Raw genomic sequence first — 56,912 nt, forward strand, 5'->3', positions numbered from 1 at the left:
GCTGCAAGCCATTCAATATGGCGGACTCAGGAGGATTCGAACCTCCGACCGCTCGGTTCGTAGCCGAGTACTCTATCCAGCTGAGCTATGAGTCCGTTTGGTGTTTTTAGACCAGATCACCGCTGGTTTTTCGCTAGCCTGGCTTGAAGCCAAACCTGCCAAATAATGGCGGAGAAGGGGGGATTCGAACCCCCGACACCCTTTTGAGGTGTACTCCCTTAGCAGGGGAGCGCCTTCGGCCACTCGGCCACCTCTCCGCAACACGGGGCGCATGATAAACATGTTTTCCCCGTTTGCAAACCAAAATTTTGAGAAAAATTAATGGTTTGGTTCTTCGCCCTTCTCTTTTTGGATGCGCTGGTAAATCTCTTCGCGGTGAACGGCGACTTCCTTCGGCGCGTTGACGCCAATCCGCACCTGATTACCTTTAACACCCAATACGGTGACAGTGACTTCGTCACCCACCATCAGGGTCTCTCCGACCCGGCGAGTCAGAATCAGCATTCCTTTCTCCTTACGGATTCAATTTCGGACAACAAGTCTGCAAACGTGAAAAGCGCCGGCCGGACGCGACAGCAACAGGCCAGCACCCAAGTATTGACCAGCACGGACGGAAGGAAAGTTCCACCAACACCAACCAAAACAACAAAAGGCGCGGGTCACCGCGCCTTTTGCAGGATGCCTCAATCGCCCTGACGGGCCGGGGCATCAAGTTCGAACGCAGTGTGCAGCGCGCGCACTGCCAATTCCAGATATTTCTCTTCGATGACAACCGAGACCTTGATCTCGGAAGTGGAGATCATCTGAATATTGATGTTCTCCTTGGCCAACGCTTCGAACATGCGACTAGCAACACCCGCATGAGAGCGCATACCAACACCGACGATAGACACTTTCGCAATGTTCACGTCTCCGACCACTTCCCGGGCGCCGAGTTCGCGCGCGGTGGCTTCGAGCACCTGCTGAGCGCTCTGGTAGTCGTTGCGGTGCACGGTGAAGGTGAAGTCGGTGGTGTTATCGTGCGCAACGTTCTGCACGATCATGTCCACTTCGATATTGGCGGAGCTGATCGGGCCGAGGATCTTGAACGCAACGCCCGGCAGATCAGGTACGCCACGGATGGTCAGCTTGGCTTCGTCGCGATTGAAGGCGATGCCGGAGATGATCGGCTGTTCCATGGATTCCTCTTCATCAAGGGTAATGAGGGTGCCCGGACCCTCCTGGAAGCTGTGCAGAACGCGCAGCGGGACGTTGTACTTGCCGGCGAACTCCACCGAGCGGATTTGCAGCACCTTGGAGCCCAGGCTGGCCATTTCCAGCATTTCTTCGAAGGTGATCTTCTCCAGACGCTGGGCCTTGGGCACCACACGCGGATCAGTGGTGTAAACGCCATCTACATCGGTGTAGATCTGGCACTCGTCAGCCTTCAGCGCAGCGGCCAGCGCCACGCCGGTGGTGTCCGAGCCGCCACGCCCAAGGGTGGTGATATTGCCGTGCTCGTCGACGCCCTGGAAGCCGGCAACGACCACCACACGGCCGGCCTTGAGGTCGGCGCGAATGTTGCTGTCATCGATGCTCAGAATGCGCGCCTTGGTGTGCGAGCTGTCGGTCAGGATGCGCACCTGGCTGCCGGTGTAGGACACCGCCGGCACGCCACGCTTGATCAGCGCCATGGCCAGCAGCGCGATGGTCACCTGCTCACCGGTGGACACCATCACGTCGAGCTCGCGGGCTATCGGCTGGTCATCGCTGATCTGCTTGGCCAGGTCGATAAGGCGATTGGTTTCGCCGCTCATGGCGGATACCACGACGACGATGTCGTCACCCTTTTCGCGGAATTTCTTCACCTTCTCGGCGACCTGTGCGATTCGCTCGACGGTGCCGACGGAAGTACCGCCGAATTTCTGTACGATCAAAGCCATTTCAAAGCTGCCTCAGCCCGTGAAGGGCGCCCATTAAACAGACAACACCGCACACCACCGCGCCGCTCGCCGGGCATGGCGAGCAGCGTGGTCACGCTTGAGTTACGGGCCTCAGAGGCCCTGCTCGACGAACGGGACGATCAGCGCCAGAGCACCATCCAGTGCGGCCGCATCGACCCCACCGCCCTGGGCCATGTCCGGACGGCCGCCGCCCTTGCCGCCGACGGCTGCAGCGGCCTGCTTCATCAGGTCGCCAGCCTTCAGCTTGGCGGTCAGATCCTGGGTCACGCCGGCGACCAGCACGACCTTGTCGTCCTGCACGCCGCCGAGCAGGATCACCGCACTGCCGAGCTTGTTCTTCAGTTGATCGACCAGTGCCAGCAGGCCTTTGCCATCCAGGCCATCGATGCGCGCACCGAGCGTCTTCACGCCCTTGACCTCCACCGCCGAGCCGGCCAGGTCGCTGCCCGCCGCGCTGGCGGCCTTGGCCTTGAGCTGCTCCAGTTCCTTTTCCAGCTGGCGATTGCGATCGAGCACCGCCGAGAGTTTGTCGAGCAGGTTGTCGCGGCTGCCCTTGACCAGCGAGGCCGCTTCCTTGAGCTGCTCTTCCGCACCGTTCAGGTAAGCGAAGGCCGCTGCACCGGTAACCGCTTCGATGCGCCGCACGCCGGCTGCCACACCACCTTCGCTGACGATCTTGAACACCCCGATGTCGCCGGTGCGGTTGGCGTGAATGCCACCGCACAGCTCGACCGAGAAGCCGTCGCCCATGGTCAGCACGCGCACGCTGTCGCCGTACTTCTCGCCGAACAGCGCCATGGCGCCCTTGGCCTTGGCGCTTTCGATGTCCATCTCCTCGGTCTGCACCGGCGTATTGCGGCGCACTTCGCGGTTGACGATCTCTTCCAGTTCTTTGATTTGCTCGGGCTTGATCGCCTCGAAGTGGCTGAAGTCGAAACGCAGGCGCTGGCTGTCGACCAGCGAGCCCTTCTGCTGCACGTGCTCGCCGAGTACCTGGCGCAGCGCGGCGTGCAGCAGGTGGGTGGCCGAGTGGTTGAGGCCAGTGGCGGTACGGACCGAGGCATCCACTTCGGCGTTGATGGTGGCGCCGACGCTCAGGCTGCCCTTGCTGACCACACCGTGGTGCAACCAGGCGCCGCCGACCTTGGTGGTATCGCGCACGTCGAAACGCACGCCCGGGCCTTCGAGGAAGCCACAGTCACCGATCTGGCCGCCGGATTCGGCGTAGAACGGCGTCTGGTCGAGAACCACCACGCCCTCCTCGCCCTCGTTCAGGATATCGACGGACTGGCCGTCGCGCAGCAGCACCAGCAGCTCGCCACTGGCCACGGTAGCGCCGTAGCCGAGGAACCGGGTATCGGCATCGACCTTGACCAGGTTGTTGTAGTCCACACCGAAGGAACTGGCGGAACGGGCACGGACGCGCTGGGCTTCCATCTCGCGTTCGAAGCCGGCTTCGTCGAGGGTCAGCTCGCGCTCACGGGCGATGTCGCCGGTCAGGTCCATCGGGAAGCCGTAGGTGTCGTACAGCTTGAAGATCACTTCACCCGGAATCACCGTGCCGCTGAGCTCGGCCAGATCCTGCTCGAGGATCTTCAGGCCCTGCTCCAGAGTCTTGGCGAACTGCTCTTCCTCGGTCTTCAGCACGCGCTCGATGTGCGCCTGCTGCTGCTTGAGTTCCGGGAAGGCTTCGCCCATCTCGCTGGCCAGGGCCGCGACGATCTTGTGGAAGAAGCTGCCCCTGGCGCCCAGCTTGTTGCCGTGGCGGCAGGCGCGGCGAATGATGCGGCGCAGCACGTAGCCACGGCCTTCGTTGGACGGGGTGACGCCGTCGGCGATCAGGAAGCTGCAGGAGCGGATGTGGTCGGCCACCACCTTCAGCGAGGCGTCGCCGTTGTTGGCGCAGCCGATGGCCTGGGCGCTGGCGTTGAGCAGGCTCTGGAACAGGTCGATCTCGTAGTTCGAGTTGACGTGCTGCAGCACCGCGCTGATGCGCTCCAGGCCCATGCCGGTGTCCACACTCGGCGCCGGCAGCGGGTGCAGCACGCCGTCCGCGGTGCGGTTGAACTGCATGAACACGTTGTTCCAGATCTCGATGTAACGGTCGCCGTCTTCTTCAGGCGAGCCCGGTGGGCCGCCCCAGATGTGCTCGCCGTGGTCGAAGAAGATCTCGGTGCACGGGCCGCACGGGCCGGTATCGCCCATGGTCCAGAAGTTGTCGGAGGCGTAAGGCGCGCCCTTGTTGTCGCCGATGCGGATCATCCGCTCGGCCGGCACCCCGACTTCCTTGTTCCAGATGTCGTAGGCCTCGTCATCGGTGGCGTAGACGGTGACCCAGAGCTTGTCCTTGGGCAGTTTCAGCCACTTGTCGCCGGTGAGGAATTCCCAGGCGAAGTGGATGGCATCGCGCTTGAAATAGTCGCCAAAGCTGAAGTTGCCGAGCATTTCGAAAAAGGTGTGGTGACGCGCGGTATAACCGACGTTTTCCAGGTCGTTGTGCTTGCCACCGGCGCGCACGCACTTCTGGCTGGTCGCGGCACGGGTGTAGGCGCGCTTTTCCAGGCCCAGGAAGCAGTCCTTGAACTGGTTCATGCCGGCGTTGGTGAACAGCAACGTCGGGTCGTTGTTCGGAATCAGGGAGCTGGAAGCGACACGGGTGTGTCCCTTCTCTTCGAAGAAGCTCAGGAAAGCTTCACGGATTTCTGCGCTTTTCATTGGCATTTTCCAGGAAAACAGGCGGCCACGGCACAGCCGGCAAAAGCCCGCATTATATCGGGCTTGTCCGCGGCGGCTAGGGCATGGGCTGATTTATTTGTGGGCAGCGCGATGGCCGGAAAACCCCGGGCCGCGGCGGCCAGGGCAGTACCTGGCGCTGCCCGGCGGTTACGTCAGGCGCGGAAGGCGGCGAAGGCCTCGATCACCTGGGCCATGGCGCTGGCGTCGACGCCCAGGTGAGTCACCATGCGCAGGCGCGGGGCAGCGCTCAGGCGGATGCCGCGCTCGGCACAAAAAGCCTGCAGCGCTGCCGCACGCTCGCCGACCTGCACGTAGACCATGTTGGTCTGCACCGGCTCCACCGCATAGCCCAGCTCGCGCAGGCCGGCCGCCAGGGAGTCGGCATTGGCGTGATCCTCGACCAGGCGTTCGACCTGATGGTCCAGCGCATACAACCCGGCCGCTGCCAGCACGCCGGCCTGGCGCATGCCGCCACCGACCATCTTGCGCAGGCGCCGGGCCTTGCCGATCAGCGCCTCGCTGCCGCACAGCACCGAACCGACTGGCGCGCCGAGGCCCTTGGACAGGCACACGGACACCGAATCGAAATGCCGGGTGATCTCCCGCGCCTCGACGCCCAGCCTGACCGACGCGTTGAACAGCCGTGCGCCGTCCAGGTGCAGCGCCAGGCCCTTGTCGCGCGTGAAGGCGCGGGCCTCGGCCAGATACGCCAATGGCAGCACCTTGCCCTGCATGGTGTTTTCCAGCGCCAGCAAGCGGGTGCGGGCGAAATGGAAGTCGTCCTGCTTGATCGCCGCCTCGACCCGGGCCAGATCCAGCGAGCCGTCCTGCTCCATGTCCAGCGGTTGCGGCTGGATGGAACCGAGCACCGCCGCGCCGCCGCCTTCGTACTTGTAGGTGTGTGCCTGCTGGCCAACGATGTACTCGTCGCCGCGCTCGCAGTGGGCCATCAGGCCGAGCAGGTTGCTCATGGTACCGGTGGGTACGAACAGCGCGGCCGCGAACCCCAGATCCTGTGCCAGGCGCTGTTCGAGGCGGTTGACGGTCGGGTCTTCGCCGTACACGTCATCGCCCAGCTCGGCGGCCAGCATCGCCTCGCGCATGCCGGCAGTCGGTTGGGTCACGGTGTCGCTACGCAGATCGATGATGGGCATGGGCACTCCTGTGCATGCGAAGGAAGGGGTTTCGGCGCTCAGGCCAGTAGCGAAGCCTCGGCCGGCACGATGAGAATGCCGGCCCGCTGGCCGTTGTGCACCTTGGGATTGGGAAAGATGATGCGCGCGCCCTGCTCTTCCACCACCCAGCGGCTGTTGGCCAGGTCTTCGGCAAGCAGATAGCCGGGCGCCAACTCGGTGAAGTTCTCCACGTCGGCCGGCAGGTGCAGGGTGAAGGCATCGCTGTGCTTGATCAGCTCGCGGGCGAAGGCGAACAGCTTGAGGTGATCGAGGGCCTGCTCGTCGATCGGCGGCTCGTTGCCTTCGATGAGTGCCTGCAGGCGCAACTCGAGAAGGTCCAGATTGACCAGTTCGTTATGGCCGAACGGCCTGGCCTTGCCCAGCTCCAGGGTGAACGCTTCGGCGCCCAGCTCGGCATAGGTATAGGCACTGAAGGTGGTCGAGGGCTTGCTTTGCAGCAGCACCGCATCGATGCCGGCGGCCTGCAGGCGGGCGCACTCGCGGCGCGACTGGCGACGCCCCTCGGCCCAGGGGTAAAGGGCGAACTGCTCGATGCGTGAGGCGCGGATCGCGGTGTGCAGGTCGTAATGCAGGCGCTCGCGGCCAGGGTCGACGAAGAACGACGAAACCAGATGCTCGAGCTCGCAGGCTCGCATCGCCTCGACACCGCTGCTCAGCTCATGACGGCCGCTGAACAGGCGGTTGATGTCCTGCTCGACGAAACGCTCACCGCGGCGCATGGCCGCCGGATTGCCGAACAGCAGCAGCGCCCGCGCATGGGGCTGCAGCTCGTTGCGGGCGATGCGCTGCAGCAGGCGGTCGAGCAACTCGATCGGCGCGGTCTCGTTGCCATGGATACCGGCCGACAGCAGCAGGTCCATGCCGTTGTCGCGCCCGCAGGCCGGGGTGATCTCAAGCACGCCCTCGGCCAGCCAGCGCAAGCGCGTGCCCTGCGGCGTCAACTGGATCTTCGAAGCCGGCTCATGGCCAGCCAGGGTCAGTTCGAGCAGTTTGCCGAGGGCGAGCATGGGCGTACCTCAGTGATTGCAGTCCGGGCCATGGACGTGATCGTCGTCGGCGCCGTCGTCAGCCGGCTCCATTTCCAGCTCCAGGCTGACCAGGTTGGTGGCCAGTGGGCGCAGCAGCAGATTGGCGTATTCGCTGTCGCCCTCGGCGACATCCACGCCGATCATCAGCTGGCCGTTGCCGACCTGCTGAATCCACACTTCCTTGCCCTGCCAGATTACGGCAAAACGGGTGCAGGAGGTTTCCAGCTGGGTGCCGTCGGCATCTTCGAGAATCAGTTGCAGGGCGTCGCTCATGGTTACTCCAGTAGGTTGGTGGCTCGCAGGTGAGCCGCTTCAAGTGAGTTGAAAGGGGTACACCGCGCCGAGCTGGAGAATTGTCGTCAACTCATCCAGCGCCGTGCGGCATTCGTCGAGCAGTTGTGGGTCGGCCAGGTCCTGCTCGCTGAGGCGGTCGCGGTAGTGGCGGTCGACCCACTGCAGCAGTCGCTCATACAGCGCGGGCGTCATCATCACCCCCGGATTCATCGCCGCCAGTTCCTCTGCCTGCAAGGCTACACGCAAGCGCAGGCAGGCGGGGCCACCGCCGTTCTGCATGCTCTGCTTGAGGTCGAAGGCGCGCACCTCGGCGATCGGCCCGTTGCTGCCCAACAGGGTCTGCAGGTAGGCCCAGACCCGCGGGTTGCCGCGGCACTCCTCCGGCACCACCAGCAGCATACGCCCGTCAGCGCGGCTCAACAGCTGACTGTTGAACAGGTAGGAACGCACCGCGTCCTCGACGCCCAGCACCTGGCGCGGTACGCACACCGGCTGCAGTTGCCCGCCCAGGCGGGCCAGCTTGTCGCCCAGTTCAGCGATCACCCGTGCGCTGTCGAGAAAGGCGTCCTCGTGGTGAAACAGCACCTGGCCGTTGCCCACCGCGATCACGTCGTTATGGAACACGCCCTGATCGACCACCGCCGGGTTCTGCTGGGCGAATACCACGGCATCATCGGCGAGGCCATGTAGCCGCGCCACGGCCTGGGACGCCTCCAGGGTCTGGCGCGCCGGGTAACGCTGCGGCGCCGGCAGCCGCAGGTCGAAGGCACTGCGGCCGAACACGAAGAACTCCACGCCCCGCTCGCCATAGTCGCGGCAGAAACGGGTGTGGTTGGCAGCGCCCTCGTCGCCGAACTGGCTGACCGCCGGCAAGGCGCCGTGGTGGGCGAAATAGCGCTCGTCAGCGAACATCGCCGCCAGCACCCGGCTGGTGGTGGGGTGCTCGATGGAGCGGTGAAACTTGCAGTTGAGGTTGGCGGCGGTGAAATGCACGCGCCCGTCGGCGGTATCGGCGCTGGGGCTGACGGTCGCCGCATTGGCTGTCCACATGCTCGAGGCCGAGCAACTGGCCACCAGCAGCGGCATGGCCTCGCGCGCCGCCGTCTCGATTACCCGGGCATCGCTGCCGGAGAAGCCGCAGGCCCGTAGCGCCTGCACATCCGGCCGTTCCTGAGGAGCGAGCACTGCCTGGGCGAAGCCCATGTCCATCAGCGCCTTCATCTTGGCCAGGCCCTGGCGCGCCGCCTCGCGCGGATTGGAGGCAACCTGGCAGTTGTTCTGCGAGGCAACGTTGCCGTACGACAAACCGCCGTAGTTATGCGTGGGGCCGACCAACCCATCGATATTCAGCTCACAGGCTGGAGCGCCAGGAAGCCTCATAGGCTCACTCCCGGAGCCAGGCTGTCGGGCAACAGCAGCTGCTCGCTTTCCAGCGAGGCAACCGGATAGGCGCAGTAATCCGCCGCGTAGTAGGCGCTGGGGCGATGATTGCCCGAGGCGCCGACACCGCCGAACGGCGCGGCACTGGCAGCACCAGTGAGCGGCTTGTTCCAGTTGACGATGCCGGCACGACTGCGCAGCCAGAACTGCTCGTAGCGCTCGCGCGAATCGGACAGCAAGCCGGCCGCCAGCCCGAAACGGGTGGCATTGGCCTCAACGATGGCCGCGTCGAAATCGGCGTAGCGAATCACCTGCAGCAAGGGTCCGAACACTTCTTCATCGGCACGCGGCTGCACGGCACTGACGTCGATGATCCCCGGCGTCAGCAGCGCTGCACCGGCGAGCGGCTGGCTCATGTCCAGCAGCGGCCGCGCGCCCTTGTCGATCAGCCGCTCCTGCACCTTGAGCAGGTGCTGGGCAGCGTCCAGGGAGATCACCGCGCCCATGAACGGTGCCGGCTCGGCATCGAAGGTGCCAACCTTGAGGCTGGCGGCCACGCTGACCAGCCGCGCCAGCAGGCCGTCGCCCCACTCGCCCTCCGGTACCAGCAGGCGCCGTGCGCAGGTGCAGCGCTGGCCGGCAGAGAGGAACGCGGACTGGATGATGCAATACACCGCCGCATCGATATCAACCAGCCGATCGACGATCAGCGCGTTGTTGCCGCCCATTTCCAGGGCCAGGATGGTTTCCGGGTGGCCGCCGAACTGGGCATGCAGCAGGTTGCCGGTGCGGCTGGAACCGGTGAAGAACAGGCCGTCGATACCCGGGTGGGCCGCCAGCGCGGCACCGGTTTCCCGCCCGCCTTGCAGCAGGTTCAGCACGCCGGCCGGCAGCCCGGCCTCGATCCAGCACGCGAGCGTCAGCTCGGCGACCTTCGGGGTTTGCTCGCTGGGCTTGAACACCACCGTGTTGCCGGCCAGCAGCGCTGGCACGATATGCCCGTTGGGCAGATGGCCCGGGAAGTTGTACGGGCCGAACACGGCGACCACGCCATGGGGTTTGTGGCGCAACACGCTGCCCTGGGCGCCGCTGCGCTGGCCGCTACGTTCGGCATGGCTGCGGATCGAGATGGCCACCTTGCCGATCATGCTGGCGACCTCGGTCGCGGCTTCCCACAGCGGTTTGCCGGTCTCCTCGCCGATGGTGCGGGCGAGCTCGTCCTGCCGCGCCGTCAGCACCGCGGCGAAGCGTTCGAGCACGGCGATGCGCTCGCCCAGGGGCGCTGCGGCCCACTCGGCAAAGGCCTCACGGGCGGCCTGCACGGCCGCCTCGACCTGGCTCGCGTCGGCTTCGCGGCCCGTCCAGAGTACCTGCTGGCTGACCGGGTTGAGGGACTCCAGGGCATCGCCCTGTCCTAGCTGCCAGAGACCTGCAATGTAATGCGTGCTCATGGTCTATCACTCCAGGCTTCACGGTTGCACAGGCCAGCGCTGGGCGATGACCCGTTACCTGTAACGGCTGCCGCTCTCTGCCGACATTACCGCTCGGGACGGCGCACCGCCCCTGCTCACATCAATGAGTTGCTCAGGCCTTTACCGCCAGGGGCACGGCCCGCACCTGATCACCGACATTCAGGCGCAGACGCCTGGCGGTCAGCGGGTCGACCACCAGGGTACCGGCGGCCATGCGCGCCCGGGCCGCGGTGATCCGGCAATCCGCCTGCTTGCGGTTGTGCACCAGGTACACCGGCGCATCGTCGCCCGGCGTGCCGATGGCCAACACCAGCAGCTGGCTGTCGCGAATCGCGCGGATCTTCGCGGTTTCCGCTTCGATGGCCGGGCCCGCGTCGAAGATGTCGACATAGCCCTGGTAGCTGAAACCCTCGGATTTGAGCATCGCCAGCGCCGGCTCGGTATCCGGGTGGACCCGGCCGATCACTTCGCGAGCCGCTTCGGAGAGAAAGCAGGTGTAGAGCGGAAAGCGCGGCATCAGCTCGGCGATGAACGCCTTGTTGCCGACACCAGTGAGGTAGTCCGCCTGGGAAAACTCCATGCGGAAGAAGTGCCGGCCCAGGCACTCCCAGAACGGCGAGCGCCCCTGCTCATCGGACACGCCACGCATCTCGGCGATGATCTTGTCGCCAAACTGCTCACGAAATTCGGCGATGAACAACAAGCGTGCCTTGGACAACAAGCGCCCGTTCAGGCCAGTGCGATGGTCGGCATGCAGGAACAACGAGCACAGCTCGGAATGGCCGGTCAGGTCATTGGCCAGGAACAGCGTCGGCACCTGGCGATGGATGCCCAGCTCCTGGGACGCGCACACGGTCAGGCCGACCCGATAGTTGTACCAGGACTCGCGCAAGCCAACCCCACCGGCGATGGCGGAGATGCCCAGCACGCGACCGTCGTCATCCTCGAGCACGAACATGTAGTCGCAGTCGCCGCGCTCGGCTTCGCCGGCGAAGGTCTTCTCGGCGCGGCCGACCCGGTAGGCCAGGCGTGCCTCGTTGGCCGGCAGGGTGGTCAGACCGGTGCCGGTACTGCGCGCCAGGTCGATCAATGCCGGCAGGTCACCGGCACGTACGGAGCGAACGATCATGCTGCCTCCGGGAAATGGCGAGCCAGGCGGCTGGCGTTCATCACTGACAGGCTCATACCGCCACCAGCCTTACCTGGCCGCCTTCGGCAACACCGAGGATCTGTGCGGTCTGCGGGTCGAGCAGCGCGGGCTGGCCGGGTGCCCAGTTCAGCTCGGCGACCACGGCGCGAAAGCCCTGCAGTTGCTCGTTGCTGACCAGGTACGCCTGGCCGCCCTCGCCCGCTTCGCCGAGCATCACCGGCACCACCGCGCTCTGGGCGATGCTGCGAATGCCCGAGGTGCGCGCGTGCAGGGTCGGGCCGCCGTCGAAGATGTCGATGTAGTGGTCGGTTTCGAAGCCGTCGCGCATCAGGATGTCGAACGAGACCTGGGCACGCGGATGCACCAGGCCCATGGATTCCTGGGCGGTATCTGGCAGCAGCGGCACGTAGATCGGGTAGTGGGGCATCAGCTCGGCCAGGTAGGCGCGGCTGCGCAGCCCGCACAGGCGCTCGGCCTCGGCGTAGCTCATGCCGAAGAAATGCCGACCGACCGCATCCCAGAACGGCGACTCGCCGGCGTCGTCGCTCTCGCCGACGATCTCCACCACCATGGCATCGGCGAAGCGCGCCGGGTGGCAGGCGGCGAACAGCAGGCGCGCGCGGGAATTGAGCTCCGCCCAGACGCTGTCGACCAGCGCGCGTTCGACATAGAAGCTGGTCAGCAGGCTGTTGCCGGTCAGGTCGTGACACAGCGACAGCACGTGAATCTTGTTGTGGATCTTCAACTCGCGGGAGTTGTGAACGAAGGTCTCGTTGCGAAAGCTGTAGAACGGCTCGGAGTAGCCGGCCGAGGCGACGATGCCCGAGCAGCCGCAAAGGCGGCCGGTCTCGCTGTCTTCGAGCACGAAGAAGTAGCGTTCCTCACCGTTGAAACTGACCTCGGCGGCGAACGACGCTTCCGAGGCGGCGATCTTGTCGCGCAGCCGCTCGGCATTGTCGGGCAACGAGGTCACGCCCACCGGGCTGTCCGCGGCCAGGCGCTGCACTTCGGCGAGGTCGGTCATTCGCGCAGGGCGCATAACCAGCATGGGGTCACTCCTTCAGCAAGGCTGGGGCATGGCCGCCCTGGCAACGAGAATCATCATCCATGGCGCTGGCCGGCACCTGCCGACGCAGCGAATTGAGCGGGCGGCGCCCAGCCGCCCGAGCCCGGGATCAGGCGCCCGCCAGCTTGGCCACGGCACGCTCGAAACGATCCAGGCCTTCGTCGATGTCGGCATCCTCGACCACCAGGCTGGGGGCGAAGCGCACCACGTCAGGGCCGGCCTGCAGGATCATCAGGTTCTCCTCGGCCGCCGCATCGAAGAACGCCCGCGCCTTGCCTTTCCAGGCATCGGAGAGCACCGCACCGATCAGCAGGCCCATGCCGCGCACGCCGGAAAACACGGCGTATTTCTCGCCGATCTGCAGCAAACGCGACTTGAAGCGCTGGTGCTTGGCCTTGACGCCTTCGAGCACCTCAGGCGTGTTGACCACATCGAGCAGCGCCTCGGCGACCGCGCAGCCCAGCGGGTTGCCGCCATAGGTGGTGCCGTGGGTGCCGACCGCCAGGTGGCTGGCCAGCGCCTCGGTGGTCAGCATCGCGGCGATCGGGAAACCGCCGCCCAGGCTCTTGGCGCTGGACAGCACGTCCGGCGTGACGCCGTAGTGCTGGTAGGCATACAGATGACCGGAGCGGCCGACGCCGCTCTGCACTTCGTCGAACACCAGCAGCGCGTTGTGCTGGTTGCACAGCTCACGCGCGCCCTGCAGGTATGCCAGGTCAGCCGGCAGCACGCCACCTTCGCCCTGGATCGGCTCGATGACCACCGCGCAGGTCTTGTCGCTGATCGCCGCCTTCAGGGCCTCGAGGTCGTTGTAGGGCACGTGGGTGATGCCCTGGATCTTCGGCCCGAAACCATCGGAATACTTCGGCTGGCCACCAACGCTGACGGTGAACAGGGTGCGGCCGTGAAAGCTGTTGGTGGCCGCGATGATCTCGTACTTGTCGGCACCGAAACGGTCGTGGGCCACGCGACGCGCCAGCTTGAAGGCGGCCTCGTTGGCTTCGGCGCCCGAGTTGCAGAGGAACACGCGCTCGGCAAAGGTGGCATCCACCAGCTTCTTGGCCAGGCGCAGCGCCGGCTCGTTGGTGAACACGTTGGAAACGTGCCACAGCTTGCCGGCCTGCTCGGTCAGCGCCTTGACCAGCGCCGGGTGGGCATGGCCCAGGGCGTTGACGGCGATGCCGCCGGAGAAGTCGATCAGCTCACGACCACTCTGGTCCCAGACGCGCGAACCGGCGCCGCGAACCGGCACGAACGCAGCCGGCGCGTAGCTGGGCACCATCACCTGGTCGAAATCGGCGCGTTGCACCGGGTCGTGCGGAACGGACATCGGGACTCTCCTGACGAGACACGCAGACCGGGCAGGCCTGCGATGCGAAAGATTGTAGGGGGTGCTCATGGGCCGGCCTTGCCGGCATGCGACAACTTCTTACAGTGCCGTCGCCAGCCGGGGGCCTGACGAGACCCGTCCGTCGGCCGGCGAGGCGCAGTTTAAACGTTGCGGCTGCTCCGGCGCACGGGTCGACTAACATTTATCGGCAGTACCCATCGCGATGAATGGCTCGGCAAGGGATCCCGCTGACCAGCGACGGGCGCGGCAGGCATGAAAAATATTTTCATTCAGCCGGCTGCGGCATATTGCCAGCCCCCGGCGTGACGGTGATATCATTTTGACCACAGCGCGACGCCCTATCGTGAACGGCGTCGTACTGGCGGCCCATCAAGGATCTGATGGCCTGACGCAGGTTCCCTTCAATGCTGTGCATAGCTCGTCCAGACAAGGAAGCATGAGATGAACGCCAAAGAACAACAGCTGACCGAACTGCTCACCCTCACCTCGCGCAGCATCACCCATATGACTGCCGCCATGACGGCCCTGTCATTCGATCTGCTGCGCAGCGACGACAGCGGCGTTCGCTCTGCCGCCTCGAAGATGATCACCCGCCTCGGCGCGGTGAGCCGCGAGCTGGATCAGCAATGGGTGCTGATCAGTGAACTGACCGGCGTCGAAGCCCCCAGCCGCGTCGACAGCATCGAGGAAGTGCAGCTGCACTCGGCCTGAACCACGCGGCTTCTCACCCGGGCCGACGGCTGCGTCGGCCCCCGCGCTCTTCAGTCGTGACTGAAAAACATCTCAGGCGCGAGCCGCCAGGTACTCGCGGTGCAGCACGCCCACCAGCTCCGCCGCCGGCATCGCGCGCGCCAGTGCCGCACCCTGCCCGGCCCAATGGGCCGCGAATTCGGCGTTGCCGGCCTTGCCGGCGGCGGCGATCAGCTGCTTGCCGGCATCGTAGGCGATACCAAACCCCGGCACCTCAGGGTGGCCGGGGGCGCCCACCTCAACCATGAACCGATTGACGATGCCACGCGCCGGGCGCCCGGAAATCACCGAGGTGACCTGGGTCACCTGCGCCCGCTGGCTGCCCAGCATGCGCCGATAGGCCTGGTTGGCGGCCGACTCCGGGCAGAGAATGAACGCAGTACCCAGTTGCGCGGCGCAGGCGCCCAGGTTCATGACCGCGGCGATACCGGCGCCGTCCATGATGCCGCCAGCGGCAATCACCGGGCACGACAGGTGCTTGACCAGCACCCGCACCAGGGCCAGGGTGCCGATGCCCTGATCGCCACGCTGCGGCTCGAACACGCCGCGGTGGCCGCCGGCCTCGATGCCCTGGGCGACGACGATGTCGATGCCCGCCTCCTGGGCCAACACCCCTTCCTCCAGAGTCGTGGCCGAGGCCAGCAGGGTGATGCCGGCCTGCTTCAGGGCATCGATACGCTCCTGCGGGGGCAGGCCCAGATGAAAGCTGACGATGGGCGGGCGCTCTTCCAGGAGCACCTGCAACTGCCCTTCATCCTCCTGGAAACTGCAGTAGATATCACGGATAGCCTCTGGCGCAGCGGCGCCAAACTCGGCGAAATAAGGCTGCAGGTGCGCCAGCCAGGCCTGCTGCTTGTCGCTATCGGCAACGCTCAGGCGGTGGCAGAACACGTTGATGTTGAAGGGTTTGCGGGTGACCGCGCGGGTTTCCCGGATCATCTGCCGGCCGGCCTCGGCCTGCACCGCAGCGATGGAAATCGAGCCCAGCCCGCCCGCATTGCTGACCGCCGCGGCAAGAGCCGGTGTGGCGGTGCCCGCCATGGGTGCCTGGATGATCGGAAGGTCGATACCCAAAACGGCGCAGCTCATAAGGCGATCCTCAACGAAGCGTAATCAGGGACCCCGGAAGATAGCGCAACTGGCCTCACCAGGGCCACGACGCGGACGGCCCTGGCACCAGGCGATGCAGCCAGTCAGCCGAGCGCCGGCATGTTCGGCATCGCCTGCACAGGGATCAGTGCGCCCGGGTGCTGGATCACCCTGCCCGCCAGGCGGTGCCCCCAGCGTGCCGCCGCCTCGGGCTGGCCGCCACCCAGGCGAGCGGCCAGGTAGGCTGCGCTGAAGGAATCGCCGGCGGCCGTGGTGTCGACCACCTGCTCGACCGGTTCGGGGGCCACCTCGGCGCGGCCATCGGCGCTTTGCAGCAGGCAGCTGCGCGCACCCCGCTTGACCACCACCTCGCCCACGCCGAGCCCAGCGTAGTGATCGAAGAGCTGCTCCGGCGTGGCGAACCCGAACACGGCGACGTCGTCCTCCCAGGTGACCAGCGCAATGTCCACCAGGCCCAGCAGCGCTTCGTAGTGCTTTCGCGCCTCGGCCGCACCGGGCCACAGGCGCGGCCGGTAGTTGTTGTCGAAGATTATCCGCGTACCTCGGCTGCGCGCCTGGCCCAGGGCCTGCAGCAGACGCTCACGCCCCTCGACGGTGAGGATGGCCAGGCTGATGCCACTGAGATACAGCGTGTGATAGTCGCCAAGAGCCGCCAGCAGCGCATCGGCGCCCGGGCCATCGAAGCAATGAAGGGCGGCGGATTCGCCCCGCCAATAGAGAAAATTCCGCTCGCCCTGGGCGTCGGTCTCGATCATGTACAGACCCGGCAACCGGTCCGCCAGCACGCGCACGCGGCCATCCCCGACGCCCTCGTCACGCCAGCGTGCGCGCATCGCCTGGCTCATGGGGTCGTCACCCAGGGCGGTGAGGTAGTCGACCGTCACGCCCTCGCCGCGGCACAGGCGGCTGAGGTAGACCGCCGTGTTCAGCGTATCGCCGCCGAAGCCTTGGCGCATGCCGCCGTCAGCGTGCCGTTGCAGCTCGACCATGCACTCGCCGATCAGGCCGACCGTTATCGGCGATGTCTGGTTGGTTGGGGTCGACATGGAAGCTCCCGTATCGGCGTGCAGCAGGGTTGAATGGGCCATCTGCCGGACAATCAGAAATACGTCGGCATCGCTTCCACCACGTTCAACGCCTCGTCGACCAGCAGCACCTGCCGCCATTTGTCGAAGGTGAGACAGGGGTGCGAGGTGCCGAAGGAAATAATGTCGCCGACCTCCAGGGTGGCGCCGGCCGGCACCGACAGGAACAGGTGCTGGTCCATGATCATGCGCACGCCCCAGCCGCGCACGTCCTGCGCGGCCCGGCCGTCTCGGTACAGGCGCTGGGGCATCGGCAAGTCGGGGTCGCAGCCGATGTCGCGCTTGCCGAGCGCGACGATGGCCAGGCCCGGCTCGGGCAGCGACTGCACATGGGCGAACACTTCCAGGGCGGGCAACAACTCGCCCTCGAGATCCGCATGCCGCGCCTTGACCTCCTCCATCGCCCCGGCATACAGCTTGTGGTCATGCACCACGTAGCAGCCGGGGCGCAGCAACGGGATGTACTGGCCACGCAGATCGGCGCGGTCGAAGGCTTCGGCGATCAGGTCGAACCACTTCGAGCCGGACGCGGTGACCACCGGCTTGTCGCCCGTAAAGGCATGGCTGCGTTTCAGGCGCATCAGGGTGTCAACCAGGCGCGCGCCATAGGCCCGCACATCGGCAATCGGCGTCTGCCCGCCGATGATGCCCTCGTAGCCCTCGATACCGGACAACACCAGGGCGCTCGACTGCTCCAGCGCCAGCAGCAGCGCCTCCAGCTCGTCATCGTTGCGCACGCCACAACGGCCACCCTCGACGCCCAGCTCGATCATCACCTGCAGGCGCACGCCGCGGGCGGCGAAGAACTCATCCAGCGCGCGGACATTGGCCACGCTGTCGACCACGCAGTGGAATTCCGCACCCCTGGCGATCAACTCGGCCACCACTGCCATGTTCGCCGCGCCGACCAGTTGGTTGGCCATCAGCAGGCGCGTCACGCCGTGCTCGAACGCTGCCGCGCACTGGGTGGCGGTGGCCAGGGTAATGCCCCAGGCCCCGGCTGCGAGCTGGCGATGGAACAGCGCCGGCGTCATGGTGGTTTTGCCGTGGGGCGCCAGCCGCGCAGCGTGGCGCTCGGCGAAGGCTTGCATCCAGGCGATGTTGTGCGCCAGTGGCGCCTGGTACACCACCGCGGCCGGCAGGCTGACATCGCGCAGCAAGGCGCGCCCGGTTCCGATGATCGCGGCCTTCTCCATGCTGTTCAGCTCAGCAGGTTTCATGTCTGGATCCCTCTCGATTTTCGGGGTGCGAAAGGCTGCAACGGCGCCTTGCGGGGTCACCTGGATTGAATCACGGAAAATAACTATCACAAATAATTTTTTTAAGTTAGAAATTAACAAAGGCCATGCGCGGCTGTTCCGGCCGTGCCCTGGGTCTGCCTCGGAGCCCTGAAGTGAATCTGGAAATCGACATCCTGTCGCGCATCACCGAACGCTACCCGACCCTGCGCGAAGCCGAGCGCAAGGTCGCGGCCATGATCATCGACGATATCGATTTCGTGACCAGCGCCAACATCTCCAGCATCGCCGCCCGTGCCGGTGTCAGCGATGCCAGCGTCACCCGCTTCGCCAAGTCCATCGGCTGCCAGGACGTGCGCGAACTCAAGCTGCGCCTCGCGCAATCGCTCGCCGTGGGCCGCCGCTTCATTCAAGAGGCCAGCGAAGAAGACGGCATCGGCGCGGTGTACGAGATCGCCAAGCAGACCCTCGACCTCAACCGCGAGCTGATCGCCAACGCCGATATCGAGGGCGCCCTCGACCTGCTCGACGGCGCCCGGCAGATCGTCATCTTCGGCGCCGGTGGCGGCTCGGTGGTGCTCGCCCAGGAGATGCAATTCCGCCTGGTGCGCCTGGGTTATGCCGTCAGTTCGTACTCCCAGGCGCTGATGCCGCGCATGGTCGCCGCCACGCTCGACCCCGGCGATGTGGTGGTGGCGCTGTCGGTGACCGGCTTCACCCCGGAGATCGTCGACGCGGCGCGCATCGCCCGCAGTTACGACGCCCAGGTGCTGGCGCTGACCGCCTCGGATTCACCCCTGGCCCAGCAGGCCAACGTGATCCTGCCGATTGCCGCCCGGGAGACCGACTTCATCTATCACCCCTCGTCATCGCGCTACGCCATGCTGGCGGCCATCGACGTGCTTGCCATGAGCCTGGCGCTGCGCCATCGGCAGCGCTCGCGCGACAAACTGCGGCGCCTGAAACTGACCCTCGACAGCCACCGTGGCGGCGACAACCGCCAGCCGCTGGGAGACTGAGGCATGTCACCGCACGCCAACCTGCTGATTCGCGACGTACAGCTCATCGATGGCACCGGCGCCGCGCCCTACCAGGGTGACCTGGCCGTACGCGGCGAGCGCATCGTCGCGCTCGGCGACCTGCGCGACTGGTCAGCCGACACCTGTATCGAGGGCCACGGCCGCTGCCTGTCTCCCGGCTTCATCGACGTGCACACCCACGACGACAGCAACGTCATCCGCATGCCGCAGATGCTGCCCAAGCTCACCCAGGGCATCACCACGGTCATCGTCGGCAACTGCGGGATCAGCGCCTCGCCGGTGCGCCTGCCCGGGCCCGGCGTGCCAGACCCCATGAATCTCCTGGGCCGCCTCGAGGATTTCCGCTACCCGACGTTCGCCGCCTACGCCGAAGCGGTCAGCGCGGCGCAGCCGAGCGTCAACGTCGCGGCACTGGTCGGTCATACCGCGTTGCGCGCCACTGTGATGGACAGTTTCGACCGCCCGGCCAGCACCGAGGAAATCCGCCAGATGCGCAGCGCCCTGCGCCAGGCCCTGGCCGAGGGTGCCATCGGCCTGAGCTCGGGGCTGGCCTACATGAATGCGCGACACGCGCCCGCGGCGGAGATGCACGCCCTGGTCGAAGAGGTCGGCGCAGCCGGCGGACTCTATACCACCCACCTTCGCGACGAGTTCGCCGGGCTGCTCGACGCCATGGACGAGGCCGTGGCGACCGCCCGCCATGGCCAGGCGCCACTGGTGATCTCCCACCTCAAGTGCGCCGGCGTCGGCAACTGGGGCACGGCGCCCCTGGCCCTGGAAAAACTCGAGCGGGCGGCGCGGCAGCACAGCTGCCACTGCGACTGCTACCCCTACACCGCCGGTTCATCGACCCTGGACCTGGGCCAGGTCACCGACGACTTCGAGATATTCATCACCTGGTCCGACCCACACCCGCAGATGGCCCGCCAGACCCTGCAAGCCATCGCGGCCAGCTGGGGCGTCTCGCTGCTCGATGCCGCGCGGCGCCTGCAGCCGGCCGGCGCGGTGTATCACAACATGGCCGAAGACGACATGCAGCGCATCCTGCAGCACCCGCTGAGCATGGTCGGCTCCGACGGCCTGCCCAACGACCCCCACCCGCACCCCCGGCTGTGGGGCGCGTTTCCGCGGGTGATCGGGTATTTCTGCCGAGACCTGGGCCTGTTCAGCCTGCCCGCAGCCATTCACAAGATGACCGGGCTGTCGGCCCGCAACTTCGGCCTGTTCGACCGCGGCGAGCTGCGCGTCGGCGCCTTTGCCGACCTGACGCTGTTCGACTTCGCCGAGGTGCGCGACCGCGCCACCTTCGCCAACCCCATCGCCGCGGCGCAGGGCATCGAACTGGTGGTGGTCAACGGCGCAGTGGCCTACCGCCACGGGCAGCTCGAAGCGCGCGCCGGCCGCCTGCTCACACGCCCCTCTCAATCCCCCCAATCCTGATCATGATCCAAGGAGAAAACCCATGAGCATCAAACGTTATGGCGCCGAAGGCGGAACCGGAACCGGCGGGCAGAAGCTGCCCTTCTCACGCGCGGTGGAGGCCGGCGGCTGGCTCTACGTGTCCGGCCAGACGCCCATGAAGGACGGCGAGGTGGTCGAAGGCGGCATCATCGAACAATCGCGCCTGGCCTTCCAGAACTGCCTCGACATCATGGCCGAGGCCGGCTACGGAGTCGAAGACGTGGTGCACGTGACCACCGTGCTCACCGATGCGCGCTACTTCAGCTCGTTCAACAAGGTATTCAAGGAGATCTTCGGCGACCACCCACCGGCGCGCATCTGCAGCGTCCAGGACCTGGTGGTGGACTGCAAGGTCGAGGTCGACGTGAAGTGCTTCAAGGCCTCGCGCGCCTGACCCCCTAGCCAGAAGAGCAGCACCCTTCATCACCGCAGTACCGAGCCGGCGCCAGGTTGCCCGGCTCGCTGACAGCCACCTCGATCAACAATCATTCCAATCTGAGGTCAGGTATGAACAGCAACATCTTTCTCGGCAGTTTCTTCGTCTACCTCCTGGCCATGATCGCGCTGGGCTGGTGGGTGTCGCGCAATCACCGCTCCAGCGGCGATGACTTTCTCCTCGGCGGGCGCAGCATTCCGCTGTTTCTCACCATCGGCACCACCGTCGCGACCATGGTCGGCACCGGCTCGAGCATGGGCGCGGTGGGCTTCGGCTACAACAACGGCTGGGCCGGCGCGCTGTACGGCATCGGCGGGGCCATCGGCATTCTGCTGCTGGCGGTGCTGTTCGCCTCGGTGCGCAAGTTGCGCTTCATGACCATGAGCGAGGAGCTGGCCTACTACGTGGGCGGCAGCCGGGTGGTGCGCAACGTGGTGGCGCTGCTGATCTACATCGCCAGCATCGGCTGGCTGGGCGCGCATATCCTCGGCGGCGGCATGTACCTGGCGTGGATCACCGACATCGACCTGAACACCGCGAAATTCGTGGTCGCCATCGGCTTCGGCCTGTACTGCGTCATCGGCGGCTACCTGGCCGTGGTGTGGACCGACACCATCCAGGCCATCCTGCTGTTCATCGGCTTCATCGCCATGGCGGTATTCGCGCTGATCGAGATCGGTGGCTTCGAGCACCTGGCCGACAACATGGACATCAGCACCACCGGTTTTCTGGGCATCAGCAGCCTGGGATTGATCCCGGCGATTTCCCTTGCCGCCGTGGTCGCCATCGGCGTGCTGGCCACGCCGTCCTTTCGCCAGCGCATCTATTCGGCGGACTCGGTCGGCAGCGTGCGCCGCTCCTTCGTGTTCACCGGCATCCTGTACCTGGGCTTTTCCATCATTCCGGCGATCATCGGCATGGCCGCGCACACCCTGGCGCCGAATCTGGAAAACAGCAATTACGCCTTCCCATTCCTGGCCACCCAGGTGTTGCCGCTCTGGCTGGGCTTGCTGGTGATGATCGCCGGGCTTTCCGCGACCATGTCCAGCGCCAGCTCGGATGCCCTGGCCGGCGTGTCGATCATGATGCGCGACCTCTACATCCTGGTCACCGGCCATACGCCGCCGGCCGACCGCGTGGTGCGCTATTCGCGCTTCGCCCTGCTGTTCACCATCGGCATGGCGCTGGCCTTCGCCCTCACCTCGGACAACATCATCAGCTACATCACCAAAATGATCGCCACGGTCATGGCCGGCATGTTCGTCTGCGCCATCCTCGGCAAGTTCTGGGGCCGCTACAACTGGCAAGGCGCGATTGCCACCCTGGTCGCGGCCTCCAGCACCTCGCTGGCGATCATCAGCCATGCCGGCTGGAGCGCCTACTGGGGCAACCCCAGCATTCCCGCGGTTATCGCGGCCGTGGTGGCGGGCGTGGTGGTGTCGCTGCTCACCCCACGCTGCCAGATCACCAAGGAGCAGGCGCTGGCCCGGGTGACCGAAGAGCGCCAGGCGATGGAAACGCCGGTGAAGATCGTTTCCTGAGAACCTGGTGACGATCCTTTAGACGACGTAAAGAGGCTGCGACAACGCAGAAGCCACCACTCAGCGATTCATTGTGGTAATGCACCAACGTCCGCTCCCGCCTTTTTTTGCAGTCAACGCGCTGAAGTCGAGCCGAAGCGTCGTTTCCTGACAGCGTGGCGGATCAAAACTGCTTTTCAGCGCGCGCGGCAACCGGCACCTTAGAGGCCTGCCGGCCCGCGCGCTTTAGCATGCGGCGCAAACGGCCTCTGCCCTGCGCGACATTTTCAGGCGTTCTACCCGATGAGTCTTCGCACCGCCCACCTGCAACTCCACGGCGCCGCCCTGCTGGTCGGCGTCTCGGCCCTGTTCGGCGAGTCGCTCAACGTCAGCGCCAGCATGATCGTGCTTGGCCGCTCAGCCTTCGCGCTGCTGGCGCTGAGCCTGTTCTGCCTATGCCTGGGCAAGCGGCCCTGGCGCGGCGTCAGCACGCCCACCGCGGCCAAGCTGCTGGCCACCGGCGTGACGCTGGGCGCGCACTGGCTGCTGTTCTTCATGGCGGTGCAAACCGGCGGGGTCGCCGTGGCGACCCTGGGCTTTGCCTCGTTCCCCGCCTTCACCGCCTTGATCGAACGCGTGGTGTTCGGCCAGCGCCTGGGGCGCAGCGATCGCTGGATTCTGCTGCTGGTGTCGATCGGGCTGCTGCTGATCACCCCGTCATTCGATCTGCGCGATGGCGCCACCGTCGGGTTGCTCTACGGCGTGCTGTCCGGCGCGGTGTATGCGGCGATTGCCGTGGCCAACAAGCATGTCTCTGGCAGGGTCGATGGCCTGGTGTCCTGCTGGTGGCAATGCCTGGCCATCAGCCTGGCCCTGCTGTTCTGGTGCCTGCCGGAAGTGCCGACCATCAGTACCGGGGACTGGTGGCAGCTGGCGGCGCTCGGCGTGTTGTGTACGGCCCTCGCCTACAGCCTGTTCATCGCCTCGCTGCGCCATGTACGCGCGCACACCGCGGCAGTGGTGATCACCATGGAGCCGATCTACGCCATCGCCGGTGCCTGGCTTATCTTCGGCACCGTGCCGACCGCCGGCATGCTGCTCGGCGGTTTGCTGATTCTCGGCGCGGTCGCCTGGTCCGGGCTGCAGAGCAAGCGCTAGAAATGCATGGATGGCAGCCCTGTCAGGGCTGCCAGGTGGTGCGCTCGCCGCTGAGCCGGTGATCGAGAAAGCTGGCCGCGCTGATCAGCGCCAGGTGGCTCAGCGCCTGGGGCGTATTGCCCAGGTGATGGCCGCGCTTGTCCAGCTCTTCGGCGTACAGGCCCAGGGGGTTGGCGTAACGCAGCAGCTGCTCGAACTCCAGGTGGGCCTTTTCCAGCCGGCCAGCGCGGGCCAGGCATTCCACGTACCAGAACGAGCAGGCCATGAAGGAACCCTCCTCGCCCTCCAGGCCGTCATCGGTGCGGTAGCGATAGACCATGCCGTCGCGCACCAGCTGCTGCTCGATGGCTTCCAGGGTGGCCAGCCAGCGCGGGTCGGTGGCGGCGACGAAACGCATCAGTGGCATCAGCAGCATGGATCCGTCGACGCCCTGACAGCCGATGCGCTGCACGAAGTGGCCGCAGTCCTGGTCCCAGAAGTTGTTCCAGATATCGTCATGGATGGCCTGACGCTCGTCGTTCCAGCGCGCGAAGGGCGCCGGCAGCGAACGTTTCTGGGCCAGGCGGATGGCGCGGTCCAGGGCGACCCAGCACATCAGCCGCGAGTGCAGGAAATGCTGCTCTTCGCCACGGATTTCCCAGATGCCCACATCCTTCTGCTGCCAGCTGTCGCAGACCTGATCGACGATGCCCACCACATGCTTCCAGCCCTCGTGGGAAATCGCTTCGCCATACTTGTTGGCCAGGTACACGGCATCCAGCAGCTCGCCGAAGATATCCAGCTGGGTCTGTTCGTGGGCTTCGTTGCCGATGCGCACCGGGCGAGCACCGCCATGCCCCGAGAGATGCTTGAGGGAGGTTTCCGGCAGATGATGCTGACCTTCCAGGCTGTAGAGAATGCGCAGGTGCGCCGGGGTTTCCGAGCAGTCGTCGACACGCGCGCGCACCCAGCGCATGAAGGCGTTGGCCTCTTCGGAAAAGCCCAGGCGCATGAAGGCGTAGACGGTGAACGAGGCATCACGGATCCAGGTGTAGCGGTAATCCCAGTTGCGCTCGCCACCCGGCGCCTCCGGCAGGCCGTAGGTGGCGGCGGCGATGATGCCGCCGTGCTTGCGCGAGGTCAGCAGCTTGAGCGCCAGGGCCGAGCGATGCACCATCTCGCGCCAGCGGCCGCGGTAATTGGACTGTTTCATCCAGCGCCGCCAGTACTTCAGGGTTTCCTGCAGGCAATGCTCGCAGGCCCCGGCAGCCACCAGCGGATCATCCGTCGCGCCCAGGACGAACTCCGCATGCTCGCCTTCGCGCAGCTCGAATTCGGCGACGGCGCAGTGCTCGTCGATACGCAACGGCTGGCTCGCCGACAACCGCAGGCTGGGCTGCCCTGGCGCGTGGAACAGCACATCGTCGCCATCGATCTGGGCCAGCGTATCGGCGCGGCTGTAATCGTGGCGCACCCGACAGCGCAGGCGGATGGTGGCACTGCCGGAGACCACGCGGATATTGCGGATCAGCCGCGGCGCGGCGTCGACATCGGCGTTGATCGGCATCAGGTCGGTGCACTCCACCACCGCCTGCTCGTCCAGCCAGCGGGTCTGCAGCACGTTGGTATCGGGCAGGTAGAGTTGCTGGCGGCGCGCCTCGGGCAAGTCCGGGGCCAGCTGGAAGACGCCGGCCTGGGGCGTATCGAGCAAGGCGCTGAAGATCGACGGGCTGTCGAAGTCCGGCCAGCAGAAGAAGTCCACGCAACCGCTGTCGGCCACCAACGCGGCACTGCGCATGTCGCCGATGATACCGTGGGCCTCGATGGGCATCTGACGATCCTGGATATCAGCCATTGTCACGAAACTCCGGGTAAAGGCTCATGCCGCCATCGATGAACAGCGTGGTGCCGTGGACGTAATCGGCCCTGTCGGAAGCCAGCCACACCACCGCATTGGCGATGTCCTGGGCGTCGCCGATGCGGCCATAGGGAATCAGTTCGAGAAGCTTGTCGGCCGCCTCGCCTTGGGTGGCCTCGCGGTTGATCGCGGTGCGGATGGCCCCCGGCGCGATGGCGTTGACGCGAATACGCTGCTCGCCCACTTCCTGGGCCACGCTGCGCATCAGCAGATCGAGCCCGCCCTTGGAGGCGGCATAGTTGGCGCGCCCGGCCCAGGGAATCAGCTGGTGCACCGAGCTCATCTGGATGATCTTGCCGGCGGCGCGGGAAATCTCCTCACGAATGCCCTGTTTGGCGAACTGCCGCAGGGCGGCGCGCACGCAGAGGAACTGGCCGGTGAGGTTGACCTGCAGCACCTGGTTCCACTCGTCCAGGCTCATGTCCACGGTGGGTGCATCGCGCTGCATGCCGGAGTTGGCCAACAGGATATCCAGCCGGCCGAAGGCCGCGAGGCTGTCGGCGAACAGCGCCTCGACCTCCGCCTCACTGGACACATCGGCCTTTACGGCGATGGCCTGGCCGCCGCCGTCACGGATTTCTCCCGCCAGACGCTCGGCGGCTTCGCGCCCGGAACGGTAGTTGAGCACCACCGCGGCACCCGCCTCGGCCAATGCCTTGGCAGATGCCGCGCCGATCCCGGAACTGGCACCGGTGACCAGCGCGACCTGTGACTGCAGAGAGATGAGCATGGCCGTTTCCCTTTTCTCGACTTGCTACACCTGACTGGAAGCCAAGCGGCAGAGTTCAGGGAAAAGCCCGCTGCCGTCGATCAGGACGCCAGCACCTCCCCCGCCGGGTGCCCGTCCAAGAGGAATCGGTCATGCGAGGAGAACCGCCATGCAAGAAATCGAAGCGCTGCTCGACTACCTCAAGCGCCACAAGCTGTACCTGACCACCGCCGAATCCTGTACCGCCGGTATGGTCGTGGCCTTGCTCGCCAAGCACCCCGGCAGCGGCGAATGCCTGGACAGTGGCCATGTGGTCTATTCGCCAGCGGCCAAGAAACGCCTGCTGGGGGTCAGTCAGGAGTTACTGGACAGTTTCAACCTGACCAGCGAAGAGGTGGTGCGGGCGATGGCCAGCGGCGCCTTGAACGGCAGCCCGGCCAACGTGGCCGTGGCCACCACGGGCGTCGCCGGCCCCGAGCCGCAGGGCGAGATCGCTCCCGGCACGCTGTGCTTCGCCTGGGCCTTTCGCCTGGCAGACGGCAGCACCCGGCTGTTTTCCTGTACCGAACATTTCACCGGCGACCGCTCGCGAATTCTCGATGAAGCCGCCCGCTTCGCCCTGCTGCGCCTGCCGGAGCGGCACGCGCAGCTGCTCGACGAAGCTTAGCGTCGGCCCTTGCCGGGCAGGATCGAACCCAGCACCTGCTTGGTGGCCTGGCGCAGGATACCGCCCTGGTTCGGGTCGCCCTGCCATAGCGTCGAGGCAAAGGCCTTGGCCTGAGCCAGGGTGATGTGTGGCGGCAATGGCGGCACGTCGGGGTCGGTCTTGAATTCGATCAGCACCGGGCGGTCGGCCGCCAGCGCCTGCTCCCAGGCGCCCGCCACATCCTCCTCACGGTCGACGTAGATGCCCTTGAGGCCGATGGACTCGGCGAACTGGTGGTAGGCGACGCTGGGAATGTCCTGGGACGCCGAAAACTTCGGGTCGCCCTCCATCACCCGCTGCTCCCAGGTCACCTGGTTGAGGTCTTCGTTGTTGAACACCGCGCAGATCCAGCGCTTGTCGTGCCACTGGTGCCAATACTTGGCCACGGTGATCAGCTCGGCCATGTTGTTCATCTGCATCGCGCCGTCACCGACCAGCGCCACCACCGGACGATCCGGGTGGGCGAACTTGGCGGCAATCGCATAAGGCACCGCCGCGCCCATCGAAGCCAGGCCGCCGGACAGCGAGCAGAGCATGTCCTCGCGCATCTTCACGTCACGGGCGAACCAGTTGGCGCAGGAGCCCGAATCACTGGTCACCACGGCGCGGTCCGGCAGGCGCGGCGACAGCTCATAGGCGACCCGCTGCGGGTTGATCGGCGAGGCCGAGGCCATGGCGCGGCGCTTCAGGGTGGTCTGCCACTGCGCCGTCCAGCGCTCGATGCGCTTGCGCCAGGTGCGCAGCGTCTTGCGTTCGAGCAGCGGCAGCAGCGCCTGCAAGGTATCGGCAGCGTCGCCCTGCAGGTTGACCTCCATGGGGTAGCGCAGGCCGAGCATGTCGGCCTGGATATCGATCTGCACGGCGCGCGCCTGGCCCTCCTTAGGCAGGAACTCGGCATAGGGGAAGCCCGAGCCGATCATCAGCAGGGTGTCGCACTCGCTCATCATCTGGTAACTGGGCTTGGTGCCGAGCAGGCCGATGGAGCCGGTCACCCAGGGCAGGTCATCAGGCAATGCGGCCTTGCCGAGCAGCGCCTTGGCGACGCCGGCCCCCAGCACATCGGCCACTTCGGTGACCTCCCTGGCGGCGCCCAATGCGCCGGCACCGATCAGGATCGCCACCTTCTTGCCGGCGTTGAGCACGTCCGCTGCGCGCTGCAGGTCGGCTTCATAGGGCACCACGCGGGGCCTGCTATAACCGACACCGGAATGCAAGGTGCCGTGTTCACGGGGCGGCTCCTCATAGGGCAGCGTCTGCAGATCGTTGGGCAGGATGATCGCCGTCACCCGGCGTTCACCCAGTGCGGTGCGAATGCTGCGGTCGACCAGGTGGCGTACCTGGGACGGCGCGCTGGCCTGCTGCACGAAGGCGCCGGCCACGTCCTTGAACATCGACAGCAGGTCCACCTCCTGCTGGTAATGGCCGCCCAGGGCATTGCGCGCCTGCTGGCCGACGATGGCCAGCACCGGCATATGATCCATGCGCGCATCGTACAAGCCGGTGAGCAGATGGGCCGCACCAGGGCCGGAGGTGGCGATGCACACGCCCAGGTCACCGGAGAACTTGGCATCGGCTGCAGCCATGAACGCGGCCATTTCTTCATGGCGCGCCTGGATGAAGCGGATCTTGCCCTCGGCCTTGGCCAGGGCGCCGAATACGCCGTTGATGCCATCGCCCGGATAGCCATAAATGCGCCGCACGCCCCATTGATGGAGGCGTTCGACGATGAAATCTGCGACTGTCATGCTCATGGATAACTCGCTCGAGGTTCAGGCCCGTGCGGGCCGACATGGATGGAGTTGCCACGCGACGTCTGGGTGCGCGACGGTCTGGCCGGGCAGCCTGGCCGCCGGGCACAGGAATCTTGACCGGCGTCGTTCGCCAGAGGTTTAAGGTTTCGCCCCCCGCCGCTGCGCCTGTGCCAACCCCGGGCGGGCCGGCAAAAAGATCGAACATGCAGCCCGCGGCACCCTCAAACCCATAGAGCAGCGCACCGAGGAACGAGGCATGACCCAGCGAGTACCCGATCCGACCCAGGCACCCGACTTGCCAGGCGAGCCCTCTCCACTCGGTTTGCCCGATGAACCGGACAACGATGAGTTACCGGAAAAGCCGCAGCCAGACCCCGTCTGAGCGCGACAAGCCCGCTAGCCCATCCACAACCAGGCAGGAGTGAACCTATGGTCGCCTTCGAACCGCAATCGCAACCCGAACGACGGGAGCCGCCACGCCAGAACGTCAGAGGCTGGGAGCGTCTGCTGTCCATCGGTGGCGGGCTGCTGCTCGCTGCCCTGGGTGCGGGCAAGCATGGCCAGCAGGGCAAACGCCAGCTGAGCGTCGGTGGCCTGCTGGTGCTACGTGGGCTGAGCGGACATTGCAGCGTGAAGAGCGCGCTCGATGCTCCGCTGGAAGAAATTCGCTACCTGCGCGAGCGCGTGCAACGCCTGCAGGAGCTGGTACTGATGGCCGAGCAGGTCGCCGAGCGTACCCGCGCGCCTGCCGTGACGCCGGTGCCCGTGCAACCTGCGTCGGTACAGCCAGCCGCTCAGCCGGTACCACCGGTACCCCCCGCAGCGGCAGAATTCGGTACGCCAATCGCCGACGAATTCGCCAGCCGCGAACAAAGCCGCTAAGCGACAGACAGGCAATAGATGGAAAGCCCTTCAGAGCACGAACAGGTGTAACCACATGGAAAACCAAAACCACGACCGCCCGCACAAGCGCCCTGCCAAGATCATTTCCGGGCATTGGCAACAGGATGCCCAGGAGCAACTGCGCGCACGCATCCAGGCCGAGCAGGTGCATACCGATGAGCTCGAAGCGCTGGCGAACATCGCCCGTTCCACCATCGCCGACCTGGAAAATTCCGACGCCGTGCAATCGCCGGATCGCCTGCGCGAGGCGGCGCGCCAGCTCGCCTTGCTGCGCGATGCCCTGAACAACTACAGCGGCCACGCGGTACACAGCGTTGACCGCTTCGCCCGCAAGCACCCGCTATGGCTGGCGGCCGGTGGCCTGGCCGTGGGCTTGGTGCTGAGCCGGGTGCTGAGCAAACGCCGCGGCCGTGATGGCCGTTATGCCCATGGAGGAGCACTGTGATGAACGACGATCCTCGGCAGCCTCCGCTGGAACCCTCCCTGCTTGGCCTGCTGCGCCAGCTGACGCGCGAAGTGCAGACGCTGTTCACCAAGGAGCTGGCACTGGCCAAGGTCGAGCTCAACGCCTCGCTGCAAGCCACCAAGACCGGTATCGCCGCGGTCGCAGCAGGGGCCATCGTGCTGCTGTGCGGCGTGCTGATGCTGCTGCTCGCCGCCGTCTATGGCCTCAGCGAAGTGCTGCCGCCGTGGGCGGCCGCGCTGATCGTCGGCGTGGTGGTCATCGTCATCGGCTTGATCATACTCAAGGTCGGCCAGCAGAAATTCGCCCCTTCCCAACTCACCCCCGAGCGCACCCTGGACTCCTTGCAGAAAGACAAGGAAGCGGTGCAGAGGCAAATGTCATGAGTACCCACAGCAGCATCGCAGCTGAATCGCTCAAATCCCCGGAAGTGCTCGAGCAGGAAATCGATCAGCAGCGCAACCGTATCGATGCGCTCATCGATGATGTGGAAGCACGCCTTACGCCGCAGCGGCTGATCGATCAGGCGCTGGCCTATGGCCGGGAAAGTGGCGGCCTGGAAATGGCCGAGCGCCTGGGGCAAACCCTCAAGGCCAACCCGGTTCCCGTGGCCATGACCGCCATCGGCCTGGCCTGGCTGGCCTTCGAGCAGACCCGCAAGCCCGCGCCGGCAGCGCCTGACCCCGAGCTGGCGGAGGATCACGAATCCTTGATCGACGCCCTGCACCATGCCAAGCACTCGCTGGAACAGAGCACCCAGGCCGCGCGGCGCAAGCTGCATGACCTGGCCGACGGTGCCAGCGCCGCGACGGAGCAGGTCAAGCAGAGCGCCAATGCAGTCGGCCGGGCCGTGCACCGCCACCCGTTGGCCTTCGCGGCAGCAGGTCTGGCGGTGGGCGCGATCGTGGGCCTGCTGGGCACCGGCCGCCAGCGCTCGTCTGACGACGAGCTGGCACCCGAACCCTACGTGGTGCCGGATATCGAAGCCGGTTTCGATGAGCTGGCTGACGAGCTGGACGACGAACCGCCCTTTCGGCCTGGCGCCATATAAATGGTTTGCAGCGCTGCCATCGGCAGCGCTGTGCCGAGAGCAGACACGCAAAAAGCGCCCTAGGGCGCTTTTTGCGTTGCTTCCGGGTGTTCAGTGGGCCCTGGAAGCGATATATGGCGCAGCGGACGGGACTCGAACCCGCGACCCCCGGCGTGACAGGCCGGTATTCTAACCGACTGAACTACCGCTGCGCATACCTCGATTGGTGGGTGATGACGGGATCGAACCGCCGACCCTCTGCTTGTAAGGCAGATGCTCTCCCGGCTGAGCTAATCACCCTTCACTCTCGAAGTGGGGCGCATTCTAGAGAGCGACCTGCACCTTGGCAACCCCCTTGGTGAAAAAAATTTATTGGCGATCCAAAGGCTTAGCAATCACCAGCATTTAACGGGACAAATCACCCAAGCGCTCGATACAGGGTTGGCCTAATCCACCACTGGAAGGAATAATGCGCCCTCGCGCGGGTCTGATCGTCGCGCGGCGTTCTTTCCTGTCCGCCGCCGGACTGCCCATGCGCTGCCTGACGCAGCTGCCATGCGCCCGAATTGAAGATTTCCTGCGCGCCGCGGCGCGCATCCGCTAACTGGAGACAACCCGCTCATGTGGTTTCGCAACCTGCTGGTCTACCGCCTCACCCAGGACGTCGACTTCGATACCGACAAACTGCAAGCCGCACTGGCCGCCAAACCGGCTCGCCCCTGCGCCAGCCAGGAACTGGCTACCTATGGCTTCGTCGCCCCCTTCGGCAAGGGCGAAGACGCACCGCTGGTGCACGAGAGCCAGGGCTTCCTGCTGATCTCGGCACGCAAGGAAGAACGCATCCTGCCCGGCAGCGTGGTCAAGGACGCGGTCAAGGAAAAGGTCGACGAGATCGAAAGCGAGCAGATGCGCAAGGTCTACAAGAAGGAGCGCGAGCAGATCAAGGACGAGATCGTCCAGGCCTTCCTGCCCCGCGCCTTTATCCGCAAGTCGGCGACCTTCGCCGCCATCGCCCCGGCCCAGGGCCTGATCATCGTCAACGCCTCCAGCCCCAAGCGCGCCGAAGACCTGCTCTCCACCCTGCGTGAAGCCATCGGCTCGCTGCCGGTACGCCCGCTGACCGTGAAGATCGCCCCGAGCGCGACCATGACCGACTGGGTCAAGGCCCAGAAAGCGGCTGCCGACTTCCACGTGCTGGACGAGTGCGAACTGCGTGACACCCACGAAGACGGCGGCATCGTGCGTTGCAAGCGCCAGGACCTGACCGGCGAAGAAGTGCAGCTGCACATGAGCTCGGGCAAGCAGGTCACCCAGCTGTCCCTGGGCTGGCAGGACAAGCTGTCCTTCGTGCTCGACGACAAGCTGGTGGTCAAGCGCCTGAAGTTCGAGGACCTGCTGCAGGAGCAGGCCGAGCAGGATGGCGGCGACGACGACCTGAGCCAGCAGGACGCCAGCTTCACCCTGATGATGCTGACCCTGATCGAGTTCCTGCCGGCATTGTTTGAAGCTCTCGGCGGCGAAGACACCCCGCAGGGCCTCTAAAGGCTGCTGCGCGTCGGCCCTGCGGCGTTAAAAATAGGCGAGGCAAGCCGCTTGCGGCTAACGCACTTCAGTGCGGCCCGAAGGGCGAGCGGAGCGAGTAATGCTCATGTACAAAAGTACAGTCGGCCGCGACCCCGGCCGCTTTCTCGCCTATTTTTGCCTTGCAGGGCTCTAGCTCGCGAGCCTTTCAATTGCAGCTGCTCTCTTACAACAGCTCAAGACCCCGCCCCATCCGGCAGCCACCGCTGTCTATCCAACAATAACTGGCCGCACAGTGCTCCACCCCGGAGCCTGCCACCGCGCTTTAGGGAACCCCGCCATGTCTGCCTTGATCGCCCTCAGCCGCTTCGTCGGCAATACCTTCGCCATCTGGGTTCTGTTGTTCGCCGTATTGGCGTTCCTGATTCCCGGCGCATTTCTGCCGCTGACGGCGTTTATCGTGCCGCTGCTCGGGCTGATCATGTTCGGCATGGGCCTGACCCTGAAAGCCGAGGATTTCCGCGAGGTGGTGCGCCATCCGCTGCGCGTGCTGATCGGCGTGCTGGCGCAGTTCATCATCATGCCGTGCCTGGCCTGGCTGCTCTGCAAGCTGTTCGGCCTACCGCCGGAGGTAGCTGTGGGCGTGATCCTGGTGGGCTGCTGCCCGGGCGGCACCGCCTCGAACGTCATCACCTGGTTCGCCAAGGGCGATGTGGCGCTGTCGGTCGGTATCACCGCGGTCACCACGCTGATGGCGCCGCTGGTCACCCCGGCGCTGATCTGGCTGCTGGCCTCCGAATGGCTGCCGGTGTCGTTCTGGGCGATGTTCAGCTCGATCCTGCAGATGGTACTGCTGCCGATCATCCTCGGCCTGGTCGCCCAGCGCCTGCTGGGTGAGCGAGTGAAGCTGGCAGTGGACGTACTGCCGCTGATCTCGGTGGTGTCCATCGTCGCCATCGTGGCGGCGGTGGTGGCGGCCAGCCAGGCCAAGATCGCCGAATCGGGCCTGCTGATCATGGCCGTGGTGATGCTGCACAATGGTCTCGGCCTGGCCATGGGCTATGCTGCCGGGCGTTTCTTCGGTATGCCGCTGGCGCAGCGCAAGACCCTGTCCATCGAAGTCGGCATGCAGAACTCCGGCCTCGGCGCGGCCCTGGCCAGCGCCCACTTCTCGCCCCTGGCGGCGGTGCCCAGTGCGTTGTTCAGCGTCTGGCACAACCTCTCGGGGCCGCTCCTGGCAACCTTCCTGCGCCGCATGAAGGATGAGCGCGATCAGTGAGCGGGCTTAGCCGCAACCGCAATTTGGTGGGCTAAAGCCCACCCTACAGCGCTGAAGTTGATGCCACCCATCCCGATAGGTCAACGAAGTCCGTGGGAACGGGCCATGCCCGTGACTTCTCGCCCATGCACCAGGCGCCCCATCCGATGACGGCCTACCAACCGTCACGGCTAAGCTGACTTGCCCTTACAACCCCATCATGCACAATAGCGGTGCACGCCGGGGACGACCCCGGGTTCGCGTGCCTGACTGCCGGGGACGACCCCACTGCCATTCGTGAGGGTCATATGTCCTGGATCATCCTGTTCTTTGCCGGCCTGTTCGAGGTCGGCTGGGCCGTCGGCCTGAAGTACACCGAGGGTTTCACCCGCCCGCTTCCGACCGTGCTGACCATCGCCGCGATGCTGGTCAGCCTCGGCTTGCTGGGCCTGGCCATGAAGGAATTGCCGCTGGGTACCGCCTACGCCATCTGGACGGGCGTCGGCGCGGTCGGCACGGTGATCGCCGGCATCATCCTGTTTGGTGAGTCCATGGCGTTGATTCGCCTGGCCAGCGTGGCGCTGATCATCTGCGGCCTGATCGGCCTGAAGATGAGCCACGGTTGAAATGACAGAGCCCGCCGATTGGCGGGCTCTGTCATTTCCTGGGTTCGATCTTCCAGCTCAGCGGTTATCCCCTCGCAGCGCCTCGACCTCGGCCTGCAACACCTGCCGTGTCGCGGCGGCGGCCTCGATGGGCGCGCCAGCCACCAGATCGATCCGCGACCAGAAGCGGCGGAACAAGCCCTTCTGCGGATCACGGCTGAAAAAGCTGCCCCACAAGCCACCCAGCGCCATGGGAATCACCGGCACCGGGTTGTCCTGCAGGATGCGCTCGACGCCGGCCTTGAACTCGCCGATCTCGCCATCGGTGGTCAGCTTGCCTTCGGGAAAGATGCACACCAGCTCACCGTCGCGCAGGTACTCACCAATGCGCTTGAACGCCGCGTCGAACACCAGCAGGTCCTCGCTGCGCCCGGCAATCGGCACCGTACCGGCAGTGCGGAAGATGAAGTTGAGCACCGGCAGGTTGTAGATCTTGTAGTACATGACGAAGCGCACCGGCCGGCGCACCGCGCCACCGATCAGCAGCGCATCGACGAACGACACGTGGTTGCACACCAGCACTGCCGGCCCCTCTTCGGGAATCGAGTCGAGGCCCCGGTGCGACACCCGGTACATCGAGTGACCCAGCATCCAGATCAGGAAGCGCATGGTGAATTCGGGGACGATCCTGAAGATGTAGCTGTTCACCGCCACGTTCATCAGCGAAATGACCAGGAACAGCTGGGGGATCGACAGCCCGGCAACGCTCAGGAACAGGATCGACATGATTGCCGAGCACACCATGAACGCCGCATTGAGGATGTTGTTGGCAGCGATCACCCGGGCCCGCTCGTTCTCGGCGGTGCGCGACTGGATCAGCGCATACAGCGGCACGATGTAGAAGCCGCCAAATACGCCGATACCGAGGATCGAACCGAGCACCCACCAGGCGTGGCCAAAGCCCAGTAGCGCCAGCCAGTCATGTGGCTGCGCCGCTTCGGGAATACCACCCGAGGCCCACCACAGCAGAATGCCGAACAGCGACAGGCCGATGGAACCGAACGGCACCAGGCCGATTTCCACCTTGCGCCCGCTCATGCGTTCGCAGAGCATCGAGCCCAGGGCGATGCCCACCGAGAACACGGTAAGGATCAGCGTCACCACGCTCTCGTCGCCGTGCAACCATTCCTTGGAATAGGCTGGAATCTGCGTCAGGTACACCGCGCCGAGAAACCAGAACCACGAGTTGCCAAGCAGCGAGCGCGACACCGCCTTGGGCTGCGTCAGGCCCATGCGCAGGGTCAGCCAGGTCTGCCGGAAGATGTTCCAGTCCAGCACCAGATCCGGCAATGCCGCATTGGCCTGCGGAATGCTCCGCGCCGACAGGTAACCCAGCACCGCCACCAGCACCACCGAGGCGGCGACGATCACCCCGTAGTGCGCACTGGTAAGCATCAGGCCGGCGCCGATGGTGCCGGCCAGAATCGCCAGGAAGGTGCCCATTTCCACCAGCGCGTTACCGCCGACCAGCTCTTCGGGCTCTAACGCCTGGGGCAGGATCGAGTACTTCACCGGGCCGAACAGCGCCGATTGCAGGCCCATGGTGAACAGCACGCCGAGCATCAGCGTCAGGTTGCCGAACAGCACGCCGACCGCACCGACGCCCATGATGAAAATCTCGAAGAACTTCAGCCGGCGGATCAACCAGTCCTTGGCGAACTTCTCGCCGAACTGCCCGCCCAGCGCGGAAAACAGAAAGAACGGCAGGATGAACAGCATGGCGGCGACGTTGACCAGCAGGTCGCGATCGGTGTCCAGGGCCAACTTGAAGAGAATCGCCAGGATCAGCGACTGCTTGAAGATGTTGTCGTTGAAAGCACCGAGCAACTGGGTGATGAAGAACGGCAGGAAGCGCCGGCTTTTCAGCAGAGCGAATTGCGATGGCTGACTCATCGAGACCTTTCCCTTTGCGGATTCGATGAGCATTGGACTGCAACGGCTCGGGCAAAGCCACAGCGACGCGCATTTTTGTCGACGCGCGCGCCTTTTCAGCTGAACAGCGGATTACCGCGCAGCCGCGCCACGGCCAGGTCGACGAAGGCGCGCACCTTGGCCGGCGCCTGGCGGCCTTCGGGGTACAGCACGTGGATCGGCAGCGGCGGCTCCTCGAATGCCTCGAGCACGATCTGCAGCGCACCCTCCTGCAGTGAGGGGCCGGCCTGATAGCTCAGTACCCGGGTCAGCCCCCAGCCGGCGCGGGCGGTGGCGATCGCCGACTCGTTGGTGTTGGATTGCAGCACCGGATCGACCAGCACCCGCTGGCCCTCGGCGAAGCGCCATTCCGGCGAGGCCCAGGCACTTTGCGAGACGACGATGCGGTGATCCTTGAGGTCGGCCGGCACCTTCGGCACGCCGTATCTGGCGAGATACGACGGCGCTGCGCAGATCACCCGACGCACCGCGCCGACCTGGATGGCGGTAAAGCCCGAGTCCGCCAGGTGACCGATACGGATCGCCACGTCGATGCCTTCGTCGACGATATTCACCGGGCGGTCGACGAAGAAGGTGCGTGCGTGCATGCCCGGGTAGGCATCCAGGTAGGCGAGCACCAGCGGCAGCACATGCAGATGGCCGAACATCGATGCGGCGGTCACGGTCAGGGTGCCCGACGGCTCGGCGTAGTGACCGGCAGCGGCCAGCTCCGCCTCGGCGATATCGCCAAGAATCCGCCGGCAGTCCTGCAGGTAGCGGCTGCCGGCCTCGGTGGTTTTCACCGAGCGCGTGGTGCGCACCAACAGCCGCGCGCCGATCAGGTCCTCGAGGCCGGCGACGATGCGCGTCACCGCCGGCGCACTCATGTGCATCTGCCGCGCCGTGCTGGCGAAGCTGCCGGTTTCCGCGACCTTCACAAATACCCGCATCGCCTGCCAACGATCCATCCGCCTGTCGCTCCTCTGCTTCAGCGTTGGCTGCGCTGGTGGCGCAGCGAAGGGAGTATGCCGTATCTGATGGTGCCGAGTGCGGGCACAACTGCATACGCAGAGCGCGTTCAGGATCACTCAAGGCTGATTCTGGAAAGCACAACCAGTGGCAGGAACGTGGCGGGAGCAGCCGGTCGGCCGTTTTTCGCCTTTGGGTGTTTTTCATGCCAAAAAAATCAGCAGGCGACACCAATCTGCCCCTTCAGAAGGCCGAGCGGAATCGTTGCGAAGAGGGCCGGGCGGGTAGCCTTGGGCGACATGGATGTCGCGAGAGGCTAGGCGCCCCCACCGGATGGCCCAGGGACGGCCCTTCGTGGGGGGCCGCCTAGGTCGGGCCCTCGGAGCAACGATGTAGCGAGGGAACCCCGGCGAAGCCGGGGCCGTATGGCGGGGCTAGGCCTTTTGGTTTCTTTTGGCGGGGCCGGCCATCCGGGCAATGTCAAAAGGAACCCGCTCGACAGAGCGGAACTGAGTGCACTAACGACACGATGACTCAGACCAGCCACGGTGGACGGATGAAGCGTCGTCCACCCTACAAACTGAATGGCCCAGAGCGGCTATGCAGTTGTACCCTCAGAGCTACTGGCGATAGCCGTATTGACACGCTTTTGTGGGAACGCGCCATGCGCGTGAAAAATCGCCGGCATGGCCCGCTCCCACAGGGAGAATGCAGATATCTACCTCTCCCTACAGGCGATCTGAGACTACCAACGCCCTAGAACTATCAAGGTCCAGGAAGATGACACCCAACTGCTCAGAAACCGAAACTGCTGAGCCCCGGATGGTCATCCGGCCGACGCCCCAGCGGCCAGTGAAACCTGCGCTCGGCCTCGCTGATCGGTTGCTCGTTGATGCTGGCGTGGCGGGCGCGCATCAGGCCGTCTGCGGCGAATTCCCAGTTCTCGTTGCCGTAGGCGCGGAACCACTGGCCGCTGTCGTCGCGGTACTCGTAGGCGTAGCGCACGGCGATGCGATTGCCGGTAAAGGCCCACAGCTCCTTGATCAGCCGATAGTCGAGTTCGCGGTTCCATTTGCGGGCCAGGAAGGCTTCGGCCTCGGCACGGTTGCTGACGAACTCGACGCGGTTGCGCCAGCGGGTATCGAGCGTATAGGCCTGCGCCACCTTGGCGGCGTCGCGACTGTTCCAGCCGTCTTCGGCCAGGCGCACCTTTTCGATGGCGGATTGTTCATTGAACGGCGGCAGCGGTGGGCGGGACATGGCAGAACTCCTCGTTTGGGTTGAGAACGCAGCTCGTGGGTGAATGTCACAGCGCCAGTTCCAGGCGCTGATCAGCGGTGTTTTCGGTTTGCGCGGGCACGGCGCAGCAGATCAGCACTTCGTCGTCGCCGTGTGGCGCGGTGGGCGCTTTCAGGTAACTCACCGCCCCCTTCAGCAGTCGCGTCTTGCAGGTGCCGCAGGCGCCCTCCCGGCAGCTGAATGCCGGCTCCAGGCCGCGGGCCTCGGCCAGTTCCAGCAAGCTGCCGGCGCCCGGTATCCAGCGCCCTTCCTTCAGCGACTCGGTGAACAGCACCGGCACCGGCTCGGTGGCCGGCGGCAGCGCCACGGTGGCTGCCACCGGCTGGTCGGGGCGCCGCACCAGCGACGCCGGCCCGAAGCCCTCGGCATGAATGCGCTGGTCGGCGATGTTGTAGCCGCGCAGCCCATCGTAAAGCCCTTGGGTAAAGGCCGGCGGCCCGCACAGGTAAAAGGCGTAATCGTCGAAGGCCAGATAGCGGGTCAGCAGTGCCATATCGATGCGCCCTGCCGTGTCGTAATCGACGCCCGGTTGGGCACCGCGGGTATCGCTGAGCACCCGCACCAGCCTTATAGCCCCCTGAGCGGCAGCGACCAGCTCGGCCAACTCGCGGTCGAAGGGGCGCTCGGCTTTCGAGCGGGCGGCATGGAACAGGGTGACCGGCCTGATCCGCTGCTGGCGCCAGCCTTCGTAAACCACGTGACGCAGCATCGCCAGCAGCGGCGTGATGCCAATGCCACCGGCCAGCAGCACCAGGGGGCGCTGCGCCTGCGCGTCGAGGGTGAAGGCACCGGCCGGCGCGCGGGCTTCGATCAGGTCGCCCTCGCTTAACTGGTCATGGATAAATTGCGACACCCGCCCTTCACGCTTGACGCTGATCCGGTAGAGGCCATCGGACGGCGCCACCGACAGGCTGTAGGTACGAATCAGCGGTTTTTCGTCGGCGCCAAGCTGCAGCCGAATCGGCAGGTGCTGGCCGGCCAGGTGCGGCAGCAGCCCGGCGCCATCGACCGGCTCGAGATACAGCGAGCGGATCGACCGGCTTTCCTGAACGATGCGCGCTATCTTCATCGGCCGCCACTGCGTGGCGTACTGGGCGGTGCACAGCCGGTCGGCGGCCTGCTGCCAGTTGCCGGTGAGCAGCGAACTGTCCGCCCAACCGTCCTCGCGCAGCGCCCAGCGCAGGGCCATGGCGCCCGGGCGGCGCGTGATACGCCGGGCCCGGAACGTCCACAGCCGCTCGGCGCCTTGAAACGCACCGATCTCCGCTGAATCGAAAACCACCTCGGCATCACCACTCAGCTGCAGCACGTCACCCGTGGCGAAATCCACGAACAGCAGGCCGGCCTTGCCGTTGAGCACGATATTGCCGAGGGTGGAAAAGAACAGGTTGCCGTTGAAATCCGGGATGGTCAGGGTGCCATCGGCCGCGACCCGCACGAAGCCGCTGTTGCCGCCACGGTGCGAGACATCGACCTGGCGCTGCCCTTCGACATCGGCATAGGTCGCCACGAAGAAGGTATCCGCCCCCTCGATCAACACCCGCGCTGCAGCATCCAGCGCCGGCAATTGCTCCACCTCGCCAGCGAACGGCGCCGCCGGATCACGGGCGAAGGTGAAGTCGCGCTGCTGGATATACCGCGGGCAGTTGCCGAAGCTCTGCTCGACATTCACCCGCAAGCCCTGGGTACCGGCCGCCACCACGCCATTCATGCGGTTACGGCGGCGGCTGTGCAACTCGATGCCCAGCAAGCCCAACGCCTTCCCCTCGCCCATACCCTGGGCGACGGGATCAGCTGCATGGGGACGGGCAGCGATATCCAGCACGGTAGGCGTTGGCGAGGCCATGAAGCCGGCCGGCCCTTCGAGCATGCCGGCCCAGGCGTCGCCTTGCCCATCCACACTACCCAGCACGATAAACGGCAACTGGGCATAGAAATCGCGGTGCTGGTCGGGCATGAAGTCGCGCACCACGCGCTTGCCGACCGCCGCCATCCGTTCGGCGACACCGAGTTTTTCCTGGATGAAGGTTTCACCCGGATGCCAGGTGGCAGGGATATTCACGAGATCAGTCATGATTGTTCTCCCGGAGGCGGCAGCGGCGGCATGGATGCTTAGAACCTGTTCACGAGCTAGCGAGCTAGAGCCATACAAGGCAAAAATAGGCGAGGAAGCGGAGTTTACGTGCTGTAAATGAGCATTCTGAGCCTGTTTATAACGCAGTAGGGCCGACGCGCAGCAGATCGTGAACAGGTTCTTAGGCGTTGGCGGTCAGCCCGGCAGCGGTCTCGGGAATCGCGACGAACCCCGGCAGCGCCTCGATGCGCGCCAGAAAGGCGCGAACCTGCCCGTAGGCCGACAGGTCGACGTTGCCCTCCGGCGCCCGGGCCAGGTAGCTGTACAGCGCCACGTCGGCGATGGTCGGGTGATCGGCAGCCAGCCACTGGCGACCGCTCAGGTGGCGTTCCAGGCGGGCGAGCAGCACGTGGGCGCGGGCAATCACTTCCTCGGCATCGAAGTCGGCGCCGAACACCGTGATCAGGCGCGCCGCACAGGGCCCGTAAGCCAGCTCGCCAGCCGCCACGGACAACCAGCGCTGCACCGCCGCGGCGCCGGCGGGATCTTCCGGCAGCCAGTCGGTGCGCCCGGTTTTCTTGGCCAGATACACGAGGATGGCGTTGGAGTCGGCAACCACCACGCCGTCATCTTCCAGCACCGGCACCTGACCGAAGGGGTTGAGCGCGAGAAACTCAGGCTGCTTGTGGGCGCCGGCAGCCAGGTCGACCTCGACCAGCTCGGGCTCGAGGCCGAGCAGCGAGGCGAACAGAACGGCGCGATGGGCGTGGCCGGACAGGGGGACGTGGTGGATTTTCATGGGTCGGCTCCTGGTTGACGGTGGGCCGGGAGAAGCCCCGATCCGTGCGACCAGCTTGCGACAGGATGCCTTCGTGATGAATACGCGTTGTTGGCACTACTTTATTTCGGTAACTGGAATAGTCCCGTGCCCATTAAATCGGCAACTGGCCCAGCGCCCAGCGCAGCCCGAAGAAGATCAGCAGCCCGCCGCCAATGGTCGCCAGCAGATGGCGGGTCACCACGGCGATGGCGATGGTTGCCAGGCCGGCCAGCAGATAGGCGTTGTCCCAGCTCAGCGCCCAATTACGGCCGTCGGGCAGCAGCATGGCCGGCACCACGATGGCGGTCAGCACCGCGGTCGGCACGTAATGCAGGGCCTGGCGCACCGCCTGGGGAAAACGCAGGCCGGGAAAGGCGAACAGGCTGTAGCGGGTGGCGAAGGTGATCGCCAGCATGCCGAAGATCAGGATCCAGTTGTCCATCAGCAGAGCTCCTCCTGCAGCGGCCGTTGATAACGCTCCAGCGCCACGCCGACGACGATGCCGGCAAAGGCAGCGGCCATCAGCCCGAGCTTGTACGGCAGGTCGTGAAAGATCAGCGCGGTCACGGCCGCCACCAGCGCCGCGGCGATCTGCGGGCGGTTGCGCAGCATCGGTACGACGATACCGACGAAGGTGGCGATCATCGCGAAATCCAGCCCCCAGGCAGCGAGGTTCGGCACCGCCTGGCCGAACAGCAGGCCGATCAGCGTGCAACCGATCCAGTTGCCATACATGGCCAGGCCGGCACCGAGAAAGTACCAGTGCTTGTTGGGCGAATCGTCGCTGCGAGCGTAACGCTGCTGCACCACGGCGAAGGCCTCGTCGGTCAGCCAGAACGCCAGCGGCATGCGCCAGCGCTTGGGCAGGTGGCGCACGAAGGGTTGCAGGGTGGCGCTGTACAGCGCATGGCGCAGGTTGACCACCAGGGTAGTCAGCCAGAGCACCGCCAGGGTGGCGCCACCGGTCAGCAGGCTGACGGCGATGAACTGCGCGGAGCCGGCGAACACCAGCACCGACATGCCGATGGTCTGCCAGGCGTCGAGCCCGGCGGCGCCGGCCAGGCTGCCGTAGATGATGCCAAACGGCATGGCGCCGAGCAGCATCGGCAACATGTCGCGCAGGCCCTGGAAGAATTCTTGGTATCGGGACATCGGCTCATCGCTTGACTGAAAAGATCGCGCTGGCGATCAGGAGCGCATCAGGCTAGCCCACCCTGCCCCGGCTGTCTTGAACAATCTTGCGCAGTTGCGCCGATCAGTGGCCGGTATCGAGCACCGCGATACCAGGCTCCGAGTAACGGTCGGTGTCTTGCCAGCTAGCCGCCTGTAGTCTTTGCGGACTGGCGTTGTCAGCTTAAAGCAGCGTCTGCGCTTAGCACTTGTGGGAGCGCGCCATGCGCGCGAAAAGTCGCGGGCATGGCCCGCTCCCACAGGTAGTAGCCAGGGCTGCAACCGCTACTCTGCCCCGGGTATCGCTGCGCTCAACCACAGGCTACGGGCTGCGCTGGCAGGCCTTGCGGTACTCACCCGGCCCCACGCCATACACCTGCTTGAACTGCCGCGTCAGGTGGCTCTGGTCGGCAAAGCCCAGTTGCAGGGTCACGCTCAGCGGCGCGCAACCATCACGCAGCAGCGCCCGCGCCTGTTCCAGCCGGCGCTGTTGCAGCCAGGCGTAGGGCGGCAGGCCGCGATGGCGAAAGCGCTGGACGCCGCCCTCGATCACGGTGAACACGAAACCTTCATGCACATGCGGGGTGAAGCGCTGCTTGATATAGCGCGCCTGCAGCAGCTCAACACCGGCCAGCGCGGGGCTTTCCCAGAAGCGGATGCGCTCGCCGGCAGGCATGGCTCACACGCCGAAGCGTGCCTCCAATCCGGCCTTGACCACCGGCCATTCCTGGTCGGTGATGCTGTACAGCACGGTGTCGTCGAGGCGCCCGTCGGCCAGGCGGCGATGGTTGCGCAGCAGCCCTTCACGGATGGCGCCGAGCTTTTCGATGGCGCGCTGGGCGCGCAGGTTGCTGGCCGCGGTCTTCAGTTGCACGCGCACCATCTGCCAGTTTTCGAAGGCGTGGCGCAGCATCAGGTACTTGATCATGCTGTTGAGGCCGGTGCCGTGCTGGGCGGCGTCCAGCCAGGTCCAGCCGATTTCCACGGCTGGCAGGGTCGCCATGAAGTCGGCAAAACGGGTGGTGCCGACCACCTGATCACCCAAGCGGATCACGAACGGCAAGGCACGCTCCTCGCGCTGCTCCTGCAGCGCCAGGCGATACCAGTCCAGGCGTTGCGTGCCGCTCATGTAGAGCAGCTCCTCGCGGTTGGCTTCGGCCAGGCTGACCAGCGCCGGAATATCGCCATCGAGCAACGGCTCGATGCGCAAGGCACCGCGTTGCAGGGTGATCAATTGCGGCTTGAACATCGTTTTTTCTCCACTCACAACGCAGCCAGGCCGCTCAGTTTCTCATCGAACAAGCGGCCTGTCTGCCTAAAAACCACTGCCTGCAGGGTGCCCCAGGCTGCCGTCCAGCGCACCTGCGACCTTGGTAGCGCCTGACGCTAGGCCGCTTTGCTGCGACACTATGCAGACGAGCGCAGGCTGCCATCCAATCCGCTCGCATCATTGCCCTTCTGTTTCCATGGAGTCTGCATGTCGCTGTCCAGTTGGCTTATCGCTGCAGTCGCCCTGCTCTACATGGCCGTGCTGTTCGCCATCGCCTTCTACGGTGACCGTCGCCGCAAACCACTGCCGCCCAGGGTCCGCGCCTGGGTCTACTCGCTGTCCCTGGCGGTGTACTGCACCAGCTGGACCTTCTTTGGCGCCGTCGGCCAGGCCGCCGAGCAGCTGTGGTCGTTCCTGCCCATCTACCTGGGGCCGATGCTGCTGCTGCTCTTCGCCCCCTGGGTGATAGAGAAGATGATGCTGATCAGCAAGCAGGAAAACATCACCTCGATTGCCGACTTCATCGCCGCGCGCTATGGCAAATCGCAGTCGTTGGCCATCGTCGTGGCGCTGATCTGCCTGGTCGGCGTGCTGCCCTACATCGCCCTGCAGCTCAAGGGCATCGTGCTTGGCGTCAACCTGCTGATCGGCTCGGAAACCGACCCCGCCGGCACCCGCGCCCAGGACACCGCGCTGATCGTCTCGGTGATCCTGGCGCTGTTCACCATCCTGTTCGGCACCCGCAACCTGGACGTGACCGAGCACCACCGCGGCATGGTGCTGGCCATCGCCTTCGAGTCGCTGGTCAAGCTGCTGGCCTTCATTGCCGTGGGCGCCTTCGTCACCTACGGGCTGTACAACGGCTTCGGCGATCTGTTCAGACAGGCGCAACGCAGCGCCGAGCTGGAGGCCTACTGGGCCGAGGCGGTGAACTGGCCGGCGATGCTGGTGCAGACCGGCATGGCGATGATCGCCATCGTCTGCCTGCCGCGGCAGTTCCACGTCACCGTGGTGGAGAACACCGACCCGCGCGACCTGCGCCTGGCGCGCTGGGTGTTCCCGCTGTACCTGCTGCTGGCCGCGCTGTTCGTGATCCCCATCGCCCTGGCCGGGCAGATGCTGCTGCCCGGCGGGGTGAGCCCGGACTCCTTCGTGATCAGCCTGCCGCTCGCCGAAGCCCACCCGGCGCTGGCCTTGCTGGCCTTTATCGGCGGCGCCTCGGCGGCCACCGGCATGGTGATCGTCGCCTCGGTGGCGCTGTCGACGATGATTTCCAACGACATGCTGCTGCCCTGGCTGCTGCACCGCAAAAGCACCGAGCGGCCGTTCGAGGCGTTCCGCCACTGGATGCTCACCGCGCGGCGGGTGAGCATCGTGCTGATCCTGCTGCTGGCCTACGTGTGCTACCGGCTGCTCGGCACCAACGCCAGCCTGGCGACCATCGGGCAGATCTCCTTCGCCGCCATCGGCCAACTGGCGCCGGCGATGTTCGGCGCCCTGGTGTGGAAGCAGGCCAACCGCCGCGGCGTGTTCGCCGGGCTGATCACCGGCGCTGCCTTGTGGATCTACACCCTGGTGCTGCCGGTGCTGGCCCGTGGCCTGGGCTGGCCGCTGGATATCTTTCCCGGGCTGCGCACCCTGCTGTATGCGCCGATCGGCTTCGAAGTGGACGCCCTGACCCGCGGCGTGGTGCTGTCGCTGGCCGGCAACCTGACGCTGTTCGCCTGGGTGTCGTTCTTCTCGCGCACCCGGGTGTCCGAACACTGGCAGGCCGGGCGCTTCGTCAACCACGACTTTGGCAGCAAGCACGGCGGCCGCGGCGCCCTGGCGGTGCAGGTCAACGACCTGTTGCTGCTCGCCGGCCGCTTCGTCGGCGAGGAACGCGCGCTGGACAGCTTCAGCCACTTCGCCCGTCGCCAGGGCAAGGCCTTCAACTCGGCGCAACCGGCCAACAGTGAATGGATCGCCCACACCGAGCGGCTGCTCGCCGGCGTGCTCGGCGCCTCGTCGACCCGTGCGGTGGTCAAGGCCGCCATCGAAGGCCGCGACATGCAGGTCGAGGACGTGGTGCGCATCGTCGATGAAGCCAGCGAGCTGCTGCAGTTCAACCGCGCACTGCTGCAGGGCGCCATCGAGAACATCAGCCAGGGCATCAGCGTGGTCGACCAGTCGCTGCGCCTGGTGGCCTGGAACCAGCGCTATCTGGACATCTTCGAGTATCCCGAGGGGCTGATCTGCGTCGGCCGGCCGATCGCCGAGATCATTCGCTTCAATGCCGAGCGCGGCATGCTTGGCAGCAGCGATGTCGAGGAAAGCGTCGCCAAGCGCCTGTACTGGATGCGCCAGGGCACCGCCCACAGCTACGAGCGGGTGTTCCCCAACGGCCGGGTCATCGAGCTGATCGGCAACCCCATGCCCGGCGGCGGCTTCGTCATGAGCTTCACCGACATCACCGAATTCCGCGAGGCCGAGCGTGCCCTCAAGGCCGCCAACGAAGGCCTCGAGCAGCGGGTTGCCGAACGCACCCATGAGCTGTCGCAACTGAACCAGGCGCTGATCACCGCCACCGGGGTGGCCGAAGCGGCCAACGCCTCGAAGACCCGCTTCCTCGCCGCGGTCAGCCATGACCTGATGCAGCCGCTCAACGCCGCCCGGCTGTTCTCCGCCGCCCTCTCCCACCAGGAAGAGGCGCTGCCCAGGGAAGCCCAGGAGCTGGTACGCCATCTGGACAGCTCCCTGCGCTCGGCCGAAGACCTGATCAGCGACCTGCTGGACATCTCGCGCCTGGAAAACGGCCGCATCACCCCGGATCGCACCGCCTTCGCGCTGAACAGCCTGTTCGACACCCTGGGCGCCGAATTCAAGGTGCTGGCCGCCGAACATGGCGTCGACTTCCATATGCAGGGCAGCAAGCTGCGCGTGGACAGCGACAGCAAGCTGCTGCGCCGCGTGCTGCAGAACTTCCTGACCAACGCCTTCCGCTACGCCAAGGGCCGGGTGCTGCTCGGCGTGCGCCGCCAGGGCGGGCAGCTGCGCCTGGAGGTCTGGGACCGCGGGCCGGGTATTCCCGAAGACAAGCGGCAGACCATCTTCGAGGAATTCAAACGCCTGGACAGCCACCAGACCCGCGCCGAAAAAGGCCTGGGCCTCGGCCTGGCGATCGCCGACGGGCTGTGCCGGGTGCTCGGCCACAGCCTGCAAGTGCGCTCCTGGCCGGGCAAGGGCAGCGTGTTCAGCGTCACCGTGCCGATCGCCCGCAGCCAGGCCCCGGTAGCCGAGCGGGCGCGCCCCGCGGGCAACGGCCAACTGCTCACCGGCACCCAGGTGCTGTGCATCGACAACGAGGAAAGCATCCTCACCGGCATGTACAGCCTGCTCACTCGCTGGGGCTGCCAGGTGTGGTCGGCGCGCACCCGCGCCGAATGCGAGCAACTGCTCGACGAGGACGTGCGCCCGCACCTGGCGCTGGTCGACTACCACCTCGACGAAGGCGATACCGGCACCGAGCTGATGGCCTGGCTGCGCACCCGCCTGGGCGAGCCGGTACCGGGCGTGGTGATCAGCGCCGACGGCCGCCCCGAACTGATCGCCCAGGTGCACGCCGCCGGCCTGGATTTCCTGCCCAAACCGGTCAAGCCGGCGGCGCTGCGGGCATTGATCAGCCGGCATCTGCCACGGCAGTAAGGCGGCCGGAAAGCGGTACACCATCTGTGGGAACGGGCGGGGACGCCTAGTTCATGCCCGTGATTCTTTAGCGGGCATGGCCCGCTCCCACAAAGCTCTTCGGCCGTAGTCGTAGGGTGGACGACGCTTCATCCGTCCACCGCTCTGCGATCGCAATGGTGGATGAAAAGAGCGTCATCCACCCTATATAGAGAACGGCCGCTCCCGCCACATTGCTGCCATCGCCTCTCGTTTGACATATGGCTGGCCCGGTCGTGAACGAATTGCACATCGCTACGACGCGCGCCACTGTTGCAAAACCCCGCATTACCTGCGAAAAACGCGCCCCTCTGCACTCTCGGAACCATGGCAATGAGCGACGAATTACGTATCGAGGACATCCAGCTTGGCGATGGCAAGGCGGTGGTCAAGGGCGCGCTGATCACCACCCAGTACCGCGGCTGGCTGGAAAACGGCAGCGAGTTCGACTCGTCCTATTCGCGCGGCAAGCCATTCCAGTGCGTGATCGGCACCGGGCGGGTCATCAAGGGCTGGGATCAGGGCCTGATGGGCATGCGGGTCGGCGGCAAGCGCCGGCTGTTCGTGCCCGCGCACCTGGCCTATGGCGAGCGTTCGCTGGGCGCGATCACGCCCCACTCGAACCTGAGCTTCGAAATCGAGCTGCTGGAAGTGCTGACGCGCGACGACTGAGCCGCGGTCTCAGTCATCCAGCGGCTCATCCAGCGGCAGCCCGGCGGCTCGCTCGAGCAGTTCCGGCGGCAGGCTCTTGCTGGCCCGGGCGCCGAGCAGCTTGAGGTTTTCGGCGCGGCTGATCAGGTTGCCGCGGCCCTCGACCAGCTTGTTGCGCGCGCCGGCATAGGCCTTGTCGAGCTGCTGCAGGCGCATGCCGACTTCGTCCAGATCCTGGATGAAGGCCACGAACTTGTCGTACAGCGCCCCGGCCCGCTCGGCGATTTCCCGGGCGTTCTGGCTTTGCCGCTCCTGGCGCCAGAGGCTGTCGATCACCCGCAGGGTGGCCAGCAGCGTGGTCGGGCTGACGATCACGATATGCTGGTCGAAAGCCTCCTGAAACAGCCCCGGGTCGGCCTGCAAGGCCGCTGCGAAGGCGGCCTCTATCGGTACGAAGAGCAGCACGAAATCCAGGCTGTGCAGCCCGTCCAGGTGCTGGTAATCCTTGAGCGACAGGCCCTTGAGGTGGCTGCGCAGGGACAGTACGTGCTGCTTGAGGGCCAGCTGCCGCGTCGCCTCATCGCTGGCCGACACGTGCTGTTGATAGGCGGTGAGGCTGACCTTGGCATCGACCACCACCTGTTTGTCGCCCGGCAGCTGGATCAGCACGTCCGGCTGGAAGCGCTCGCCCTCGGCACTCTTCAGGCTGACCTGGGTATGGTACTCGCGGCCCTTCTGCAGGCCGGCATGCTCGAGCACCCGTTCGAGCACCAGCTCGCCCCAGTTGCCCTGGGTCTTCTGGCCCTTGAGCGCCTGGGTGAGGTTCATCGCTTCCTCGCTCAGGCGCTGGTTGAGGCCCTGCAAACGCTCCAGCTCCTTGCTCAGGGAAAAGCGCTCGCGGGCTTCCTGCTGGTAGCTTTCCTCAACGCGCTTCTCGAAGGACTGGATGCGCTCCTTGAGCGGGTCGAGCAACTGGCCGAGGCGCTGCTGGCTGGTTTCCGAGAAACGCTGCTCGCGCTCGTCGAAGATCTTGCCGGCCAGCTCGGCGAACTGCGCACGCAGGGCATCGCGGGCGCCCTGCAGATCTTCGAGGCGCTGCTGATGGTTTTCCTGCTGCTCATGCAGCTCGGCGGCCAGCCCGGCGCGCTCGCTATCCAGGCGGCGCAGTTCGGCTTCCTGGCGCTCGCGCAGCGCCTGGGCCCCCTCGAGCTGCTCGCGGGCCAGTTGCAGGTCGTTCTGCAGCAGGTGGGTTTCACGGCGCAGGGCCGCCAGCTCGGCCTGTTGATCGGCCTTGATCTCGAGAATCTCGGCGAGCTCGTCGCGGCAGTTGTCCAGCTGTGCACTGAGGCCGGCCTGGGCCAGCTGCGCCGCATTCATGCGCTCCTGGGCGAGGCCCGATTGCAAGCGCATCTCCTCGGCCTGCCGCGACGCGGCGGCCATGCGTAGCCATAAAGGAACGGCGACCAGCAGCGCACCGGCCAGAAAAGCCGGCAACAGGGTCAGGAGATCGAAAGGCATAAAGGCATCCAGGCAAGACTGCCGGGCAGTATAACCGCGCGGGTTAAAGCCGCTCCAACAACACGCGGGCCTCTTCCTGCCCCTGCAGCGCGGCCAGCTCCAGCCAGTGCCTGGCCTGCCCGGCCTCGAGGGTACGGGGCTGGCAATACAGACGCCCCAGCTCCAGTTGCGCATGGCTGTCGCCGGCACGCGCCGCCTGGCGCAGCAGCTCCAGGCCGATGCGCCGGTCACGGGTATTGCCGCAGTCACGGCAGAGCATCTGCCCCAGGCGGCTCTGCGCCTGAACCACACCCTGGCGTGCCGGCTGCTTGAGCAGACGGCCGGCGATGCGTTTGACGCTGGGCGCCTGGCCCAGGCGCGGGCTATCGAGCAGCCAGGTGGCCACACGAACGGGAACCTGGGCACGTACGGGAAGGCTATCGAGTTGGCAGCGGGGTAAAACGCGAGGCATAGGGGATAAAGCGGGGCTTCGGAACAGGCGCGCCACTCTACTCTTTTTTGTTGCCAGGTAAAGCCCCGGCCCGGCGCAGAGCGGCTGCGCATGACAATCCACAGAAGCTGTGGATAACTTTGTGGGTATGATGGGCGAAATACCTGCTAACACTGATGATATGGGCCTCCCGGTCAAACTGTTCATTTTTTCACCACATCAGAAAAGTCTATATTTTTCATAAACTTATATTTGCGCCTACGCTATTGGCCAGGGTTTGACAAGGGGCAATATGCGGCTTGACAAGCCGCCTCTCGATTGTGCACAAGTCCGCCGGCAAGCCCTCGCAAATGCCCTTTTGCAGGGCGAAATCGCCCTTGACTTCGCGGCACGCCACGACGGGCGGGGCATGCAGCCATGCACCAATTGTGCTCTTGTCACCGCTACGCCATAAAGGTGTGAAGCACCAATCCCGCACGCATGGTTTGGCAGGCCCCACGGGTTCGGGTTAACGTCGCCGATTAATCGGTTTATGGACCCACGCCCATGCTCAGCCGCCGCATCTGGCTGCGACTGTCCGTCACACTTGCCCTGCTGCTGATGCTGGTTGTCGCCGTTTATCTGGGTGGCCGCTACCTGTTGCAGCGCAGCGGCGTCGAAACCCTCGACTGGCACGGCGCCTCGCTATCGGGCAACGGCCTGCGAATCGCCAGCCTGGGGCTGCGCCAACGCAGCAGCGCCGGCACCCTGGAGCTGCATGGCAGCGACCTGAAGCTGGCCTGGCGTGACTTCGCGTTCAACCTGCCGTTCTGGCGGCATGTGGATATCGACCGTTTGTCGGTCGAGTGGCAGCCGGCCCCGGATGACGACCACGCCTCGCCGCCGCCAGGCGACCTCGACCTGCAACAGCTGGCGGCGCCACTGGCCCTGCTGCCACGCAGCCTGAAGATTGCCCGGTTTGCCGCCACCCTGCCCTGCGCCCGCGGACACTGCGTCGCCACCGGCAGCCTGGATCTGCAGCGCGGCGAAGATCAACGCACCGCCCTGCGTCTGCACCTCGATCATCACGGGCAGACCGTGGCCGCCGCGCTCGACCTCGAGCCTGGCACCGATACGCTGGACCTGCAGTTGACCCTGGCGGTCGATCAACAGCCGCAAGCGACCCTGACCAGCGACCTGCAACAACGCGATGAGGGCCTGAGCTGGAGCGGCCAGCTCGAGGCCAACGAGCTGACCCAGGCCGCCACCCTGCAGAGCCTGCTGAGCGCCTGGGCAGTGCCTGAAGGCACGCAGTGGCCGGCAGCGCCGGGCGAAGCCAGCCTCGAGGCTACCTGGCAGCTGAACCTGCCGCGCCGCGACCTGGCGATGGACAACCTGCTGGCGGCGAGCGGCCAGTTCGAGGTGCACGGCAATCTGCCCCAGCCCTGGCCCGCTCCCGGCCTTGGCCTGCTACAGGGGCAGCTGGCCCTGGCGGCACGCAATGAAGGCCGGCAGTGGATCGCCGGGCGCGTCGAGGCCGACCTGCAGCTCAGCGAGCCGAACCCCGCCTGGCTGACGAGGCTGCCGCCGGAGCTGCGCAGCGAAACCCTGCACCTGCAGGTGCAAGCGGATACGCCGCTCGCCAACCTGCGCCCCGAGCTGGCCGGGCGCAGCCTGCCGCTGAAACTCAGCGCCGCGCTGCGCGGTGCCACCCGCCTGGATCTGCAGGGCCGCCTGGCCGTGACCAGCTCGGCGCCCTGGGCCGTGCAGTTCGCTGACGCACGCCTGACCACCCGCACCGCCCGGGTGAACCAGGCCGGCTGGCAAGTCGCCGAGCTGAGCAGCGATCTCAGGCTGGCCGGCCACGCCGACGGCAACACGATAGCCCTGGCCCTCGGCAGGGGCTCCCAACTCCAGGCCGCCAGCCTGAAAGGCGCCGCGCTGGAAGCGCAAAGGCTGCAGGTCAAGCTGGGCGGTAGCGACTTCAACCTGGCACTGCAGCAGGGCGCCCCGCATGGCTGGCAATTCAACGGCCCGGTGAACCTGCGCACCACGCGCCTGCAGCAGGCCAACCTCAAGCCCCAGGGCTGGCGCCTGCAGGGCCGGGTGGTGGCCGCCGACGGGGCCGGCACCCTGCGCGGCACGCTGAGCAACGACAGCGAACTGCAACTCGACCTCGATGCCGGCCTCGATGGCAAACAGAACCTGCAACTCAAGGCCACCCTCGGCGAGCTGTTCCTGCGCTCGGGCAATCCGTTGGCCAAGACCCTGGTGCAATGGCCCGAGTTGCTCGACCTGAAAAGCGGCCGCCTCAACGCCGCTGCCAACCTGACGCTGGCCTCCGGCAGCAGCGCCCCAAGCCTCGACCTGAACCTGACCGGCAAGGGCCTGGGCGGCATCTACGACCGCACCGAGCTCAGCGGCGTGGATACCCTCTTGGAGTTCCAGCTGGCGCGCCAGCGCTTCGAGCTGTACGTACGACAGCTGAAAATCCAGCAGGCCAATCCTGGGCTGCCGATCGGCCCGCTGGAAACGCGCATACGCTACGCAGCGCCCCTGGCCAGCGCCGCCAGGGGCCGCCTGGAGGTCAACCTGGCGCGCACTGCGCTGATGGGTGGGCAGGTCACCCTGACGCCAGGGCAATGGAACCTGGGCGCTGGTAATCAGTTATTTCCCATTAAGCTCCGCGGCCTGGAACTCCAGCAGCTGTTCGCCCTCTACCCCGCTGAAGGCCTGGCCGGCAGTGGCACCCTGGACGGTGACCTGCCAATGCGCCTGGGCCAGAACGGCATCGAGATCGAGCAAGGCCATGTCGCTGCCCGCCAGCCCGGTGGGCACCTGCAGTTCAGCTCGGAACGGATCAAGGCCCTGGGCCGCAGCAACCCGGCGATGCAGTTGGTGACACGATCCCTGGAGGACTTCAGGTTCACCACCCTGAACAGCGCGGTCGACTATGATCAGCACGGCACGCTGACCCTGGTGATGCGCCTGGAAGGCCAGAACCCGGCCATCGAGAACGGTCGGCCGATTCATTTCAACATCAACCTGGAGGAGGACATCCCCAGCCTGCTCGCCAGCCTGCAGCTGACCGACCGGGTCAACGACATCATCACGCGGCGCGTGCAGCAGCGAATGCTGCAGCGCAACACCGCCCCCAAGTAGCCTTGACGAGGAGAAGCGCCATGCGCTTGCGTAGTTCCATCACCGCCCTGCTGCTGGGGCTGCTGACCACGGCCTGTACCCCGACGGTACAGCTGGCGATGCCCAACGAGCCGATCAACATCAACCTGAATGTGAAGATCGAGCACGAGATCTATATCAAGGTGGATAAGGCGCTGGACGACATGTTCAGTGAATCCAGCGGACTGTTCTGAGGAGCCACGCATGAACCTGATCAAACCCTTCGCCGCCCTGTTGCTGCTGCTCAGCCTGAGCCTGCCGGCCCATGCCATCAGCCTCAACGAGGCAATGTCCGCCCTGGGTGATGCCAAGGCCAGCGGCCAGCTTGGCGAAATGCCCAATGGCTACCTGGGCGTGGTCAAAGCCGGCGGCCAGGCCGAAGAAATCGCCAAGCAGATCAACGCCGCGCGGCGCGCCGAGTACCAGAAGCTCGCCCAGCAGAACGGCATCCAGCTCAGCGACGTGGAAACCATCGCCGGCCAGAAGGCCATCGACAGGACCCCGGCAGGCCAGTACATCCAGCAGCAGGGCCAGTGGCGCCGCAAGTGACCTGAAGCAACGCCGGCAGACGTCTGCAGGCGCTCTGGCGGTGGGCGCTTCCCCGGCGGTTTCCCGGGCGCTTCGCCCTACCCGGGCTAGCGCGCTGAGCCACGTTCAGGGGCGGCGCAGCAGCCGCGCCACGTCCCTGGCGGCCTCATCGATGGCCGCCTCCTCATAGGGTGCGAAGCCCATCACCAGCCCGGGTGCCTGGGCCTTCACGCAATAGTGCTGCAAGGGCAGCACGTCGATGCCCGCCTCGGCCAGGCGCGCCTGGGCCTCGAGCTCATCGATGCCGTGCAGCCGACACACCACATCCAGCCCGGCGCGAATCGGCGGCACCTCGATCAGCCCCTGCCAGTGCCGCTCGGCGGCCTGCGTGAAGGCCTCGGCACGCACCGCATACAGCTTGCGCATGCGGCGCAGGTGCCGGTCGAAATGGCCCTGCTCGATAAAGTCCGCCAGCACCGCCTGGGCCAGGCTGTTGGCATGCCGCGCGGTCAGCGACACCAGCCGCGTGAAGCCTTCCACCAGCTGCGGCGGCAGCACCACGTAGGCCAGGCGCAGCGAGGGAAACAGCAGCTTGCTGAAGGTGCCGGCGAGAATCACCGAGGCATCGGCACCGGCCATGCTGCGCAGCGCCGGAATCGGCTTGGCGACGAAGCGGTACTCGCTGTCGTAGTCGTCCTCGAAGATATAGCTGCCGCGCTCGCTGGCCCAGCGCAGCAGCGCCAGGCGCCGCCCTGGTGACAGCTCGCCGCCCAGTGGCGCCTGGTGCGAGGGGGTGACATAGGCCAGCCGCGCATCCGCCGCCAGGCCCATGGCCACCTCGACCTGCAGGCCTTCACGGTCCACCGGTACATCGACCATCGCCACGCCGCTGGCCTTCATCAACTGCCGCGCGCCGGGGTAGCCGGGGTCTTCCATCCACACCCGCTCGCCAGGCGCCACCACCAGCCGCAAGGTCAGGTCCAGCGCCTGCTGCACGCTGGCGAGAATGACGATGCGCTCGGCGCCCACCCGCACGCCACGGGCAATCGCCAGGTACTGGGCGATGGCGCTGCGCAGCGCGGGCAAGCCGGCCGGGTCGGCATCGAGCATGTCGACCAGGCGCGAGGTGCGCAGATGGGCGGTGTGCAGCTTGCGCCACAGGTCGATGGGAAACGCCAGCACGTCACCACGGTGCGGAAAGAACGGCCGCAAGCCACGCTGCGCACCACCACTCATGAACACCGGTTTCTCTGCCTGCAGGCGCTGCGCCCACGCCGTAGCAGGCGCTTCACGCGGTTGCTCGGCCGGCACCCTGACCGGCCGCCCAGGAAAGCAGGCGTTGAGCCTGGCATCCGGCAGCACCGTGCAGACCCGCGTGCCATAGCCGCTGCCGGTATCCAGATAGCCTTCGGACTGCAGTTGCTGGTAAGCCGCCTGCACGGTGCCGCGGGCCATGCCGTAATGCCCGGCCAGGGCGCGGGTGCTGGGCAGCTGGCTGCCCGACGGCAGGCGGCTACTGAGAATCGCCTCGCGCAGTGCGCCATACAGCCAGCGCTGCAGGCTCTCGCCCGGTTGCGGCGCGCCAAGGGGCAGCGATACCACCAGAGGCCCCTGATTGTTAGCCGCCATGCCGCCCTCACTTGGATCAATCGATTTAGCACTTTATGGATCAATACGCTGGCCCACTTCAAGCAGAGAATCCGCTCATCGCCACCCCGCGTGTCGAACCTGGCCCGCGCCGCGGCCAGGTAAACACCTTCGAGGACTCGCCCATGAAACAACGCATTCTAGTGATCGGCACCGGCTTTGCCGGCCTGTGGAGCGCCCTGAGCGCAGCCCGCCTGCTCGACCTGCAGGCCCGCGACGACATCGAGGTGTGCGTGATCGCACCGAAGGCCGAACTGCATGTGCGCCCGCGTTTCTACGAGGCGGATGTAGCACGCATGAACGCACCGCTCGACGCCCTGTTCACCGCCGTGGGCGTGCGCTTCATCGCGGGCTGGGTCAGCGCCATCGACAGCACCAGCCAGTGCGTCACCTACCACGATCAACACCAGGCAGAGCAGCAGCTGAGCTACAGTCGCCTGATCCTGGCCAGCGGCAGCCAGGTCAAGCGCCCGCCCCTGAGCGGCGTCGAGCAGGCCTTCGATGTCGACAGCCTGGAGCAGGCCATCGCGCTGGAGCAGCACCTGCTCGGCCTGGCCGAGTTACCAGAGAGCCTGGCCCGCAATACCGTGGTGGTCGCCGGCGGCGGCTTCACCGGCATCGAGACCGCCACCGAACTGCCGGCCCGCCTGCGGGCAATTCTCGGCGACGAGGCGGCACTCCGCGTGATCGTGGTCGACCGGGGCGAGCGCATCGGCGCCAGCCTGGGAACGCAGATGGCGCCGCTCATCGCCGAGGCCAGCGCCCAGCAAGGCGTCACCTGGTGCCTGGGCACGTCGGTCAGCGCCGTGGATGCCGGCGGTGTCACCCTGGCCAACGGCGAGCGCATCGAGGCGCTGACGGTGATCTGGACGGTCGGCGTGCAGGCCTCCCCCCTTACCGCCCAGCTGGCCGCCGAGCGCGATGGCCAGGGCCGCCTGCATGTGGACCGCACCCTCAAGGTCGCCGGGCTGGCGAATCTGTATGCCGCCGGCGACACCGCCTTCGCCGCCGTCGACGATGAGGGCCACCACGCGCTGATGAGCTGCCAGCATGCCATTGCCCTGGGCCGCTCGGCCGGCAACAACGCGGCCGCCGATCTGCTCGGCGTGGCCCCCATCGACTATCGCCAGCCCAAGTACGTCACCTGCCTGGACCTCGGCGCCTGGGGCGCGGTGTTCAGTGAGGGCTGGGAGCGCAAGGTGATGTTCACCGGCGCCGAGGGCAAGCAGCTGAAAACCCAGATCAATACCGAGTGGATCTACCCACCCGCCGCCGTCCGCGCCAGCGCCCTGGCCGCGGCTGATCCGTTGATCCCGGTGGTGGCGTAACGGCCGTGCCCGCGCGATGCTGGCCCGGCCTGGCGGCATCCGCGGCGGCGCTGCCCCTGGGCCTGCCCTGGCGGCGTCGGCCTGACGGCTGACGATTTTCTTCAATACCGCCGCTGCAC

The 56,912-nt window shown here is 65.9% G+C and carries 49 protein-coding genes and 4 tRNA genes; 20 read left to right on the plus strand and 33 right to left on the minus strand.

Going from position 1 to position 56,912, the window contains the following annotated elements:
- Positions 1-18: 18 nt before the first annotated feature.
- The 13 genes from QYS36_RS13580 to QYS36_RS13640 all read right to left on the minus strand — a co-directional run bounded on the left by QYS36_RS13580 (position 19) and on the right by QYS36_RS13640 (position 13,595).
- Positions 19-95 (minus strand) — tRNA-Arg (locus QYS36_RS13580).
- 71 nt (positions 96-166) lie between these two features.
- Positions 167-257, minus strand: a tRNA-Ser gene (locus QYS36_RS13585).
- Between the two features lie 61 nt (positions 258-318).
- Entirely contained in the window at positions 319-504 is a 186-nt protein-coding gene (gene csrA, locus QYS36_RS13590) for a carbon storage regulator CsrA (protein WP_013792214.1), read from the minus strand.
- A gap of 179 nt (positions 505-683) precedes the next feature.
- Positions 684-1,922, minus strand: coding sequence for an aspartate kinase (locus QYS36_RS13595; protein WP_308839984.1), 1,239 nt, complete (start codon positions 1,920-1,922; stop codon positions 684-686).
- A 111-nt stretch (positions 1,923-2,033) separates the two neighbouring features.
- Positions 2,034-4,658, minus strand: coding sequence for an alanine--tRNA ligase (gene alaS / locus QYS36_RS13600; protein WP_308839985.1), 2,625 nt, complete (start codon positions 4,656-4,658; stop codon positions 2,034-2,036).
- A gap of 173 nt (positions 4,659-4,831) precedes the next feature.
- The gene (gene ltaE, locus QYS36_RS13605) at positions 4,832-5,833 is read right to left on the minus strand and encodes a low-specificity L-threonine aldolase (protein ID WP_308839986.1); all 1,002 of its coding nucleotides are present in this window, start codon (positions 5,831-5,833) and stop codon (positions 4,832-4,834) included.
- Positions 5,834-5,871: 38 nt separating this feature from the next.
- Positions 5,872-6,882 carry a succinylglutamate desuccinylase gene (gene astE / locus QYS36_RS13610; protein WP_308839987.1) on the minus strand — a complete coding sequence of 337 codons (1,011 nt, stop codon included), beginning with the start codon at positions 6,880-6,882 and terminating at the stop codon, positions 5,872-5,874.
- A gap of 9 nt (positions 6,883-6,891) precedes the next feature.
- Positions 6,892-7,176 (minus strand): topoisomerase II, encoded by a 285-nt coding sequence (locus QYS36_RS13615; RefSeq protein ID WP_308839988.1) that lies wholly within the window; start codon positions 7,174-7,176, stop codon positions 6,892-6,894.
- Positions 7,177-7,215: 39 nt separating this feature from the next.
- Entirely contained in the window at positions 7,216-8,577 is a 1,362-nt protein-coding gene (gene astB / locus QYS36_RS13620) for an N-succinylarginine dihydrolase (RefSeq protein ID WP_308839989.1), read from the minus strand.
- On the minus strand, positions 8,574-10,028 hold the full coding sequence (gene astD, locus QYS36_RS13625; RefSeq protein ID WP_308839990.1) for a succinylglutamate-semialdehyde dehydrogenase: 1,455 nt from the start codon (positions 10,026-10,028) through the stop codon (positions 8,574-8,576). The genes astB and astD overlap by 4 nt, the downstream gene beginning before the upstream one ends.
- Positions 10,029-10,161: 133 nt before the next feature.
- On the minus strand, positions 10,162-11,178 hold the full coding sequence (astA, locus tag QYS36_RS13630) for an arginine N-succinyltransferase (protein ID WP_308839991.1): 1,017 nt from the start codon (positions 11,176-11,178) through the stop codon (positions 10,162-10,164).
- 52 nt (positions 11,179-11,230) lie between these two features.
- Positions 11,231-12,247, minus strand: a complete 1,017-nt coding sequence (aruF, locus tag QYS36_RS13635; RefSeq protein ID WP_308839992.1) for an arginine/ornithine succinyltransferase subunit alpha — start codon at positions 12,245-12,247, stop codon at positions 11,231-11,233.
- A 127-nt stretch (positions 12,248-12,374) separates the two neighbouring features.
- Positions 12,375-13,595, minus strand: a complete 1,221-nt coding sequence (locus QYS36_RS13640; RefSeq protein ID WP_308839993.1) for an aspartate aminotransferase family protein — start codon at positions 13,593-13,595, stop codon at positions 12,375-12,377.
- Between the two features lie 462 nt (positions 13,596-14,057).
- Here QYS36_RS13640 and QYS36_RS13645 point away from each other — a divergent pair, with 462 nt between their 5' ends.
- Positions 14,058-14,327, plus strand: a complete 270-nt coding sequence (locus QYS36_RS13645) for a hypothetical protein (protein ID WP_111463221.1) — start codon at positions 14,058-14,060, stop codon at positions 14,325-14,327.
- Positions 14,328-14,399: 72 nt separating this feature from the next.
- On the opposite strand, the gene QYS36_RS13650 is transcribed toward QYS36_RS13645, so the two are convergent.
- The 3 genes from QYS36_RS13650 to QYS36_RS13660 form a co-directional block, all read right to left on the minus strand.
- Positions 14,400-15,455: a nitronate monooxygenase gene (locus QYS36_RS13650; RefSeq protein ID WP_308839994.1), complete on the minus strand. Its 1,056-nt coding sequence runs from the start codon at positions 15,453-15,455 to the stop codon at positions 14,400-14,402.
- Between the two features lie 104 nt (positions 15,456-15,559).
- Positions 15,560-16,522, minus strand: coding sequence for a sugar kinase (locus QYS36_RS13655; protein ID WP_308839995.1), 963 nt, complete (start codon positions 16,520-16,522; stop codon positions 15,560-15,562).
- A gap of 53 nt (positions 16,523-16,575) precedes the next feature.
- Positions 16,576-17,781, minus strand: a complete 1,206-nt coding sequence (locus tag QYS36_RS13660; protein WP_308839996.1) for an amino acid deaminase — start codon at positions 17,779-17,781, stop codon at positions 16,576-16,578.
- A gap of 173 nt (positions 17,782-17,954) precedes the next feature.
- On the opposite strand from QYS36_RS13660, the gene QYS36_RS13665 reads away from it, so the two are divergent.
- The 5 genes from QYS36_RS13665 to QYS36_RS13685 all read left to right on the plus strand — a co-directional run bounded on the left by QYS36_RS13665 (position 17,955) and on the right by QYS36_RS13685 (position 23,414).
- On the plus strand, positions 17,955-18,818 hold the full coding sequence (locus QYS36_RS13665) for a MurR/RpiR family transcriptional regulator (RefSeq protein WP_308839997.1): 864 nt from the start codon (positions 17,955-17,957) through the stop codon (positions 18,816-18,818).
- Positions 18,819-18,821: 3 nt separating this feature from the next.
- Positions 18,822-20,279 carry a D-aminoacylase gene (locus QYS36_RS13670; RefSeq protein ID WP_308839998.1) on the plus strand — a complete coding sequence of 486 codons (1,458 nt, stop codon included), beginning with the start codon at positions 18,822-18,824 and terminating at the stop codon, positions 20,277-20,279.
- A 22-nt stretch (positions 20,280-20,301) separates the two neighbouring features.
- Positions 20,302-20,694: a RidA family protein gene (locus tag QYS36_RS13675; RefSeq protein ID WP_070886682.1), complete on the plus strand. Its 393-nt coding sequence runs from the start codon at positions 20,302-20,304 to the stop codon at positions 20,692-20,694.
- 113 nt (positions 20,695-20,807) lie between these two features.
- Entirely contained in the window at positions 20,808-22,277 is a 1,470-nt protein-coding gene (locus QYS36_RS13680; protein ID WP_308839999.1) for a sodium:solute symporter family protein, read from the plus strand.
- Between the two features lie 282 nt (positions 22,278-22,559).
- Positions 22,560-23,414, plus strand: coding sequence for a DMT family transporter (locus tag QYS36_RS13685; RefSeq protein WP_308840000.1), 855 nt, complete (start codon positions 22,560-22,562; stop codon positions 23,412-23,414).
- A 22-nt stretch (positions 23,415-23,436) separates the two neighbouring features.
- On the opposite strand, the gene QYS36_RS13690 is transcribed toward QYS36_RS13685, so the two are convergent.
- Both QYS36_RS13690 and QYS36_RS13695 read right to left on the minus strand, forming a co-directional pair.
- Positions 23,437-25,248 (minus strand): glycoside hydrolase family 15 protein, encoded by a 1,812-nt coding sequence (locus QYS36_RS13690; RefSeq protein WP_308840001.1) that lies wholly within the window; start codon positions 25,246-25,248, stop codon positions 23,437-23,439.
- Positions 25,241-26,041: a glucose 1-dehydrogenase gene (locus QYS36_RS13695; protein ID WP_308840002.1), complete on the minus strand. Its 801-nt coding sequence runs from the start codon at positions 26,039-26,041 to the stop codon at positions 25,241-25,243. The genes QYS36_RS13690 and QYS36_RS13695 overlap by 8 nt, the downstream gene beginning before the upstream one ends.
- 148 nt (positions 26,042-26,189) lie before the next feature.
- Here QYS36_RS13695 and QYS36_RS13700 point away from each other — a divergent pair, with 148 nt between their 5' ends.
- A complete protein-coding gene (locus QYS36_RS13700) occupies positions 26,190-26,687 on the plus strand; it encodes a CinA family protein (RefSeq protein ID WP_308840003.1) in 498 nt (165 codons plus the stop codon).
- On the opposite strand, the gene QYS36_RS13705 is transcribed toward QYS36_RS13700, so the two are convergent.
- A complete protein-coding gene (locus tag QYS36_RS13705; protein WP_308840004.1) occupies positions 26,684-28,477 on the minus strand; it encodes a thiamine pyrophosphate-requiring protein in 1,794 nt (597 codons plus the stop codon). The genes QYS36_RS13700 and QYS36_RS13705 overlap by 4 nt on opposite strands.
- 429 nt (positions 28,478-28,906) lie before the next feature.
- Here QYS36_RS13705 and QYS36_RS13710 point away from each other — a divergent pair, with 429 nt between their 5' ends.
- The 4 genes from QYS36_RS13710 to QYS36_RS13725 are packed head-to-tail and all read left to right on the plus strand — an operon-like array spanning position 28,907 to position 30,894.
- Positions 28,907-29,359 (plus strand): YgaP-like transmembrane domain, encoded by a 453-nt coding sequence (locus QYS36_RS13710; protein ID WP_308840005.1) that lies wholly within the window; start codon positions 28,907-28,909, stop codon positions 29,357-29,359.
- Positions 29,360-29,414: 55 nt separating this feature from the next.
- Positions 29,415-29,825 carry a hypothetical protein gene (locus tag QYS36_RS13715; RefSeq protein WP_308840006.1) on the plus strand — a complete coding sequence of 137 codons (411 nt, stop codon included), beginning with the start codon at positions 29,415-29,417 and terminating at the stop codon, positions 29,823-29,825.
- Complete coding sequence (locus QYS36_RS13720) at positions 29,825-30,229, plus strand: phage holin family protein (protein WP_308840007.1); 405 nt, start codon at positions 29,825-29,827, stop codon at positions 30,227-30,229. The genes QYS36_RS13715 and QYS36_RS13720 overlap by 1 nt, the downstream gene beginning before the upstream one ends.
- Complete coding sequence (locus QYS36_RS13725) at positions 30,226-30,894, plus strand: DUF3618 domain-containing protein (protein ID WP_308840008.1); 669 nt, start codon at positions 30,226-30,228, stop codon at positions 30,892-30,894. The genes QYS36_RS13720 and QYS36_RS13725 overlap by 4 nt, the downstream gene beginning before the upstream one ends.
- A gap of 114 nt (positions 30,895-31,008) precedes the next feature.
- On the opposite strand, the gene QYS36_RS13730 is transcribed toward QYS36_RS13725, so the two are convergent.
- Both QYS36_RS13730 and QYS36_RS13735 read right to left on the minus strand, forming a co-directional pair.
- A tRNA-Asp gene (locus QYS36_RS13730) sits at positions 31,009-31,085 on the minus strand.
- 12 nt (positions 31,086-31,097) lie between these two features.
- Positions 31,098-31,173, minus strand: a tRNA-Val gene (locus QYS36_RS13735).
- Between the two features lie 321 nt (positions 31,174-31,494).
- Between QYS36_RS13735 and rdgC the strand changes: the two genes are divergently transcribed.
- From rdgC to sugE, 3 genes are all read left to right on the plus strand, one after another.
- Positions 31,495-32,415 carry a recombination-associated protein RdgC gene (rdgC, locus tag QYS36_RS13740; RefSeq protein ID WP_308840009.1) on the plus strand — a complete coding sequence of 307 codons (921 nt, stop codon included), beginning with the start codon at positions 31,495-31,497 and terminating at the stop codon, positions 32,413-32,415.
- A gap of 319 nt (positions 32,416-32,734) precedes the next feature.
- On the plus strand, positions 32,735-33,673 hold the full coding sequence (locus tag QYS36_RS13745; protein ID WP_308840010.1) for a bile acid:sodium symporter family protein: 939 nt from the start codon (positions 32,735-32,737) through the stop codon (positions 33,671-33,673).
- Between the two features lie 287 nt (positions 33,674-33,960).
- Positions 33,961-34,278, plus strand: coding sequence for a quaternary ammonium compound efflux SMR transporter SugE (sugE, locus tag QYS36_RS13750; protein WP_013792239.1), 318 nt, complete (start codon positions 33,961-33,963; stop codon positions 34,276-34,278).
- Between the two features lie 57 nt (positions 34,279-34,335).
- Here the strand turns inward: sugE and QYS36_RS13755 are convergent, their stop codons facing one another.
- The 9 genes from QYS36_RS13755 to QYS36_RS13795 form a co-directional block, all read right to left on the minus strand.
- Positions 34,336-36,210 (minus strand): MFS transporter, encoded by a 1,875-nt coding sequence (locus QYS36_RS13755; RefSeq protein ID WP_308840011.1) that lies wholly within the window; start codon positions 36,208-36,210, stop codon positions 34,336-34,338.
- Between the two features lie 95 nt (positions 36,211-36,305).
- Entirely contained in the window at positions 36,306-37,196 is an 891-nt protein-coding gene (locus QYS36_RS13760; protein ID WP_308840012.1) for a LysR family transcriptional regulator, read from the minus strand.
- 796 nt (positions 37,197-37,992) lie between these two features.
- The gene (locus tag QYS36_RS13765; RefSeq protein ID WP_308840013.1) at positions 37,993-38,457 is read right to left on the minus strand and encodes a DUF1348 family protein; all 465 of its coding nucleotides are present in this window, start codon (positions 38,455-38,457) and stop codon (positions 37,993-37,995) included.
- A gap of 46 nt (positions 38,458-38,503) precedes the next feature.
- Positions 38,504-40,570: a pyridoxamine 5'-phosphate oxidase family protein gene (locus QYS36_RS13770; protein ID WP_308840014.1), complete on the minus strand. Its 2,067-nt coding sequence runs from the start codon at positions 40,568-40,570 to the stop codon at positions 38,504-38,506.
- A 181-nt stretch (positions 40,571-40,751) separates the two neighbouring features.
- Positions 40,752-41,369, minus strand: a complete 618-nt coding sequence (locus QYS36_RS13775) for a glutathione S-transferase (protein WP_308840015.1) — start codon at positions 41,367-41,369, stop codon at positions 40,752-40,754.
- A 133-nt stretch (positions 41,370-41,502) separates the two neighbouring features.
- Positions 41,503-41,832 (minus strand): AzlD domain-containing protein, encoded by a 330-nt coding sequence (locus QYS36_RS13780; RefSeq protein WP_308840016.1) that lies wholly within the window; start codon positions 41,830-41,832, stop codon positions 41,503-41,505.
- Entirely contained in the window at positions 41,832-42,542 is a 711-nt protein-coding gene (locus QYS36_RS13785; protein ID WP_308840017.1) for an AzlC family ABC transporter permease, read from the minus strand. Before QYS36_RS13785 ends, QYS36_RS13780 begins: the two co-directional genes overlap by 1 nt.
- Before the next feature lie 340 nt (positions 42,543-42,882).
- Positions 42,883-43,236, minus strand: coding sequence for an AraC family transcriptional regulator (locus QYS36_RS13790; protein ID WP_308840018.1), 354 nt, complete (start codon positions 43,234-43,236; stop codon positions 42,883-42,885).
- Between the two features lie 3 nt (positions 43,237-43,239).
- The gene (locus tag QYS36_RS13795; RefSeq protein ID WP_308840019.1) at positions 43,240-43,809 is read right to left on the minus strand and encodes a GNAT family protein; all 570 of its coding nucleotides are present in this window, start codon (positions 43,807-43,809) and stop codon (positions 43,240-43,242) included.
- A 228-nt stretch (positions 43,810-44,037) separates the two neighbouring features.
- On the opposite strand from QYS36_RS13795, the gene QYS36_RS13800 reads away from it, so the two are divergent.
- Positions 44,038-47,514 carry a hybrid sensor histidine kinase/response regulator gene (locus tag QYS36_RS13800; protein ID WP_308840020.1) on the plus strand — a complete coding sequence of 1,159 codons (3,477 nt, stop codon included), beginning with the start codon at positions 44,038-44,040 and terminating at the stop codon, positions 47,512-47,514.
- Positions 47,515-47,865: 351 nt separating this feature from the next.
- Positions 47,866-48,204: an FKBP-type peptidyl-prolyl cis-trans isomerase gene (locus tag QYS36_RS13805; protein WP_308840021.1), complete on the plus strand. Its 339-nt coding sequence runs from the start codon at positions 47,866-47,868 to the stop codon at positions 48,202-48,204.
- A gap of 9 nt (positions 48,205-48,213) precedes the next feature.
- On the opposite strand, the gene rmuC is transcribed toward QYS36_RS13805, so the two are convergent.
- Complete coding sequence (gene rmuC / locus QYS36_RS13810) at positions 48,214-49,701, minus strand: DNA recombination protein RmuC (protein ID WP_374990455.1); 1,488 nt, start codon at positions 49,699-49,701, stop codon at positions 48,214-48,216.
- Between the two features lie 43 nt (positions 49,702-49,744).
- Positions 49,745-50,152 (minus strand): sel1 repeat family protein, encoded by a 408-nt coding sequence (locus QYS36_RS13815; RefSeq protein WP_308840022.1) that lies wholly within the window; start codon positions 50,150-50,152, stop codon positions 49,745-49,747.
- A gap of 525 nt (positions 50,153-50,677) precedes the next feature.
- Here QYS36_RS13815 and QYS36_RS13820 point away from each other — a divergent pair.
- Genes QYS36_RS13820 through QYS36_RS13830 form a run of 3 tightly spaced genes read left to right on the plus strand, consistent with a single transcriptional unit; the run spans position 50,678 to position 53,839 of the window.
- Complete coding sequence (locus tag QYS36_RS13820; RefSeq protein WP_308840023.1) at positions 50,678-53,272, plus strand: YdbH domain-containing protein; 2,595 nt, start codon at positions 50,678-50,680, stop codon at positions 53,270-53,272.
- Positions 53,273-53,292: 20 nt separating this feature from the next.
- Entirely contained in the window at positions 53,293-53,484 is a 192-nt protein-coding gene (locus QYS36_RS13825) for a YnbE family lipoprotein (protein WP_308840024.1), read from the plus strand.
- A gap of 10 nt (positions 53,485-53,494) precedes the next feature.
- Complete coding sequence (locus QYS36_RS13830) at positions 53,495-53,839, plus strand: YdbL family protein (RefSeq protein ID WP_308840025.1); 345 nt, start codon at positions 53,495-53,497, stop codon at positions 53,837-53,839.
- 105 nt (positions 53,840-53,944) lie between these two features.
- Here QYS36_RS13830 and QYS36_RS13835 read toward each other — a convergent pair whose 3' ends face one another.
- Positions 53,945-55,447 carry a PLP-dependent aminotransferase family protein gene (locus QYS36_RS13835; protein WP_308840026.1) on the minus strand — a complete coding sequence of 501 codons (1,503 nt, stop codon included), beginning with the start codon at positions 55,445-55,447 and terminating at the stop codon, positions 53,945-53,947.
- Between the two features lie 143 nt (positions 55,448-55,590).
- Between QYS36_RS13835 and QYS36_RS13840 the strand changes: the two genes are divergently transcribed.
- Entirely contained in the window at positions 55,591-56,793 is a 1,203-nt protein-coding gene (locus QYS36_RS13840; RefSeq protein ID WP_308840027.1) for an FAD-dependent oxidoreductase, read from the plus strand.
- Positions 56,794-56,912 lie beyond the last annotated feature (119 nt).

The sequence above is a fragment of the Pseudomonas sp. G34 genome (genome assembly GCF_031119625.1).
Classification (GTDB): Bacteria; Pseudomonadota; Gammaproteobacteria; order Pseudomonadales; family Pseudomonadaceae; genus Aquipseudomonas.

Bases quoted from the DNA above. Each gene is read 5' to 3' on its own strand.
- csrA (WP_013792214.1), bottom strand. From the start codon at position 504: ATGCTGATTCTGACTCGCCGGGTCGGAGAGACCCTGATGGTGGGTGAC.
- QYS36_RS13595 (WP_308839984.1), bottom strand. From the start codon at position 1,922: ATGGCTTTGATCGTACAGAAATTCGGCGGTACTTCCGTCGGCACCGTC.
- alaS (WP_308839985.1), bottom strand. From the start codon at position 4,658: ATGAAAAGCGCAGAAATCCGTGAAGCTTTCCTGAGCTTCTTCGAAGAG.
- ltaE (WP_308839986.1), bottom strand. From the start codon at position 5,833: ATGCCCATCATCGATCTGCGTAGCGACACCGTGACCCAACCGACTGCC.
- astE (WP_308839987.1), bottom strand. From the start codon at position 6,882: ATGCTCGCCCTCGGCAAACTGCTCGAACTGACCCTGGCTGGCCATGAG.
- QYS36_RS13615 (WP_308839988.1), bottom strand. From the start codon at position 7,176: ATGAGCGACGCCCTGCAACTGATTCTCGAAGATGCCGACGGCACCCAG.
- astB (WP_308839989.1), bottom strand. From the start codon at position 8,577: ATGAGGCTTCCTGGCGCTCCAGCCTGTGAGCTGAATATCGATGGGTTG.
- astD (WP_308839990.1), bottom strand. From the start codon at position 10,028: ATGAGCACGCATTACATTGCAGGTCTCTGGCAGCTAGGACAGGGCGAT.
- astA (WP_308839991.1), bottom strand. From the start codon at position 11,178: ATGATCGTTCGCTCCGTACGTGCCGGTGACCTGCCGGCATTGATCGAC.
- aruF (WP_308839992.1), bottom strand. From the start codon at position 12,247: ATGCTGGTTATGCGCCCTGCGCGAATGACCGACCTCGCCGAAGTGCAG.
- QYS36_RS13640 (WP_308839993.1), bottom strand. From the start codon at position 13,595: ATGTCCGTTCCGCACGACCCGGTGCAACGCGCCGATTTCGACCAGGTG.
- QYS36_RS13645 (WP_111463221.1), top strand. From the start codon at position 14,058: ATGAACGCCAAAGAACAACAGCTGACCGAACTGCTCACCCTCACCTCG.
- QYS36_RS13650 (WP_308839994.1), bottom strand. From the start codon at position 15,455: ATGAGCTGCGCCGTTTTGGGTATCGACCTTCCGATCATCCAGGCACCC.
- QYS36_RS13655 (WP_308839995.1), bottom strand. From the start codon at position 16,522: ATGTCGACCCCAACCAACCAGACATCGCCGATAACGGTCGGCCTGATC.
- QYS36_RS13660 (WP_308839996.1), bottom strand. From the start codon at position 17,781: ATGAAACCTGCTGAGCTGAACAGCATGGAGAAGGCCGCGATCATCGGA.
- QYS36_RS13670 (WP_308839998.1), top strand. From the start codon at position 18,822: ATGTCACCGCACGCCAACCTGCTGATTCGCGACGTACAGCTCATCGAT.
- QYS36_RS13675 (WP_070886682.1), top strand. From the start codon at position 20,302: ATGAGCATCAAACGTTATGGCGCCGAAGGCGGAACCGGAACCGGCGGG.
- QYS36_RS13680 (WP_308839999.1), top strand. From the start codon at position 20,808: ATGAACAGCAACATCTTTCTCGGCAGTTTCTTCGTCTACCTCCTGGCC.
- QYS36_RS13685 (WP_308840000.1), top strand. From the start codon at position 22,560: ATGAGTCTTCGCACCGCCCACCTGCAACTCCACGGCGCCGCCCTGCTG.
- QYS36_RS13690 (WP_308840001.1), bottom strand. From the start codon at position 25,248: ATGGCTGATATCCAGGATCGTCAGATGCCCATCGAGGCCCACGGTATC.
- QYS36_RS13695 (WP_308840002.1), bottom strand. From the start codon at position 26,041: ATGCTCATCTCTCTGCAGTCACAGGTCGCGCTGGTCACCGGTGCCAGT.
- QYS36_RS13700 (WP_308840003.1), top strand. From the start codon at position 26,190: ATGCAAGAAATCGAAGCGCTGCTCGACTACCTCAAGCGCCACAAGCTG.
- QYS36_RS13705 (WP_308840004.1), bottom strand. From the start codon at position 28,477: ATGAGCATGACAGTCGCAGATTTCATCGTCGAACGCCTCCATCAATGG.
- QYS36_RS13710 (WP_308840005.1), top strand. From the start codon at position 28,907: ATGGTCGCCTTCGAACCGCAATCGCAACCCGAACGACGGGAGCCGCCA.
- QYS36_RS13715 (WP_308840006.1), top strand. From the start codon at position 29,415: ATGGAAAACCAAAACCACGACCGCCCGCACAAGCGCCCTGCCAAGATC.
- QYS36_RS13720 (WP_308840007.1), top strand. From the start codon at position 29,825: ATGAACGACGATCCTCGGCAGCCTCCGCTGGAACCCTCCCTGCTTGGC.
- QYS36_RS13725 (WP_308840008.1), top strand. From the start codon at position 30,226: ATGAGTACCCACAGCAGCATCGCAGCTGAATCGCTCAAATCCCCGGAA.
- rdgC (WP_308840009.1), top strand. From the start codon at position 31,495: ATGTGGTTTCGCAACCTGCTGGTCTACCGCCTCACCCAGGACGTCGAC.
- QYS36_RS13745 (WP_308840010.1), top strand. From the start codon at position 32,735: ATGTCTGCCTTGATCGCCCTCAGCCGCTTCGTCGGCAATACCTTCGCC.
- sugE (WP_013792239.1), top strand. From the start codon at position 33,961: ATGTCCTGGATCATCCTGTTCTTTGCCGGCCTGTTCGAGGTCGGCTGG.
- QYS36_RS13755 (WP_308840011.1), bottom strand. From the start codon at position 36,210: ATGAGTCAGCCATCGCAATTCGCTCTGCTGAAAAGCCGGCGCTTCCTG.
- QYS36_RS13760 (WP_308840012.1), bottom strand. From the start codon at position 37,196: ATGGATCGTTGGCAGGCGATGCGGGTATTTGTGAAGGTCGCGGAAACC.
- QYS36_RS13765 (WP_308840013.1), bottom strand. From the start codon at position 38,457: ATGTCCCGCCCACCGCTGCCGCCGTTCAATGAACAATCCGCCATCGAA.
- QYS36_RS13770 (WP_308840014.1), bottom strand. From the start codon at position 40,570: ATGACTGATCTCGTGAATATCCCTGCCACCTGGCATCCGGGTGAAACC.
- QYS36_RS13775 (WP_308840015.1), bottom strand. From the start codon at position 41,369: ATGAAAATCCACCACGTCCCCCTGTCCGGCCACGCCCATCGCGCCGTT.
- QYS36_RS13780 (WP_308840016.1), bottom strand. From the start codon at position 41,832: ATGGACAACTGGATCCTGATCTTCGGCATGCTGGCGATCACCTTCGCC.
- QYS36_RS13785 (WP_308840017.1), bottom strand. From the start codon at position 42,542: ATGTCCCGATACCAAGAATTCTTCCAGGGCCTGCGCGACATGTTGCCG.
- QYS36_RS13790 (WP_308840018.1), bottom strand. From the start codon at position 43,236: ATGCCTGCCGGCGAGCGCATCCGCTTCTGGGAAAGCCCCGCGCTGGCC.
- QYS36_RS13795 (WP_308840019.1), bottom strand. From the start codon at position 43,809: ATGTTCAAGCCGCAATTGATCACCCTGCAACGCGGTGCCTTGCGCATC.
- QYS36_RS13800 (WP_308840020.1), top strand. From the start codon at position 44,038: ATGTCGCTGTCCAGTTGGCTTATCGCTGCAGTCGCCCTGCTCTACATG.
- QYS36_RS13805 (WP_308840021.1), top strand. From the start codon at position 47,866: ATGAGCGACGAATTACGTATCGAGGACATCCAGCTTGGCGATGGCAAG.
- rmuC (WP_374990455.1), bottom strand. From the start codon at position 49,701: ATGCCTTTCGATCTCCTGACCCTGTTGCCGGCTTTTCTGGCCGGTGCG.
- QYS36_RS13815 (WP_308840022.1), bottom strand. From the start codon at position 50,152: ATGCCTCGCGTTTTACCCCGCTGCCAACTCGATAGCCTTCCCGTACGT.
- QYS36_RS13820 (WP_308840023.1), top strand. From the start codon at position 50,678: ATGCTCAGCCGCCGCATCTGGCTGCGACTGTCCGTCACACTTGCCCTG.
- QYS36_RS13825 (WP_308840024.1), top strand. From the start codon at position 53,293: ATGCGCTTGCGTAGTTCCATCACCGCCCTGCTGCTGGGGCTGCTGACC.
- QYS36_RS13830 (WP_308840025.1), top strand. From the start codon at position 53,495: ATGAACCTGATCAAACCCTTCGCCGCCCTGTTGCTGCTGCTCAGCCTG.
- QYS36_RS13835 (WP_308840026.1), bottom strand. From the start codon at position 55,447: ATGGCGGCTAACAATCAGGGGCCTCTGGTGGTATCGCTGCCCCTTGGC.
- QYS36_RS13840 (WP_308840027.1), top strand. From the start codon at position 55,591: ATGAAACAACGCATTCTAGTGATCGGCACCGGCTTTGCCGGCCTGTGG.